Here is a 55,916-nt window from a genome sequence, read left to right as displayed (position 1 = left end):
CGGCGCGCCGTTCAATCTCGGCGAGGCCACGGTGTCGCGCGCCGCGGTGCGGCTTGCGAGCGGCGAGGTCGGCTTCGGCTACACGCTCGGGCGCGATGGTGAGAAGGCGCGGCTGATCGCGTTGTGCGACGCGCTGGTTCAGTCGTGCGATTTTGGCGGGCTGGTGGAGCGCGACGTTATCGGGCCGTTGCGAGAGCAGCTTATGATTCGGCGCATGCAGGCGGCGGAAGAGACCGCTGCGACGAAGGTTGATTTCTACACCATGGTGCGCGGTGAGGGGTGAGGCCATGACCACGATTGCGGAACTGCCGCCCGGTTTCGTCGACAAGGTGTTGTCGGCGCAATCGACCTTTCGCTCAGTGATGGATGCGATGGCGCGGCCGGGTGCGGTCCAACGCATCGTGCCGATGGCGGGAACGGCCGGCCCGATGATGCGCGGCACCGCCGCGATCGCGCTGACGCTGTTCGACCACGACACGCCACTCTGGCTCGATGCGGGGATGTCGGAAAGCTCCGACGTCCTGAAATGGCTCAAGTTCCACACCGGCGCGCCGGTGATCCAGGATTCCTCGATCGCGGCCTTCGCACTGATCAGTGACGGCGGTGCGCTGCCCTCGCTCGAGCGTTTTGCGCTCGGCACCAACGAATATCCGGATCGTTCGACGACGATAATCATCCAGGTCGAGAGCCTGGCCTCAGGCCGCAGCTTCGAGCTGCGCGGCCCCGGCATCGACGGTGTCGCAACGCTCCAGGCGTCGATCAAACCGTTCGACCTGTTTGAACGTCTGCGTGTCAACGAGACGCTGTTTCCGCGCGGCATCGACGTGGTTCTGGTCGCCGATGATGCCGTGGTGGCGATTCCGCGCACCACGCGTGTCATGAGCAAGGGAGGCTGACGCATGTATGTCGCAGTCAAAGGCGGCGAACGCGCTATCGAGAACGCCCATCGCCTGCTCGCCAATGCGCGGCGCGGCGACCAGAGCGTTGCGGAAGTCTCCCTCGACCAGATCTCGGAACAGCTCGGGCTCGCCGTCGACCGCGTCATGAGTGAAGGTTCGCTCTATGACCGCGAGCTTGCTGCGCTCGCGATCAAGCAGGCGCGCGGCGATCTGATCGAGGCGATCTTCCTGGTCCGCGCCTTCCGGGCCACCTTGCCGCGCTTCGGCGCCAGCGAGCCGGTCAACACCGGCGCCATGCGGGTGCAGCGGCGGGTGTCCTCGACCTTCAAGGACATTCCCGGCGGCCAGATCCTCGGACCCACCTTCGACTACACCCATCGCCTGCTCGATCCCTCGCTGAGCCAGGGTTTTGTGCCGGAAGCGCCGGCTGTGGCCGCAGCCTCGACGGCACCGACGCCGCGCGTGACGGATATCCTGGGTCGCGATGGGTTGATCGAATCCTCGCCCCAAGCCGACGACGGCGCCAGCGTCGGCGATCTCACCCGCGAGCCGCTGAACTTCCCGGCGGACCGCGATTTGCGCCTGCAAAATCTCGCCCGTGGCGACGAAGGCTTTCTGCTGGCGATGGGCTACTCCACGCAACGTGGCTACGGCCGCAACCATCCCTTCGCCGGCGAGATCCGCTTCGGCGAGGTCGAGGTCGAGTTCGCTGCCGAAGACGTCGGCTTTGCCGTGCCGCTTGGCTCGATCGAGCTGACGGAGTGCCAGATGGTCAACCAGTTCAAGGGTTCGGCGACGGAAGCGCCGTGCTTCACCCGCGGCTATGGCCTCGCCTTCGGCCAGAGCGAGCGCAAGACCATGTCGATGGCGCTCGTCGACCGGGCGCTGCGTGCCCGCGAGCTCGGTGAAGAGGTCGGAGCCCCGGCGCAAGATGAAGAATTCGTGTTGTCGCATTCGGACAACGTCCAGGCGACCGGCTTCGTCGAGCATCTGAAGCTGCCGCATTATGTCGACTTCCAGTCCGAGCTCGGCCTGCTGCGCAAGCTGCGCAAGGAATTTGCCGAAGCCTCTGCCGAAGCCAATGCGCCTGATGCCATGAAGGAGGCCGCGGAATGAACGCGCCCGCCTACAATTTCGCCTATCTCGACGAGCAGACCAAGCGGATGATCCGCCGCGCGATCCTGAAGGCGATTGCGATCCCCGGCTATCAGGTGCCGTTTGCCAGCCGCGAAATGCCGATGCCCTATGGCTGGGGCACCGGCGGCGTGCAGGTGACCGCCGCGATCCTGGGACCGCAAGATGTGCTGAAGGTGATCGACCAGGGCTCCGACGACACCACCAACGCGATCTCGATCCGCAAATTCTTCGCCAAGACTGCCGGCGTCGCCACCACGACCTCGACGGACGAGGCGACCGTGATCCAGACCCGTCACCGTATCCCGGAGACGTCGCTGCACGCTAACCAGGTGCTGGTCTATCAGGTGCCGATCCCGGAACCCCTGCGTTTCCTCGAGCCGCGCGAGACCGAGACGCGGCGCATGCACGCGCTTGCCGAATACGGCCTGATGCATGTGAAGCTCTATGAGGACATCGCCCGTTTCGGCCACATCGCGACTGCCTACGCCTATCCGGTCAAGGTGAATGCGCGTTACGTGATGGATCCGTCGCCGACGCCGAAATTCGACAATCCCAAGATGGACAATTGCCCGGCGTTGCAATTGTTCGGCGCCGGCCGCGAGAAGCGCATCTATGCGATCCCGCCCTATACGAAAGTTGTGTCGCTCGATTTCGAGGACCACCCGTTCGAGCCCTATCGCTTCAACGCGCCCTGTGCGCTGTGCGCCGCTGAAAATTCCTATCTCGACGAGATCGTCACCGACGACAAGGGCAGCCGCATGTTCGTCTGCTCGGATACAGATTATTGCGAGGGACGTCAGGCCGCCGGCCATCACGGTGCCCTGAGTGCTGCGCCGTACAAGGACAAGGCGCAGGGAGGTGCAAATGGCTGATCAGGATCTGCTTGAAACCGATCAGCCGCTGCTCGTCGCTGATACCCTCAGCAAGTCCTACGGCCGCATTGCTGCGTGCCGTGACGTATCGTTCTCGCTCTATCCCGGCGAGGTGCTGGCGATCGTCGGCGAATCCGGTTCCGGCAAGTCGACGCTGCTCCAGCTGTTGTCGGGCCAGCTCGCGGCCAGCGGCGGGCAGGTGTCTTACCGGATGCGCGACGGCGTCACCCGCGATCTCGCCGCGCTCGGCGAGGCCGAGCGGCGCCTGCTGTTCCGCACCGATTGGGGTTTTGTACACCAGGATCCGGCGCAGGGTTTGCGCATGGCGGTCTCCGCCGGCGCCAATGTCGGCGAGCGGCTGATGGCGGTGGGTTGGAATCATTACGGCCGCATCCGCGACACCGCGTCCGATTGGCTGACCCGGGTCGAGATCGACGTCGCCCGCATCGACGATGCGCCGCGCACCTATTCGGGCGGCATGCGCCAGCGCCTCCAGATCGCGCGCAACCTCGTCACCGGGCCGCGGCTGGTGTTCATGGACGAGCCGACCGGCGGCCTCGATGTTTCGGTGCAGGCCCGCCTGCTCGATCTCCTGCGCAATCTCGTCGCCGAACTGCATCTCGCCGTCGTCATCGTCACCCACGATCTCGCGGTCGCGCGCCTTCTGTCGCATCGCGTGATGGTGATGAAGGGCGGCCGCGTCATCGAGGCCGGCCTCACCGATCAGGTGCTGGACGATCCGCGTGAGCCCTACACCCAGCTCCTCGTCTCCTCGATTCTGCCGCCATAAGCCTTCTCACAAGAGCCTTCCTATGACCGCCATGATCGACATCGCCGACGCCAACAAGACCTTCACGATGCACCTGCAAGGCGGCATCGAATTGCCTGTCGTGCGCGGCGTGACCTTTCACGTGGATCCGGGCGAGTGCGTCGTGCTGTCAGGGCCGTCCGGCGCCGGTAAATCGTCGATCCTGAAGATGATTTTTGGCAATTATCGCTGCGATTCCGGCCGCATCGGCATCCGCCATCGCGGCGAGGTGATCGACCTCGCCACCGCCGAGCCGCGGCGGGTCCTCAACGTCCGCCGCGCCACCATCGGTTACGTCAGCCAGTTTTTGCGTGCGGTACCGCGGGTCGCCACCATCGACGTCGTCGCCGAGCCGCTGATCGTCAACGGCATGACGCGCGTCGATGCGCAGGCGCGCGCCGGCGAGCTGTTGCACCGCCTCAACATCCCCGAGCGGCTCTGGCAGCTTCCGCCCGCGACCTTCTCCGGCGGCGAGCAGCAGCGCGTCAACATCGCGCGCGGCTTCATCTCGGACCTGCCGATCCTGCTGCTGGATGAGCCGACCGCCTCGCTTGATGCCGCCAACCGTGCCGTCGTGGTCGCGCTGGTCGCCGAGAAGAAGCGCCAGGGCGTCGCCATGGTCGCGATTGTGCATGACGACGAAATCCGCCATTTGATTGCCGACCGCATCGTCGACGTCACCAGGTTTGCCGCCGCGGCCTGAAGGAAGAGGGACATGAACGCCAAGCCGAAGGACATCGTGATCGCCAATGCCAGGATCGTGCTGGCTGACCGGGTGATCGAACAGGGCTGGCTTGCTCTTGCGGACGGACGCATTGCCGAGATCGGCGAGGGCAGGGCGCCCGCGGGCGCGGAGGATGCCGGCGGCGATCTCATCATGCCCGGCCTGATCGAGCTCCACACCGACCATCTCGAAGCGCATTACGTGCCGCGGCCAAAAGTGTTCTGGAATCCGGTTGCCGCCGTCATCTCCTATGACGGCCAGCTCGCGACATCGGGCATCACCACCGTGTTCGACTCGCTCCGAGTCTGGCGCGAGGACGGTGCCGAGGAGGTCGATGGCCGCGCCGGCGTGCTCGCCGCCGCGATCACGACCGCACGCGATTCCGATTTGCTGCGCGCCGACCACTTCCTGCACCTGCGCTGCGAAATCCCGATGCCGAGCGTGGTCGAGGAAGCCAAGGAGCTGATCGACCGTCCCGACGTCAAGCTGATGTCGCTGATGGACCACACCCCCGGCCAGCGCCAGTTCCGCGACGAGGTCAAGCTGCGCGACTATTACCGCGGCAAGGGCGGCGGCAAGACCGATGCCGAGCTCGACGAGCTGTTCGCGAAGCGGTTCGACTACCAGAAGAAATACGCCGCGGCCAACATGCGCGAGATCGTGTCGCTGGCGCATATGTACAAGATACCGCTCGCGAGCCATGACGACACCACCGAGGAGAATGTCGCCGACGCCGTGCGTGACGGTGTCGCGGTGGCGGAATTCCCGACCACGTTGGAGGCCGCGCGCGGCCTGCATCAGGCCGGCATCGACATCCTGATGGGCGCGCCGAACGTCGTGCGCGGCGGTTCGCATTCGGGCAACATCGCAGCGGTCGATCTCGCCCGCGAAGGTCTGCTCGACATCCTGTCGTCGGACTATATCCCGTCGAGCCTGCTGATGGGCGCGCTGCAACTGCCGGAGCATGCGCCCTCGATCAGCCTGCCGGCGGCCGTTCGCACCGTGACCAAGGCGCCCGCCGATGCGGTCGGCCTCACCGACCGTGGCGAGATCGCGATCGGCAAGCGCGCCGATCTGATTCGCGTCCATGTCGCGGGCAGCGTTCCCGTGGTTCGCAGCGTCTGGCGCGAAGGGGGCCGTGTCGCATGAGCGAGACCGTCACGACGGCGACGGACGCGGCGGCGATCGGGCCCGGGCGGCTGGTGCTCGTGGTCGGCCCGAGCGGCGCCGGCAAGGACACGCTGCTGCGGCTGGCGCAGGCGGCCTGTGTCGACGACCACGACATCGTCTTCCCGCGCCGCGTCGTGACGCGCGCGTCCTCTGCCGACGAGGACAATATTGCGCTGAGCGCCGACGAGTTCGCCCGCGCGCGCGATCACGGCGATTTCGCCGTGCATTGGGATGCGCATGGGCATTCCTACGCCCTGCCGCTGGAGATCAACGACGACATCCGCGCCGGGCGCGCCGTCGTCGTCAACGTCTCGCGCACCGTGATCGCCGCGCTACGCCAGGCCTATGCCAATGTCATCGTGGTCGCGATCACCGCGCCGCCGGACGTGCTGGCGCAGCGCCTTGCCGCGCGCGCGCGCAACACCGACGGCAATATCGCGGACCGGCTCGCGCGCAGCGTCGATGACGCCTCGGCCAATGCCGATGTCACTATCCTCAATGCCGGCAGCGCGGACTATCACGGCCGCCAGCTCGTGCGCGTGATCAGGAATGAATGCTGGCGGGAATAGAGCGTTTTCGAGCGAAGTGGATTCCGGTTCGCGTGAAGAAAACGCGTCAGAATAAGAATCGAGAGCCTTGTTCCGATTTAATCGGAACAAGGCTCTAACGCCGGCGCAACCAGGAGAGTGTGGAATGACGGTGATCAAGACGGTCGAGGAACTCGAAGCCATCTACGGCGCCACCAATGATGCCTCGACCGTGAAAGTCGCCGACCACGTCACCCCGCTCTATCGCATCTTCATCGAGAAGGCGCCGTTCGCCGCACTCGCCACCATCGGACCCGAGGGCATCGACTGCTCGCCGCGCGGCGATCTCCCCGGCTTCGTCCGCATCCACGATCAGCATACTCTGATGTTGCCCGATCGTCGCGGCAACAACCGGGTCGATTCGCTGCGCAACATCGTGCGCGATCCCAGGGTGTCGCTGATGTTTTTGATCCCCGGCTCAGGCAACGCGGTTCGCGCCAATGGCCGCGCGCATCTCTCGGTCGATTCGGAGTTGCTCGCTTCGTTCAAGGTCGAGGACAAGGCGCCGCGCAGCGTCATGGTGATGAACGTGGAAGAGATCTACTTCCAGTGCGCCCGCGCCATCGTCCGCTCCGACCTCTGGAATCCCGAGAAGCGCATCGACCCCAAGACGCTGCCGACGCCCGGCCAGATCCTCGCCGAGATGAGCCAGAACACGGTTGGCGGCGATGAGTATGATCGCGTCTGGCCGGAGCGGGCCGCGGCGACGATGTGGTGAGCCGTGCTCTCTCCTGTTGGACGGTAGTGGCGAGACGGGTGAGCGGTATCTATCCGCGAGTCAGAATTCGTAGGGTGGGCAAAGGCGCACTTGCGCCGTGCCCACGATTTCTCACCAATCACACGCAAATGGTGGGCACGCTTCGCTTTGCCCACCCTACGGCATTCCCCCAAGTTTGAAAAGGGCGTGCGCCGCGGGCGCTGCGTCCCCTCCTAATTAAACGCCATCCCGCCGCTCAGCGCCACCGTCTGCCCCGTCATGTAGGCGTTGTCGACCAGCAGCATCACGGATTTCGCCACCTCGTCCGCCGTGCCGAAGCGGCCGAGCGGGATGCGGCTGATCAGTTGCGGCTGGCCGCTCATCATGTCGGTCTCGATCAGCGACGGCGCCACCGCGTTGACGGTGATGCCCTCTTTCACCAGCCGCGCCGCGTAACCTCGCGTGAGCCCTTCCATGCCGGCCTTGGAGGCATTGTAATGTGGCCCGATCGAGCCGGCGCCTCGCGCGGCACCCGAGGAGATATTGACGATGCGGCCCCACTTTCGCGCGCGCATCGACGGCAGCACCGCCTGTGTGCAGAGGAAGGCCGATTTCAGATTGACCAGCATGGTGCGGTCGAAATCGTCCTCGGTGAGATCGTCGACGCCGCGCGTGATGGCGATGCCCGCGCTGTTGACGAGAATGTCGATCGGCCCGAGCCCTTTCGTGACACGCTCGACCATGTTGTCGACGGCGTCGCGCTGTGAGACGTCGGCCGCAACCACGATGGCGCGTCCGCCTTGTTTGCCGATCTCGCTCGCCAGCTTCTCGGCCTGTCCGATCTGCTCGCGACAGTTGATGGCCACCGCCGCGCCGGCCTCAGCCAGCGCACGACAGACGGCGGCGCCGATCCCGCGCGAGCCGCCGGTGACGAGCGCCACGCGCCCTTTCTGATCGTCCGCCATATCAGGATCTCCCTATCTTTGCTTTGCGTTAGCCGGAGTTTACCATGCTGACCGTGCGGGCGTATTGAACTCATCGCGAGATGAATCCGACTGTCAGCGCTTGTGGCGGGAGAAGCGCGCAAGCGCGGCCGCTGCCAAATATGGATAGCCATTTCATTGACCAAACGCGCCAATCACTCGATATTCGAAGCGAAACTGCTCCTTGGGTCGAAGCCGCAATATGAGAATCGGTCACCAGCGCAATCACAACGGCATGCACGCGTGCATGACGCGGCGCTGTTTCTCCGCGGCCACCGGCGCCTGTTGTTGTTGCTGACCGCCTCTTAGCAACGCCTCACACCGCAAATCCCAAGACAGGAACGCCGAGATTTCGGCGAACGAGCAGTGATGTCCCAGCCACAGTCCAACGCCTACATCATCGAAATCCACGATCGCGCCGCCGGCATCATCACAAGAGAAGAGCGCGGCTTCCGTTTCTTCTCGTCCGAGCGCCTGTTCGACAGTCTCGAAGGCCGCCAATTTCGCTCGGCACGCGAGGCCGAGCGTGCCGCCCGCGCCGTGTTTTCCGAGCGGGGCCGGCGCGCAAGTTCCTCGCTCTTTGCCAACTGATCGCTGGGTCTCAGCCCTTCAGCGCCGCCAGCAATTCATCCGGGCGCTCGGCCATGATCATGTGGCCCGCGCCCGGCACCACGACGGTCCTCGCATGCGGGATCGCGGCTGCAAGCGCCTTGCCGGCCTTCGCCGGCGTCATCATGTCCCGCTCGCCGAGGATGAGGGTCGCAGGTACCTTGACGGTCGCGGCCGCTTGAAGCGCATTCGCGTAGGCATTGCAGGCCGACAAATCCTTGAACAGCACGCCGGGCTCGCAAGACTTCAGCACCGCCTGTGCACCGCCATGCATCCACAGGCCCGGCGCGAGGCTACCGCCGAGTTCGGCGTTGAAGCCAAGGCCCCAGATTGAGACCATGTCGTTGGCATCCTGTGAGTTGGCTTCAGCAGCCGTCAGCAGATCGGGGCCGACCGTCATGGTCGCGGCCGTGCCGATCAGGCTCAGTGCGGAGACCTTGGCGGGGTGACGCGCGGCGGTTTCCAGCGAGATCAGCGATCCCATGGAATGGCCGATCAGATGCGCTTTCGTAGCCCCGGCCGCATCGAGCAGTGCCGCGGTCCAGTCCGCCATCTCGGCGATGCTTCCGAGCGACGGTCCGGCCGAGCGGCCGTGGCCGGGCAGGTCGGGCGCCAGCACGCCAAAACCGTGATGGGCGAACCAGCGCGTATGCAGCGCCCAGGTCGAATGGTCGAAGCCGGCGCCGTGGACGAAGACGACCGTGGGCAGGGACTTGTCGAATTCGCGGCCGCCGGTTGCGACAAACACCTCGGCGCCGTTAACGGAGAGCTTCATCGTGTCAAACCTTCTGCGAGATGCGCAGCGCCTGCGCGAGGTCGTCGATAATGTCGGAGACGGTCTCGATGCCGACCGACAGCCGCACCAGCTCCTCGCCGATGCCGGCAGCCTTGAGCTGCTCGGCGTCCATCTGCTGGTGCGTGGTGGAAGCCGGGTGGATCACCAGCGTCTTGGCGTCGCCGACATTGGCGAGATGGCTGATCATGCGCAGCGACTCGATGAACTTGCGCCCTGCAGGCCGGCCGCCCTTGATGCCGAAGGAGATGATCGAACCCGCGCCGCGCGGCAGTAGTTGCTTTGCGAGCTGGTAGTCCGTGTGGTCTTCCAGCGAGGGATGCAGCACCCAGTCGACGGCCTTGTTGGACTTGAGCGCCTCGAGCACGAGGTGTGTGTTCTGCATATGCCGATCCATGCGGACGCCGAGCGTCTCGACGCCTTGTAGCAGCTGGAACGCGTTGGTCGGCGACAGGCAGGCGCCGAAATCGCGCAGGCCTTCGGTGCGCGCACGCATGATGAAGGCGGCGGTACCGAACTGCTCGTCGAAGACGATGCCGTGATAGCCGCCATACGGTTCGGTCAGCACGCCGAACTTGCCGGAGTCGCGCCAGTCGAAGCGGCCGCCATCGACGATGGCGCCGCCGATCGCGATGCCGTGTCCGCCGATCCATTTGGTCGCCGAATGCATCACGATGTCGGCGCCGAGCTCGATCGGACGGCTGAGATAGGGCGTGGCAAAGGTGTTGTCGATCAGCAGCGGAATTTTTGCCTCATGCGCGATCGCCGCGACCTTCGGAATGTCCAGCACCTCCAGTCCGGGATTGCCGATGGTCTCGCCGATCCCGAGCCTGGTGTTCGGCTTGATCGCTTTCCGGAACGCGTCGTGATCGCGCGGCTTCACGAAGGTCGTGGTGATGCCGAAGCGCGGCAGCGTATGCGCCAGCAGATTGATGGTGCCGCCATAGAGCGAGCTCGACGCCACGATGTGGTCGCCGGCATTCAGCAGCGTGGCAATGGCGAGATGCAGCGCGGCCATGCCGCTCGCGGTGCAGATCGCGCCGACGCCGCCTTCCAGCGCCGCGAGCCGCTCTTCAAGCACGCCGGTGGTGGGGTTGGAGATGCGCGTATAGATGTGGCCGGCGCGCTCCAGATTGAACAGCGCTGCCGCGTGGTCGGAATCCTGGAACACGTAGGACGTGGTCTGGTAGATCGGCACCGCGCGGGCGCCGGTCGCGGGATCCGGATGCTGGCCCGCATGCAGGCTCAGGGTCTCGAAGGCAGGCGGTTTTGGCGCGGGCATGCGTGGCCTCGTTGGTCGGTCGGCGATGGCGGCCCTTGTGCCACAAAAACGCGCGCCACGTCAGCCCATTGACAGCCATGCGCGGGCACGCGCGGCGCTAGGCACTCGCGCGGATGGCCTGCTCGATCGCGCGGGTCTCGCGCAAAAGAATCTCCGCGACCTCCTGCTCGCGGCGTGGGCCGAGCCTCGTCCGAACGGCGGAGACGGTCATCGCCGCTGCAGGCCGGCCGTCCGGAGTTTTGATCCAGGTTGAGATCGATTTCGTGCCCTGGACGAGACCGATCTCCCGCATGCCATATCCGCGCCGCCGCGCCGCGGTGACCTGGCCGAGCACTGTCGCGGCGTCGGTGCGGTAGGCCTCGAACCGCTTCTCATTCGCTGTGACGATTTTTCGCGCGTCCGGCGCCGGCAATGCAGCGAGGATGGCGACGCCGGCGCTGGAGACGCCGAGCGGGCGGCGCGCGCCGACCTCGATCGACAGCACCTGGATCGGATAGGCGCCGATCCTGCGATCGACGCACAGCGTGTCGTTGCCGGTCCGCACCGTCAGGAACAGCGTGTCGCCGATCTCGGCGGAGGCGCGTCGCAGCGACGGGCCTGCGGCAACCAGCAGCGGCGAGGGCCGGGGGCGCGCGAGCGCCAGCTCCGGCACCTGGTTGCCGATCGCGTAGCGGCCGGTCCTGCCGTGCCGCTCGACGATGCCTTCTTCGATCAGCACGTGAACGATGCGGTGCACGGTCGGACGCGTGAGGCCGGTCGCCTGCACGACCTCGGCCAATGGCACACCGTCTTCGCGACCTGCGGCAAGAATACGCAGTACGGCAAGCGCGCGGCGGATCGCCTGCGCGCCTTGTCGCGGTTCTGTCGCACTTGAGGAAGTTCTTCTGTCCATAATATGGACAAGAACGCCACAATTCACTCGACAGGTAAAGCCCGCATCTGGAGATTGCGCTCCGATCGGGATGCCCTGCGCGACGTCAGGGCAATCGACTTGGAATTGGAAGCGCCGTCGGGAGGTTAACATGAGATTAGTCGGGATCGCCATCGCTGCTGTCGCCGCGATGCTGGCGGGGCCCGCGTCGGCCCAGCAATGGCCGGCGCGAAGCGTCAAGCTGCTGGTGCCTTATCCGGCTGGCGGCAATGTCGACAGCGCCGCGCGCATCATCGCCGACAAGCTCCAGGAAAAGCTCGGCCAGCCCTTCATCATCGAGAACAAGGCCGGCGCCGGCGGCATGATCGCGGGCGAAGCCTTCGCGAAATCGGCGCCCGACGGCTACACGCTGTTCGTCGGCGCCAACGGCCCGGTGCTGTTCGCGACCGAGATCAACAAGCGTGACGCCTATAACTGGAAGAAGGACTTCCTGCCGATCTCGACCATCTCGATGACGCCGCTGGTGCTCGAGGTCCATCCGTCGGTGCAGGCGACGACCTTCAAGGAATTCATCGATCTTGCCAAGCGCGAGCCCGGCAAGCTGACCATGGCCTCGCCCGGTCCCGGCACCACCAACCATCTGCTCAGCGAGCTGATGCAGTCGAACCTCGATCTGCAATGGGTCACCGCGCATTACCGCGGCAACGCACCGGCGATCAACGACCTGCTCGGCGGTCAGGTGCAGTTCGCCTTCGACCAGCTCACAGTCAGCCTCCAGCACATCAAGGCCGGCCTGTTCCGCGCGCTTGCGGTCACCAGCCCGCATCGGTTGAAGTCGCTGCCTGATGTGCCGACCTTCGCCGAGCTCGGCTACAAGGATTTTGACGGTCAGACGTTTACGGGCCTGTTCGCACCCGCTGGCACGCCTGCGCCCATCGTCGATAAGCTGCACGAAACGCTGGCTGCGACCCTGAAAGACCCGGGCGTGATCGACAAGTTCGACAAGCTCGGCGGCGAAGCCGTCGCGATGACGCCCGACGAGTTCAAGGCCTATCTCGAGCGCGAGGGCGCCAAATGGATCCCGATCGTGCGCAAGGCCAACATCAAGGCTGATTGAACGATGCGGATCGACCCCACCGAGCTCGGCGCGGAGCGCATCTACCGGCTGATGACCGGCATCGTGGTGCCGCGCCCGATCGCGTGGGTGACGAGCCTGTCGCGCAGCGGCGTGCTCAACCTCGCGCCGTTCAGCGCCTTCACCTTCGTGTCGCAGAAGCCGCCGATGCTGGCCATCAGCGTCGGCCGCAAGGGCGCTGACTACAAGGACACTGCGCACAACATCCTCGACACCGAGGAATATGTCATCCACGTCGCTGATACGCCGCTGATGTCTGCGGTGCACGACAGCTCGGTGGAGCATCCGCCAGAGATCAGCGAAGTCGAGCAGCTCGGGCTGGAGACGTTGCCTTGCGAGCGCATCAAGGTGCGCAGGCTCGCCGCTGCGCCGGTTGCGATGGAATGCGTGTTCCGGCAGTGCCTCGAATTCGGCGAGGCGCGCAGCCGGCTGATCGTCGGCGAGGTCGTGATGTTCCACATCCGCGACGGCCTCGTGAATGACGGCAAGGTCGAGACCAAGGCGCTCGATCCGATCGCCCGCATCGGCGGTCCGCGTTACGCCACTCTCGGCGAGATCGTGACGCTGAACACCGTGTTCCAGACTCCCAAATCGAAGGATTGAGCGTGCGGACGCCTTGCGTACGCCGCCTGAAGACCATTGGAGAACGACGATGCGACTGTTGAGCTATCTGCTGGACGGAGAGCAGCGCTACGGCGCGGCCATTGATGGCGGTGTCGTCGATCTGACCAAGCGGATCGGCCGCGAATTCTCCGACGTGAAGGCGTTGATCGCAGCCAACGCGCTGGCCGAGGCGCTGGAGGCGGCGGCCGGCCAGAAGCCTGACTATGCGCTGGACAAGCTCACGCTGTTGCCGCCGGTGCTGGCGCCCGAAAAGCTTTGGTGCATCGGCGTCAACTACGCCGAGCGCAACGCCGAATATAAGGACAGTTCGGACCTGCCCAAATATCCGAGCCTGTTCGTGCGCAGCATGTCGTCGATGACGGGCTCCGGCCAGCCGCTGGAGAAGCCGCACGTGTCGGACCAGCTCGATTATGAAGGCGAGCTCGTCATCGTGATCGGTCAGGGTGGCCGTCATATCCCGCGCGAAAAAGCCTGGTCGCACATCTTCGGCATGACGCTGTGCAACGAGGGCACGATCCGCGACTGGCTGCGCCATGGCAAGTTCAACGTCACGCAGGGCAAGAACTTCGATCGCTCCGGCAGCATCGGTCCCTGGATCGTCACCGCGGACGAGCTCGATCCGCGCGGGCCGCATGACATCGTCACGCGCGTCAACGGCGAGGTGCGGCAGCAGGACACGACCGAGCGGCTGATGTTCCCGTTCGATTTTCTGATTTCCTATCTCTCCACCTTCGCGACGCTAAAGCCCGGCGACATGATCGTGACGGGTACGCCAACAGGGGCGGGCGCGCGCTTCGACCCGCCGCGCTGGCTCAGGGACGGCGACGTCGTCGAGGTCGAGTCCAGCCGCATCGGCGTGCTGCGCAACGTCGTCGCGGCGGAGCAATAGATCATGCTCGACACCGCTACGATCGAACGCCTTGCCGCGCGCCTCGATGAGGCCGATCGCACCAAGGCGCTGATCCCGATGTTCTCCAGGGACTATCCCAGCTTCAGCATCGAGGATGCCTACGCCGTCCAGCGCGCCTGGACCAAGCTGCAGCTCGGCCGCGGCCGCGTCATCAAGGGCCACAAGATCGGCCTGACCTCGAAGGCGATGCAGAACGCGGTTGGTATCTCCGAGCCCGATTACGGCGTGCTGTTTGCCGACATGTTCTATGCCGACGCTGCGCCGATTCCGTTCGACCGGTTCCATGCGCCGCGCATCGAGGTCGAGCTCGCCTTCGTGCTGAAGGCACCGCTGCGCGGGCCGGACTGCACCATCTTCGACGTGCTCAACGCGACCGACTATGTCACGCCCGCGCTGGAGATTTTGGAGACGCGGATGCACCGCGTCGATCCCGAGACCGGCAAGACCCGAAAAGTCGTCGACACGATCTCGGACAACGCCGCCAATGCCGCGCTGGTGCTGGGCGGCCGGCCGTTCCGTCCGCTGGATGCGGATCTGCGCTGGATCGGCGCGCTGCTGTTCCGCAACGGCGAGGTCGAGGAGACCGGGCTTGCCGCCGGCGTGCTCAATCATCCCGCCAACGGCATCGCGTGGCTCGCCAATCGGCTGGCGCCGCATGACGAGCATCTCGCCGCCGGCGAGGTCGTGCTTGCGGGATCGTTCACGCGTCCGGTCGATATCCGCCGCGGCGACACGTTCCATGCCGACTACGGCGCCTTCGGCTCCGTGTCGTGCCAGTTCGTCTGAACCAACAATAAGGAGGAAGCGCATCATGACAGGCCCAACGCGGCGCAAGAGCATCCATATTGGCGGCTTCAAGCACGCCAACCCGATTCCGAACGCCTGCCGCATCGGCAATCTCGTGATATCCGGCGTCATCCTCGGTCGCGATGCTGCGGGCGCGATGCCGGAGAGCCTGGACGCCCAATGCGCCAACATGTTCGGGCATATGAAGGCGACGGTGGAGGCGGCCGGCGGCACCACCGACGACATCATCAAGATGACTGTGTGGCTGAAGGACCGTACGCAGCGCGGTCCGGTCAATGTCGAATGGCTGAAAATGTTTCCGGATGAGCATTCACGCCCGGCGCGTCACGCGCTGCCGATGGACAACATGGACGGCGGCGCGCTGGTGCAGTGCGACTTCACCGCCGTGATCGACTGAAGGAGTTTGCGCATGCCGACCTATCTGCCGTTCGATCCGACCCCGCGCCCTCCGATCAAGGCGCCGCCGCCGAAAACCGTCGACAGCCAGTTTCATGTACTCGGGCCAATCGACAAATATCCGGAACGTCCTGGCGCGGCCTACCGGATGCCGACCGCAACCTGGGAAGCGGCGCTGCGCGTGCACAAGACGCTCGGGATCGAACGTGGCATCATCGTGCAGACCACGACCTACGGCGCCGACCATTCCGTCGTGCTCGACGGCCTCGCCGCGATGGGGCCGAACTATCGCGGCTGTGCCAACGCGCTGGTGTTCGCGGAGGCGAACGACGCGTATCTCGCCAAGCTGCATGATGCCGGCGTGCGCGGCGCGCGCTTCAGTTTTCGCCAGGAGCTCGGCGCCGTACTGTCGGACGCCGATTTCGCCCGGGCGATCGCCCGCATCCGTGAGCTCGGCTGGTACGTCAAAATCCAGCCGGAGAAGGACGGCATCGTCTCCAGCGTGGCGAAGTACGAGAATCTCGACGTGCCCGTGCTGATCGACCACATGGCCCGCCCCGAGCCCTCGCGCGGCAAGGACGATCCGAACCTGCGCAAGATGCTGGAGCTGCTCAAGAAGGGCAATTTCTGGGTCATGCTCTCGCTCGGCGAGAAAACCTCGCAAGCGGGCCCTCCCTATGACGACGTGATCCCGATCGCGCGGACGTACATCGAGGCCGCCATCGACCGCTGCGTCTGGGCCAGCGACTGGCCGCATCCGGTCTCGGTCAAGCAGCCGCCGAACGACGCCGACCTGCTCGAACTGATGTTCCGCTACGCGCCCGACCAGGCGGAGCTGGAGAAGATTTTGGTGCACAATCCAGCGAAGCTGTTTGGGTATCCGGATTAGTAAACCCTGATGCAGATGCCGTAGGGTGGGCAAAGCGTAAGCGTGCCCACCACCTCCATCAATTGGAAAGGATCGTGGGCACGGCGCAAACGCGCCTTTGCCCACCCTACGAGATATCGCTTGCTCGAGACGCCGCTTGCGCGCTCTTCGGCCACGCTCGCATTAACCCTTCAGTAACACCCGCGGCGCCGCGTGGCGCCTTCGTGGCGTAACTGAGTTCTTAACGAATTGCCTCTAGTTTGCGCATTCCCACCTCGTGATGGCCTGCCGCCTGATTCCGTGGGCGCCGCGCCCAGCAACGTCGAAGAGGCAGAATGCCGGCTCTCAAGGACCTGTTTTCGCTGCGCTCGATCGGCGCCAAGCTCGCCCTCATGACCGTGGTCGGTGCGATCTGCATGGCGCTGGTCGCTTCCACCGTGCTGTGGATCGCGCGCAACCAGCTTGTCACCGAGCGCATCGAAAAGGCGCATGCCGCCGTCGATATCGTCTACAATCTGGCCGACGGCTACTACAAGGCGTTCAAGGCCGGCCAGATGACCGAGGAGGAGGCCAAGAAGCGCTTCCTCGAAGCCAATAATTACGTCTGGTACGAAGACCACAGCAACTACGCTTACATTTACGACTACGAAACCGGGCTGTGCGTCTCCAATCCCGGCATTCCGCAATTCGTCGGCAAGGACATGCGTCCGAACAAGGACGCCAACGGCATGCTGTTCGCAGTCGCGCTGATGGACATCGCGAAGAAGGGCCAGGGCTCGTTGCGCTATTCCTTCCGCCGTAGCGGCAGTGATCCCACCCCGCTGGACAAGGTCGCCTTCACCCGCGGTTTCGCGCCGTGGAACCTGATGATCGGCTCGGCCGAATACATGTCGGAGGTCGACAATTCGTTCTGGTCGATGGTGCAGACGGCCTCGATGGTCATCGCAGTGCTGATGCTGGTCTCGATCATGATCGCCTGGGCCGTCGGCCGCAGCGTGGTCAAGCCGTTGATCAGCCTGAAGGAGCGCATGGCTTCGCTCAGCCAAGGCCAGCTCGAGGCGCCGGTCGCGCATGCCGATCGCCGCGATGAGATCGGCGAGATGGCGCGCACCGTGCAAGTGTTCCGCGACGCCATGTTGGAGACCAACCGCATGCGCGAAGAGCAGGTGGTGGCCGAGAAGCGCCGGGTCGAAACCCGCAAGGTCGACATGAACAAGCTCGCCGATCAGTTCGAGCGCGAGGTCGGCGAGATCATCGAACTGGTCTCGGTGGCAGCCGGCCAGCTCGAGAAATCGTCGACGACGCTGTCCAAGACCGCCGACACCGTCTCGCAGGTCTCCAACCGCGCCTCCACGGCGTCGGGCGAAGCCTCCGCGAACGTGCACTCCGTGGCCGCCGCCAGCGAGGAGCTTGCCTCCTCCATCGGCGAGATCTCTCGCCAGGTCGAGACCTCGGCCAGGATCGCGGGCGAGGCCGTCAGTCAGGCGCAGAAGACCGACAGCCGCATCAGCGAGCTGTCGCAGGCCGCGAGCCGGATCGGCGACGTCGTCGATCTCATCCAGACCATCGCCGGCCAGACCAATTTGCTGGCGCTGAACGCGACCATCGAGGCCGCGCGTGCCGGCGAGGCCGGTCGCGGCTTTGCCGTGGTCGCGTCCGAGGTGAAGTCGCTGGCCGAGCAGACCGCGAAGGCGACCGACGAGATCAGCCAGCAGATCAACGACATCCAGTCGGCGACGCGGGATTCGGTTGCGGCGATCAAGGAGATCGGCACGACGATCGGCAAGATCTCGGAGATCTCGGCCGCGATCTCGACCTCGGTCGGGCAGCAGGGTTCTGCGACGCAGGAGATCTCCCGCAACGTGCAGCGCGCTGCCGAAGGCACCTCGCAGGTCGGGACCAGCATCGCCGACGTGCAGCGCGGCGCGTCAGAGACCGGCAGCGCCTCCGCCCTGGTGCAGTCGGCGGCGCAATCGCTCGCCAACGAAAGCACCCGCCTGAAGCGCGGCGTCGCCAGCTTCATGAGCTCGATCAGGGCGGCGTGACGTTCAGCGTCGCGTGCTTGTCCGGATGAAACCGGCGTCTACGGCAAGCCGTGCATGAGCCAAATCACTGCGACCAGGTTCAGGAGTGCTGTTCCGGCGGGGCCTAAGGTTTTCATGCGGTCATGGATCGTCAGTCCGACGAGGGCGTCGCACCCTTGAACGATGATCATGCTCCAGGCCATGGCGAGGAGCCATTCTGTCGATCCCGTCAGAAGCGGGATCACGCTTGCGATCGCGAGGGCCACGCTGCGGGCGCAAGCATAGAGCGCCATGGTGCGCGCGTTGCCGATTGCGCCCAAGGCTGCGGCCAGCGAAAATCCGAGGCTTATGATCGCGCTGATCAGCGTCACCAATGCGCAGAAGATGAACGGTAAGGTCATTCGCGAAATCCCGTCGTTGCGTGCTCTGATTCCCCAATTGGCGCACGGGGATTATGCGATAGCCGCCAGCCTGTCTCGCACCTCCGCCGCGATCTCGAACGAGCGCAGCCGCGCGGCGTGATCGTAGATCTGGCCCGTGGTCATCAGCTCGTCCGCCGCAGTGTCGGCGATCAGCTCCCTCAGCTTTTCCTCGACGATCGCGGGCGTGCCGACTGCGGAGATCGCCAGCGATTGCGCGACGCCGGCCTTCTCGCCCGGCGACCACAGCGCGTCCATGTCGTCGACCGGCGGCGGCAGCTGGCCGGGCGTGCCGCGGCGCAGATTGATGAACTGCTGCTGCAGCGAGGTGAACATGCGCTGCGCCTCGACATCGCTGTCGGCGGCAAACACGTTGACGCCGACCATCGCATAGGGCTTGTCGAGCTGCACTGATGGCTCGAACCGCGCGCGATATTCGCGCAGCGCCGGCATCATCATCTGCGGCGCGAAATGCGAGGCAAATGCGAAGGGTAGCCCCAGCATGGCTGCGAGCTGCGCGCCGAACATGCTGGAGCCGAGGATCCACAGCGGTACCTTCGTCCCCATGCCGGGCACGGCGCGGATGGCCTGGTTCGGCTGCACGTCGCCGAGCAGCGCCTGCAATTCCAGCACGTCATGCGGAAAGTTTTCGGCAGCTGTCGCAAGATCGCGCCGCATCGCCCGCGCGGTGAACTGGTCGGTGCCCGGCGCACGGCCGAGCCCGAGATCGATCCGCCCGGGATAGAGCGATACCAGCGTGCCGAACTGCTCGGCGATCACCAGCGGCGAATGGTTCGGCAGCATCACGCCGCCCGAGCCGACGCGGATCGTCTTGGTCCCACCCGCGACGTGCCCGATCACCACGGACGTCGCGGCGCTCGCAATCCCCGTCATGTTGTGATGCTCGGCGAGCCAGAACCGCTTGAAGCCCCATTTCTCCGCATGCTGGGCGAGATCGACCGAGTTACGAAACGCTTGCGCGGCGTCGGAGCCCTGCCTGATGGGAGCGAGGTCGAGCACGGAGAAGGGGATCATGCGGGGGTCCGGGGTGGAGGGATAAGAACCATATGTAGGATGGGTAGAGCACTTGCGAAACCCATCATGGTTCCCTCACCGAACAAGGCCTCGATGGGTTTCGCTTCGCTCTACCCATCCTACAAATCTGTTCGCGTGACCCGCACCTCTGTTCACAACGGCGTTATTCACGCCCGTTGCGCCCTCTGTCTCAACTGGGCGTTTGGTGCCTGTTGTTGTACCCTCGGTGAAACAACCGCACAGTTGCCAGGAGGAACCGATATGACCATCGTCGTTCTCAGCCGCCGCAACCTCCTCGCCGCCGGCGGTGCCGTCCTGGCGGCCGGCGTTTTGACAACCGGGGTATCCAGCCTCCTGCTGCCCGCCCGCGCAGATGGCCTCGCACCGACGGAATCGATGACGGGCGGGGCGAACAACTATCGCAAGGGCGCGCCGGTCGTGGACCGGATCGGCAAGGGCGGCTTCTGGATGAGCGGCACCGTGCGCCGCGCCGGTGACGGGGCGCCGCTCGCCGGTCAGCGCATCCAGATCTGGGCGCACACGGTCGAAGGCCAGGAGCACGAGCCGCAGAGTCACGGCGCCACGCTCACCGACAAGGACGGCGCGTTCCGGCTCGAGATGCCGCAGATCATTCCGATCTTCGGTCAGCCGCACGGTCACCTCGCCTATGACAGCGGTGAGTTCAAAACCGTCTTTCTGCGGCCGATCATGCGGAGCCCAAAGGAAACCAGCCTCGAGGCGCACTTCGTGCTTCAGCCGGCCTGACCGCGTTGCAGGTGAAGGGGTGGAGATCGGCCCGGGTACCCCTGATCTGGGCCGCCCTCGCCTTGGTTATCGGCGTGCCGATCGCGTTCGCTGCGGCAAGCGAGCAGCTCGCATGGCGCGGCCTGGTCTACATCCTCGCCGGATTCGCAGGTATCGTTGCCCTCGGTCTCGTGCTGGTTCAGCCGTTGCTGATCGGCGGATATCTGCCGGGCCTGTCGGCTTATCGCGGGCGGCGCGCCCATCACTGGATCGGCGGCGCGCTCGCCTTGGCGGTGGTGATCCATGTCGCCGGCCTCTGGATCACGAGCCCGCCCGACATGATCGACGCTCTGACTTTCTCGTCGCCGACGCCGTTCTCGCCCTTCGGTGTGATCGCGATGTGGGCCATCCTCGCCGTCGCGCTTCTGGCGCTACTGCGCCGGCGGTTGGGATTGCGGCTGCGAACCTGGCGCATCGTCCATGTTCCACTCGCGATCGTCATCGTTGTCTGCGGCGTGGTCCATTGCCTGCTGATCGAGGGGACGATGGAGACAATCTCGAAGGCGGCGCTCTGCGCCGCTGTCCTTGCGGCAACCGTCAAGGTCATGGTGGACCTCTGGCGAAAGCGGGCGTTGCGCGGCGAGAGCGTTGCGCGGCGGTGAAATGAGCGTATCGGTTTAGGTTCGTAGCCCGGATGGAGCGAAGCGCAATCCGGGACGATTGCGTCCGTTGCTGATAACCCCGGATTACGATTTCGCTCCATCCGGGCTACGCCACCGACCTCATCCTGCGGGCCGATTGCCGCTGATGTCGACGGGAGGTATCCTCGCGCGATGACTGCCAGCTCTCCCGATCTGAAAGCATTCCTGCTCGCGACGCCGTTCTTCGGCGGTCTCACGGACCCAAGTCTCGACCTCCTGATATCGATGCTGGTCGAACGCAACTTCGATGCCGGCGCGACCGTCGTGGCGGAAGGCGAGCCGGGTCGCTCGATGTTCATCGTCAAGTCCGGTCGGCTCGCGGTGAGCAAGCGAGCGGATTCGGGGAGCGTCATCCCGATTTCCACTCTTAGGCCCGGCGATTTCTTCGGCGAAATGACGCTGATCGAAATGCAGAACCGCTCCGCCACGGTGGTCGCGGAGAGCCAGACGGTGCTCTACGAGCTGACGGCCCCAAACCTCTACGCCTGCTACAAGGCCGACATCCACGCCTATGTGATCGTCCTGCAGAACATCAATCGCGAGCTGTGCCGGCGGCTGCGCCGCGCCGACGATCGCTTTGCGGGACATATCGTGGGGGAAGACAATTGATCGTGCGTAGTGCGTAGGATGGGTAGAGCGCAGCGAAACCCATCGTGTCTCGGCACCGAGGAATGCGTTGACGGGTTCTGCTTCGCTCTGCCCATCCTACGAGTTACTGGGAGCTCCACCCATGCCAGAAGCTGCACCTATCCAAAAAAGCAGCAGTGCGAGTCTTCTCGAACGACCTCGAGGAATTCTTCGATTGATGCCGCTTCCGGGTGCGGCTGGTAACCGTGCCATTTCATATCGGCGCGTTGCCAGAACACCTTCCAGTTCTTCTTACTCTTGTTGTAGGTCGCTTTCGCGATCGATTGTTCGACCGTCCTGCTTTTCTCGCGCCAATGGGGGCGGATCGAATATATCTCGACGCTCTGGCCCTCGATCCGGAACGCCAGGTCAAGCTTGGCGCGGAGATGCGGCGGTGGTCGTCGCTGCTCGACGAATTCAGCGACCAGCTTCTCGCAACGCTTTATTCCGAATTCTGACAGAGTCACGGCTGATCGGCACCGACAGCAATCTTCCGAGTGATCTCAGGGACGTAGCGTCTCCCGATGAGAATGATGGTGGCACTGCGCTGTTTTGGCAAGCGCGCAGGATGGGTAGAGCACTTGCGAAACCCATCATGCCGCGGCACGGAACAAGTCCTCGATGGGTTTCGCTTCGCTCTACCCATCCTTCGAGCCGTCTCGCCGGCCCGGCTACAGCAACGCCAATGAGTGCAGCGAGTTTCTATGAAAGCCGAAGGCAACCAGGCCGGACAGAAGCAGCGCAGTTCCAGTTACGATCAAACAACACGCAATCACTATTGGAGCCTCTTGGTTCACGCGTTGTTCTCTTGTGACTCTGAGCAGGCCATTCAAGCCATCGTTTTCAACGGTTGGGTTACCTATATCAACCGCGCAACGGGCAACCAGACTACCGCATGCATAGTGTCGCTTCATTGTGAGGCTAGCCGAGACGGCGGCGTTGACGCAGTTGCGTTTGATCCCGATCCCATTCGAGGTGGGAAGATCGTCATCCAGGCGAAGCGCTATACAAATACTGTAGATGTTAGCGCCGTCAGGGACTTGTATGGGACCGTTATGGCCGAGGGCGCAACAAAGGGCATTATTGTTACAACGTCGGGCTTTGGTCCTGATGCGCATCGGTTCGCAAAGGGAAAGCCCTTGACGCTATTGGATGGAAATAACCTTCTCTATCTGTTGGCCAAGCACGGGAGGCTGCTCGGATCGATCTGGCAGAAGCTAAAAAGCTCGGGAACGCTTTGATGCGATAAGACACCGGTCGATTGGCTCTGCCTATCCTGCGACTGTGCGGAACTATTCGTCCGTCGGGCAAAACACCCACCTCCCACAAAACCCCGTCAACCCCCTCTCGCAAAAATATTCCACTTTACCGAAATTCGGAATTGCGGCATTCTCCCCGCATCCCGACCCGAGGAGAGGGGCGATCGTACGTCGTGTCGAACGTGGGTCGGGGGTGCGGTGGACGCGGCAGCGCCGGCGCGGATGTGGGAGCAGGGCGGCAGAGGATTGAGCCAAACCCCGTGAGCTCAGCGCAAGCCGTGTCGTACGAACGGCGCCTGTATCCGATGAAGCTTTCGGCCCAAGCCGGGCTTGCCCGGCGAAGCCTCTTGGCGAAGTCGGGTCGCTGCGACGGCCAAACCGCGTGGTCCCGGCTGTCGTTGCTACAGCCAAGCTTTCGCGACGATGCATCGCCCCAACCGGGCGCGGTGCGTCAACGGATCGCGAAGTGACGGTGACAACAGGAACTCGTCGCCGGGGAGAGCGCGGCATACGCCGTCAACCCATCGCGCAGGGAAGGCCGAGTGTTCGGCGTCACCTGTATGCTGCTGTGCGGTCTCCTTGCGCTACACTTTCGCGCAGCGGACCGCGGGTGCCCGTCGGCACCCGGTCTTCCCTGCGCCTTCTTCACGGAGGAGGGCGGCGGACATGAGCAAAACTCGGGCGTTGGATGCCGCGAGAACGCTGATTCATGCGTACTTCAAGAGATGAAATGGTGCTGCCAGACAGGATTGAACTGTCGACCTCTCCATTACCAATGGAGTGCTCTACCACTGAGCTACGGCAGCATGTGCTGGGATAAGAATCGGCCACCCGAGGGGCCTACCAAGCGGGCCGATATCTGCCACAGGCCTCCCCGCTGTGCAAGCTTGCAAGGACGGCCAAAACGAGAAAATGGGAGCGATGTCGGGGACAATACGGCTGTTTTGGCCGGAAACGACTGACTTGCCGTCGATTTTGGTTCCACGTCCCCCGGCCAACTGGCCAGTTGGCCCGTGCGGCAGATTCGACCCATTTTGAGTTTCGCACGATCGGGACCGCGCGGGCCTCTTGAGCTGCCGCATTCTCTGGGCATGCTATCGCCAACCACTGTATGGACCCGTGATGGCTGACGAGAACGACAGAAGCGCGAAGCAGGCGAGGGGATCGCGGGACGACCGCCTGAAATCGGCGCTGCGGGAGAATCTGAAGCGGCGCAAGGCGCAGGCACGCGAACGCGCCGCAAGTGCGGACCCCTCGCAAGTCGACGATGGTTCCCTAGATGAGGGGACCGCCGGGAAGACGCGCGGCTAGAATTTTTGGAGTGCATGCAGTGACAATCGGGCAGGACTATTCACACCGAACCGATCGCGATGCGATGATGTCGCGGTTCACCCGCCCCGAGCAGACCTTTCCGACGCTGACGTCCGCGGAGATCGAGCGCATGCGGCATTTCGGCGAGCTCCGCACCTATCAGCATGGCGAGCTGCTGTTCGAGACCGGCAAGCCGGGGCCGGGCATGTTCGTCGTGCTGAAAGGCCGTGTCGCCATGACCCAGCGCGACGGCCTCGGCAATATCACCCCGTTGATCGACCAGGGGCCGGGGCAGTTTCTGGCCGAGCTCGGCCAGCTTTCCGGCCGTCCGGCGCTGGTCGACGGCCGCGCCGAAGGCGATGTCGAGACGCTGCTGTTGCCGCCCGAGCGGCTGCGCGCGCTGCTGGTCGCCGAGGCCGAACTCGGCGAGCGCATCATGCGCGCGCTGATCCTGCGCCGGGTCAATCTGCTGCAGGCTGGTGTCGGTGGCATCGTGCTGATCGGTCCCTCTCATTCGGTCGGCGTGGTCCGCCTGCAGGGCTTCCTCACCCGCAACGGCCAGCCGCATCACCTGCTCTGTCCCGAGCGCGATCGTGACGCCGCCGAAGTGATTGCGCGCTATTCGCCGAAACCCGAGGACTGGCCGCTGGTCGTCACGTCCGATGGCGCGGTGCTGCGCAATCCCGGCGAAACCGAGCTTGCACGCGCGATCGGCATGATCGGCGGCCCGCGTAATGACCGCATCTACGATGTCGCGATCGTCGGCTGCGGCCCGGCCGGGCTCGCGACCGCGGTGTATGCGGCCTCCGAAGGATTGTCGGTCGCCGTGCTCGACACCCGCGCCTTCGGCGGCCAGGCCGGCGCCAGCGCGCGCATCGAAAACTATCTGGGTTTCCCGACCGGCATTTCCGGACAGGCGCTCACGGCGCGCGCCTTCAACCAGGCGCAAAAATTCGGCGCCGACATCATGATTCCGGTGACGGTGCAGTCGCTCGACTGCACGCGCAAGGACGGTGCGTTTTCGGTCGCGCTCGACGGCAGCGATCCCCTGCGCTCGCGCGCGATCGTGGTCGCGAGCGGTGCGCGCTACCGCCGGCCTGAGATCGAGAACCTCGACAAGTTCGAGGGACGCGGCGTCTGGTATTGGGCGTCGCCGGTCGAGGCGAAGCTGTGCGCGGGCGAGGAAGTGGCGCTCGTCGGCGCCGGCAATTCGGCGGGACAGGCGGCCGTGTTCCTGTCGGGACACGCCAGACGCGTGCTGATGATCATCCGCGGCGGCGGCCTTGGGGCCAGCATGTCGCGCTATCTCATCGAGCGCATCGAGGCGACGCCGAACATCGAGCTGCTGTTCAACACCGAGATCAGCGCGCTCGAAGGCGACGAAGCCTCGCTGTTGCGGCGCATCCGCTTGCGGAGCCGGCTGTCGAGCGACGAGGAAACCGCCGACATCAAGAATCTCTTTTTGTTCGTCGGCGCCGATCCCGCGACAGGCTGGCTCGACGGCTGCGGCGTGACGCTCGATCGCGGCGGCTTTGTCGTGACGGGTGCGCAGTCCGAGCAGAACCAGGGCCGGCTGGTGGCGCCGCTGGAGACCTCCGTGCCCGGCGTCTACGCCGTCGGCGACGTCCGCTCCGGTTCGGTCAAGCGCGTCGGCGGCGCCATCGGCGAAGGCGCGCAGGTCGTCGCCTCCCTGCACGGCTATCTCGGCGACGCCGCAAAACCGGCGCTTTAGTCAAGCAGAAGACAAGCAGACGGCAAGTCGATTGTGACTTGCCATCGTGCCGTGTCCCACGGACTATCGCTGTGTCGCGCGACCAATCGCGTGGAAGAACAAAGGTTCAACGGGAGGACTAAATGGCCGAACTCGTCGTGCTCTACAAGACGCCCAAGGACACTGCCGCCTTCGACAAGCATTATGCCGAGACCCACATTCCGCTCGCCAAGAAACTTCCCGGCCTGAAGAAATACGCCGTGAGCACGGGCGCGGTCGGCTCGCCCGCCGGACCGTCCGGAGTCCATCTCGTCGCCATTCTCTCCTTCGACAGCGTGGGCGACATCCAGAAGGCCTTCGGCAGCGACGCGGGCAAGGCCGCGGCAGGCGACGTGCCGAAATTCGCCAGTGGCGGCGCCGACCTCCTGATCTTCGACACCAAGGAAGTGTGATCGCGATTCGACTTTCGTTGAAAGCCCGTAGCCCGGATGGAGCGAAGCGTAATCCGGGACGGTGTCATTGAGGTGCAAGACCCCCGGATTTCGCGGCGCTCCATCCGGGCTACAAGCTGCTGTTGTTTGTGACAGCGCTGCAAGAAATTCAGCCATGCGTTTGTCGATTCGCACGATGATGCATGGCTGCACGCACATGTGTGATCGTGCCGCATGTGGCAATCCGATGAGGACCGTAATATCAATCTTCCGATCTCAATGCAGAGGAATAGGAGAGATGTCATGGTTCTCGGGATGAGCCTGCAAGCCTTCACACTGGTCCATGTCATCATCAGCCTGATCGCCATCGTGGCCGGCCTGATCGTGATGTTCGGCCTGCTCGGCTCGAAGCCGATGCCGGGCCTCACCGCGATCTTCCTCATTTTCACCATTCTGACCAATGCGACGGGCTTTCTGTTTCCGTTCAAGGAGCTGCTGCCATCGTACATCATCGCTGGCATCTCGCTGGTGCTGCTCGCGATCGCCTGCATCGCGCTCTACGGCATGAAGCTCGCGGGCGCGTGGCGGCCGGTCTACATCGTGACCGCGATGATCTCGCTCTACTTCAACGTCTTCGTGCTGGTGATCCAGTCGTTCCTGAAGGTGCCGGCACTGGCCGCGCTCGCGCCGGCCGTGCCGCCGAATCCACCGGGAGGTCCCGTGTTCGCCGTGGTGCAGGGCATCGTGCTGGTGTTCTTCGTGCTGGTGACCATCGGCGCCTGGCGCCGCTACAGGCCGATGGCGTTCGCCTGATCGTTTCCGACCAAAGGAGCCTCCCATGCCCAACATCACCACCAAAGACGGCGTCGAGATCTTTTTCAAGGATTGGGGTTCGGGCCAGCCGATTGTGTTCAGCCATGGTTGGCCCTTATCGGCGGACGATTGGGACGCCCAGATGATGTTCTTCGTCACCCGCGGCTATCGCGTCGTCGCCCATGATCGGCGTGGCCACGGTCGCTCGTCGCAGGTCGCCGACGGCCACGACATGGATCACTACGCCGACGATCTCGCGGCGGTGACTGCGCATCTCGACCTCAAGAACGCCATCCATGTCGGCCATTCCACCGGCGGCGGCGAGGTCGTGCACTACATCGCGCGCCACGGCGAGAGCCGGGTCGCGAAGGCCGCGATCCTCTCCGCGGTGCCGCCGCTGATGGTGAAGACGGAAGCCAATCCCGGCGGCCTGCCGAAGGATGTGTTCGACGGCTTTCAGACAGCACTCGCCGCCGGCCGCTCGGCGTTCTACCGCGACGTCGCCGCCGGGCCCTTCTATGGCTACAACCGCCCCGGCGCAAAGCCGTCGGAAGCGGTGATCCAGAACTGGTGGCGCCAGGGCATGATGGGCGGCGCAAAGGCCCATTATGACGGCATCGTCGCGTTCTCGCAGACCGATTTCACCGAGGATCTGAAGAAGATCAACGTGCCGGTGCTGGTGATGCATGGCGACGACGACCAGATCGTGCCTTACGCCGATTCCGCGCCGCTGTCGGCCAAGCTGCTCAAGAACGGCACGCTGAAGACCTACAAGGGCTTTCCGCACGGCATGCCGACCACGCACGCCGAAACCATCAACGCGGATCTGCTCGCGTTTTTCAAAGAGTGAGGCTGAAGCGGATCACTTCAATATCTCTCTGATCGCGTCGAACGTCCGCTTCACGAAAGCCTCCGGTCTGTCGCGCGTGCCTTCGCAGAGCCAGCTCTCGCCGCCGACGCGCATCGCGCCGGTGGCGATCATGGCGACGAGCCGGGCCTTCAGCCGGTCCGACTTGCGCCCCGAACGTTGCGCAAGTCCGTCCGCCAGTGCGCGTTCGAGCTTCTCGTATTTGAGCTGGTCGCGCGCCTGTAGCGCGGGATTGTCACGCTTGAGCCGTGCCATCGCCGCAGCCTCGGTCGGATCGAGCCGTTTGACCGCCGCCGCAATCGCGCTTTCCGCGGCGGTCAGCAAGGATTCGTCTGCGGGCCTTGCGATGATCGCGGCGACGAGGGCGGTTGAAGCATCCTCCTGCCAGGCGGCAACCACATCCTCTTTCGAAGCGAAGTAATGGAAGAAGCTCCGGCGCGACACATCGGCAGCAGTCGCGATGTCGTCGATGGTCGTGGCCTCGAAGCCCCGCTCCAGGAACAGCGCCATCGCCGCCCGGGTCAGCCGCTCGCGGGTTTCCTGCTGCTTGCGCTGCCGCAAGCCGGTTGCCGCCGGCAATTTCTCCTCGGCGGGCGAGGGCTTGGCGCGTTTCCCGGCCTGTTTCGAAGCCTTCAAATTATTTCACCTCTTGCAAACTTGCACTCAGTGCACATTTAGACCCGTCGCGGGCCTGATTCCAGCCCTGAACGGAGATAATGGCATGACCGACTGGACCACGGCAGACATCCCCTCTCTCAGCGGCAAGACCGTCGTCGTCACCGGGGCCACCGGCGGTCTCGGCTACGAGACGGCGCTGGCGCTGGCGGGCGCCGGCGCCTTCGTCATACTCACGGGACGCAACGACGCAAAGGGCCTGCGGGCGATCGAGCGCATTTGCGCGCAGTTTCCCAACGCGCTGATCGCCTATGAGCATCTCGACCTCGCCAGCCTGTCGTCGGTCGCCGATTTTGCGCAGCGTTTTGCCGCCGGCAACGAGCAGCTCGACCTCCTGATCAACAATGCCGGCGTGATGGCGCTGCCGAAGCGGCAGCAGACCGAGGACGGTTTTGAGATGCAGCTCGGCACCAACTATCTCGGCCATTACGCGCTGACGGCGCGCTTGGTGCCGCAACTGCGCCGCGCCAAGGCCGCGCGCGTCGTCAATCTCTCGAGCCTTGCACACCGCACCGGCGCGATCAATTTGGACGATCTCCAGAGCAAACGGTCCTACCGTCCCTGGCCTGCTTACTGCCAGTCCAAGCTCGCGATGCTGATGTTTTCGCTCGAATTGCAGCGCCGCAGCGACGCGGCCGGCTGGGGCGTGCGAAGCGTTGCTGCCCATCCGGGCTACGCGCGGACCGATCTCATTCCGAACGGCCCGGGCGCCGACGGCCTGTCATGGCGGGTCGGCCAAATGCTCCAGCCCCTCATCAGCCAGTCCGCTGCCGAGGGCGCGCTGCCGACACTGTTCGCGGCGACGTCTGCGGCCGCAGAGCCCGGCGGCTATTACGGCCCCAACTGGTTCTACGAATTGAAGGGGCCACCAGTCCCGGCGAAGGTCATGCCGCGGGCGAAGGATTTCGCTTCTTCTGCCAAGCTGTGGGATGTCTCGGCGACGCTGACCGGTGTATCCTTCGACGAGATCGCGGCCGCCGCATGAGCCGCGACTTGAACAGCGACTTGGGTGGGGACGTCCCGATGCGTGTCATCATTTTCGGCGCGACCGGCATGGTCGGGCAGGGTGTGTTGCGTGAGTGCCTGGTCGATGCCGGCGTTGAGCGCGTGCTGGTGGTCGGGCGCAGTCCGATCGGCGTGCGCAACGCCAAGCTGACCGAGATCATCCACGACGATTTCACCGACTATTCGAAGATCGCGGCGCAGCTCGCAGGCTTCGACGCCTGCTTCTTCTGTCTCGGCGTTTCCTCGATCGGCATGAGCGAAGATCGCTACCGCCATCTCACCCACGACATCACGCTCGCGGCGGCGACGACGCTGGCGCGGCTCAATCCGCAGATGACCTTCACCTATGTCACCGGCGCCGGCACCGATTCCACCGAGCAGGGCTCGCGGATGTGGGCGCGCGTCAAGGGCAAGACCGAGAACGATCTGCTCAAGCTGCCGTTCAAGGCCGCGTACATGTTCCGGCCCGGCGCGATCCAGCCTCTGCACGGGATCCGCTCGAAGACGGCCTGGGTGCAGGCGGTCTATGACGTGACCTGGCCGTTGTGGTCGGTGCTGCGCCGGATATCGCCCAGGCTCGTCACTTCGACCGAGCAGATCGGCCGCGCCATGATCCATGTCGCCCGGGTCGGCTATCCCAGACGGGTGCTGGAGATGGAGGATATCAATAGCGTCTAGCCCGTGCGGCCGCTAGTTTGCGCGGAAATTTCGGCAACGCCGCGCGTTGAGCCGTCTCAGCCCTCGAGGAGAAGTGTCGGTGATGTCTCCCCAGCTCAAACTGATCGCGCTCGATGCCGACGATCTCGCCGTGATCTCGACCCATGTGCAAGATGCCCGCGTGCAGCCTTCCGACATCATTTGGCGGCAGGGCGAGAAGCGCCTGGTGGTCGGGATGAGCCGGCTGGACTGGGAGCAGACGCTGGCGGGCGAGACCGAGCCGCACCGGCTGGTGTCAGCGCTCCGCTTCGACCGCGTGCTCGCCTGCAAGTCGCGCAATATCGATCTCGCGACACCTGAGGCGGTCCTGGACCTCGTCGGCATCGAGTTTCATCCCCGGGACGGCCGCGATGCGGAGCCCGGCGGCAGCGCACTCTTGCTGTTCGCCCAGGGCGGCGCCATCCGCCTCGACGTCGAATGCCTCGAATGCGAGCTGACGGATCTCGGGGCGGACGAATTGGGAACGGGGCTTGGGATCGAGGAGGAGGGGTGAGGTTGCCTGTATACCAGCCGAACCGGCTCGGGCTCTCGCCGGAACGGTAGATTTCCAAGGAGGCTGCCAAGGGTTGACGCAGCTTCCCCGCCGCGCCATTGAGCAGGGGGCCGGTGAGCCAGACTGCGCCCCCTCAACCAGCAGAAGCCAAGCCCAAAATGCCCGTTCGTCTCGACCGCAGCAGCGCCGATTTTGACCAGCGATTCGCGGCTTTCCTCGCCGCCAAGCGCGAGGTCTCGGCCGATGTCGAGGCCGCCGCGCGCACCATCGTCGATGATGTGGCCAAGCGCGGCGACGCCGCCCTGCTCGAGGCGACGGCAAAGTTCGACCGGCTGACGCTGGACGCGTCTGGTCTGCGCGTCTCGGCCGCCGAGATCGAGGCCGCGAAAAAGGCCTGCGATGCTGCGACGCTGGATGCGCTGAAACTCGCGCGCGACCGCATCGAGACTTACCATCGCCGTCAGCTGCCGAAGGATGAGCGCTTCACCGACCCGCTCGGCGTCGAGCTCGGCTGGCGTTATACCGCAATCGAATCCGCCGGCCTCTACGTGCCCGGCGGCACCGCGGCCTATCCGTCCTCGGTGCTGATGAACGCGGTGCCGGCCAAGGTCGCCGGCGTCTCGCGCCTTGTGATGGTGGTGCCTTCGCCTGACGGCAAGCTCAATCCGCTGGTGTTGGCGGCAGCCCATCTCGGCGGCGTCACCGAGATCTACCGCGTCGGCGGCGCGCAGGCTGTGGCCGCGCTCGCTTACGGCACGGCGACGATTGCGCCGGTCGTAAAGATCGTCGGCCCCGGCAATGCCTATGTCGCCGCCGCAAAACGTCTGGTGTTCGGCAAGGTCGGCATCGACATGATCGCCGGTCCCTCCGAGGTGCTGGTGATCGCCGACGACACCGGCAATGCCGACTGGATCGCCGCTGATCTGTTGGCGCAGGCCGAGCACGATGCCAGCGCCCAATCGATCCTGATCACCGACTCGGCGCGGCTCGCCGCTGATGTCGAGAAGGCGGTCGAAGCGCAGCTGAAGACGCTGCCGCGCGCTGTGATTGCCGGCCAGTCCTGGGCCGATTTCGGTGCCATCATCATGGTGAAGACTCTCGCCGACGCCATTCCGCTCGCGGACGCCATCGCCGCCGAGCATCTCGAGATCATGACGGATGATCCCGATGCGCTCGCTGCAAAAATCCGCAATGCAGGCGCTGTCTTCCTTGGTGCGCATACGCCGGAGGCGATCGGCGATTATGTCGGCGGCTCCAACCACGTGCTGCCGACGGCGCGCTCGGCGCGATTCTCCTCAGGCCTCGGAGTCGCCGACTTCATGAAGCGCACCTCGATCCTGAAATGCGGCCCGGACCAGCTGCGTGCGCTGGGACCGGCTGCGATGACGCTCGGACAAGCGGAGGGGCTCGACGCTCATTCGCGCTCGATTGGATTGCGCCTCAATCTGTCATGACCCAGCCGCCCGAACAGGACGACTCGACCAATCGCATCGTCGCGGTGACCCTCGACGAGGATTCGATCGGCCGTTCCGGGCCCGACATCGAGCACGAGCGCGCGATCGCGATCTATGATCTGATCGAGCAGAATCTGTTCGCACCGGATGGTGCCGACGGCAAGGGGCCGTTCACGCTGCATATCGGCATCACCGGCAGCCGGCTGATGTTCGATATCCGTCGCGAGGACAGCACGCCCGTGGTCGCGCATCTGTTGTCGCTGACGCCGTTCCGGCGGATCGTGAAGGACTATTTCATGATCTGCGACAGCTACTACCAGGCGATCCGCACCGCGACCCCGGACAAGATCGAAGCCATCGACATGGGCCGCCGCGGCATCCATGACGAGGGATCGCGCACGCTGCAGGAGCGGCTGAAGGGCAAGGTACGGGTCGACTTCGAGACCTCGCGCCGGCTGTTCACGCTCATTACCGTTCTTCATTGGAAGGGTTAGGGCATGGCCCGGAAAAGTGTGCCGCGGTTTTCCGACAAGGCCATGCCCGCTATCAAAAGGGCCTAACCGCGATGGCGGGTCCGCCACGCGCACGCGATCCGCAATCGGTGCTGTTTTCCTGCGCCATGAACAGCGTGCGCTCGCCGATGGCCGAGAGCCTGTTGCGACACATGTTTCCGCAGGGCCTCTACGTGAAGTCGGCCGGCGCGAGAAAAGGCGAGCTCGATCCCTTCGCTGTCGCGGTGATGGCCGAGCTCGGCCAGGACATCTCCACCCACAAGCCGCAGACCTTTGAGGAGCTGGAGGACTGGGAGGGATTGAATTTCGACCTCATCATCACGCTGTCGCCGGAGGCGCACCACAAGGCGCTGGAGCTGACGCGGACGCTCGCCGCCGACGTCGAATACTGGCCGACGCACGATCCGACCACGATGGAGGGCAGCCGCGACCAGAAGCTCGCCGCCTATCGCGAGGTCTGCGACCAGCTCCTGATGCGGATCCGCCGACGTTTCGCCAAGGTCGGCGCGGCGAACGGGTAGTATTGGGCCGGCGTAACACCTGCGTCACAGATGAAGGGCACACGCTTCTTACCGGACACCTCGAATCACCAAAGTCCGGGTTCCCGGGTTGTGAAATCAGCCCCCGTCCGATAGGTTCCGCGCGCAATTCACCCCCTGCCTCGTCTCCCAAAAATCACCTGATGCTCGGCCGCCCCAAATTCGTTCTTGCCTCCGGTTCGCCGCGGCGCCTGTCGCTGCTCAACCAGGCCGGCATCGACCCGGACGCGCTCCGGCCGGCCGACGTCGACGAGACGCCGAAGCGGGGCGAGCTGCCGCGCGCCTGCGCCAATCGCTTGGCCCGCGCCAAGGCCGATGCGGCGCTCAAATCAGTCCAGCTCGACGACGAACTGCGTGGCGCCTTCATCCTGTCCGCCGACACGGTGGTGGCAGTCGGCCGCCGCATCCTGCCCAAGGCCAATCTCGTCGACGAGGCCGCGCAGTGCCTGCGGCTGCTGTCGGGCCGCAACCACCGCGTCTACACCGCGATCACCCTGGTGACGCCGCGCGAGGCGTTCCGCCAGCGCCTGGTCGAGACCCGCGTCCGCTTCAAGCGCCTGTCGGAAGACGACATCCAGGCCTATATCGGCTCCGGCGAATGGCGCGGCAAAGCCGGCGGCTACGCCGTGCAGGGCATCGCCGGCTCGTTCGTGGTGAAGATGGTGGGCTCCTACACCAACGTCGTCGGCCTGCCGCTCTACGAGACCACGACGCTGCTCGGCGGCGAGGGCTTTCCGATCCGCTTCGGCTGGCTCAACGCCACCGCCGTCTGACCGCGGCCCGACAAAACCTCGAAAACAACCCCATGCACAGTAGGCCGGCCCTTGGTGGGCTTGAGGAATTTGCGCGCCTCGCGCTCGCTTGAGGCGAGGTGGCCAAACCCATCCCATCGCCCGCGATGCGGTGGTACAAGCCCTCATGGACGACCACGTCAAAAAGCCTGCCACCCCCCTCAAAACCTGCCCGATCTGCGGCAAGCCGCAGGCGCCGGCCACCCGTCCGTTCTGCTCTTCGCGCTGCCGCGACGTCGACCTGAACCGATGGCTGAAAGGGTCCTACGTCATTCCCGGCCGCGACGACGAAGCGGATGGCGAAGAATAATCAAATGATATCAATTATTTAATCTGGCGACCGCCGTGCCGCGCGCCCGCCGCGGCAAGTCCGCCCAACCTTGTACACAGCCGGGCCGCGCCCGGCGAAGCCTGTTGGCGAAGCCGGGTGGACAGGCAGCTCTCGGCCCACTATAAACCGCCCGCTCGATGGGCTTTGGCCTCTCTTGGAGCACGCCCAGGTAGCTCAGTTGGTAGAGCATGCGACTGAAAATCGCAGTGTCGGTGGTTCGATTCCGCCCCTGGGCACCATCATTTCAATGACTTACGGCGTTAGAAGGTGAGTCGTTAGACACTTCCTGAGCCGGGTTAGACAATCACGTTCGCGATTTGCTCCCCAAAGGATCCAATTTTGCAATGACCTCCCGCATTCGCTGCGAAGTATCCGCCGTCTCGGAATAGTGAATCGCCATGGCGAGCGTCTTCTGGCCAAGCCATCGCCGAACTGTGTCGATGTCAAAGCCCGCCTCAATCAGGAGAGTTCCAACAGTATGCCGCAGGCCGTGAAACGTGAGGCCGTCGCCGATCTTGCCTGCGCGTTTTAGTGCCCTCATCGCTTTGATGAAGCTGGAATTGAAGCCGCTCTCAGTCCATGGGGTCGCGTTGGTTGTCGCCGCAATAGTGATCGCAATGTGCTGCGGCGAAAGCCTCAATACTGCAGCCAAGTCAGGATGAACCGGGAGCGAAAGTTCCTGGCCCGTCTTGTTTGTTCGCCGCCAAATTCGACCTTCGCGAATTGCGTTCTTTTTCAGCGCCAAGACATCACCCTTGCGGAGACCGGTGAACATTGCCAGCGCCACCGGTAACTTCAGCTGGTAAGGAAGTTCTGCGAGCACAGTTCTACATTCCTCAATTGTCCAGGGTCGATTAGCTGCAAGTGCGCTTCGAGACCTTTTAACACGCTTCACACCCTTGACCGGATTGTCGCGAACGATTCCGTGCTCCTTGCCGTGCTCACATGCAACCGACACAACGGCCATCACGTAATTTGCTTGCCTACGGCCGTTTTTCTCCGCAATCCGATCTCTTAGCCCAGCGATGAATTGCGGCGTCAGCTCAACAAGCGGCATCTCATCGAGCGGCTTGAGCAAATCCATCATCCGCAAATAGCCCTGCTTCGTCGATGAAGCCAGGTCGGCATACGCCGCGGAACTTCTGTAGGAGGAGAAAAGCTTACCGAGCGTTCCCGGTAAAGCCTCGACCTTCTTAAGTCTTCGTTCCAACCCGGCCAACTCCGCGATGAACTCTGCAGTACCGAATTCAGATTTCAGCCTTGTGCCCGATTTCCTGTGGTAGGCGTACCAACGTCCTTTAACGCGATATCTTTTTAGGCCCTTAATTCTGAGAATCGTCATTGCCAATCCAATTCGGCTAACCAATCTTTTTCGTTGATCTGTCCACTTCCAAGATGGTCGATCCAAGCGTCTAAGCTATGGCGGTCGAAGCGTTGAAGCTTGCACCCGGGACCTAGAGCGACAGGTTTGATCGGGCATCGATTGCGGAATGTCGATACGCTGATGCCACAGTAGAGAGCTGCGTCCTTAGTCGTCATAAGACGGGGCCGAATGCGGCGCTCCTTGCTTTGCATTTCCGAGAACCTAAGAGCCATGTAGACTAGCGCAGTATGAAGATGCGCATTGGGCGAAAGGAGACTTTGCTGTTTACCTGATGATGCTTAGAAACTAAATTTTAGAAGTTGAGGTTGGCCGATGACAGTCCCTAGGAAAGTCTGTCAACTCGACACGAGGGGACGATGACAGAATCGAATTTTTCGAGAGACCTAAAGGTGGCCGTGGCTTTACATAAGGTGGGCTACGAACAGATGGAGAAGCTGGCGAGCAAGATTCCGACAAGAAAACCGGAATCGTTGGATGAGCCCCTTACCGCGAACAAATCCATATTCGTCGCAACTGCATTTTGGTTGGACCCAAAGTGGGAACAGCACAAGAAAGTGCTGGACGCTTTCGAGCGCTTTCAACTTGATCCTAAAAATCTTTGGCACTGGAGGCTTCTTATCGAAGCCTTCATTGAAGTGGGCCTGAAAGGGCCGGGACCCAAAACAAAAACTGTCGCTAATAAATATTCTCAACTACCCATGCACATCGACGAGCTCAAGCGCGAAGACTCAAACCTTAAGTCATCCACTGAAATCGCAAGACGATTGATCTCAGGCAAGCAATTCAAAAAAAGGTACGCCCATATAAAGCTAAGGACTCTCCGCAGCCACGTACGCACCCTCGATTGGGGATCTCTTGAGGATAATCTTCGCGAGATGCAGAAAGCTATCACTGAAAATGCCGCTTCGAGGCCGACGAAGACCATGCGCAGGTAGCTGGCCGCCTTCATCCCGATGAGGCGACTGTTGGCATCGAAGAGCATCAATTGCTTGGCAAGAATCCGGGCTAGCTATCTCTCGCCAGCCAAGTCCGTTTTTTTGGAGGCTCCCTTAATCTAGGAGCCCTCACGTGAAAAGCAGACTTTCTCAGCCGTCGATCTCTCCTGCAAGGGGACCTGTTCGAGTCCTCGGAAACTCCCCCGCGCCTGGCACAAGTCCTTCGTCCGTCGAGACCAAAGTTCAGCGGATTGCCCTATCAGAGCTTGCAGTTGGGGTAGGCCATCGCCCCCTAGACATTGACCACGTCGAGATAATTAAAGAATCCATCGAGCGTATCGGATTGACCACGCCAATATTCGTCGTGATAGAGCCGACGAGGGGCGCGACCCTTATTGCTGGGCAGCATAGAGTAGAAGCGATGCGCCGCCTTGAGCGGACACACATTGATGCCATCGTTTTAGATCCTAACGAGTCCAGAAATCGACTTCTCACCCTTTCTGAGAATCTTCACCGGCTGGGATACTGCGCCCTCGAAAGGGCTGAAGCAGAGAACGAATGGTTGCAGGCTTCCGAAGAAGAGGCTGGGCAACTTGCCCAGCCTTCCGGCGGCCACCAGCCGAATGAGAGGGGGATCAGCAAGACATCGCGCAAACTAGAGGTGTCCCGCAGAGAGTTACAGCGTGCGCAAAGAATTGCGGGTATTTTCCCGGAGGTAAAACTCAGAGCGCGTGAGCTCAAGCTTCAGGATAACCAGTCGGCGTTGCTCAAGATTGCTGACGGTAAAACAGTCGATGAGCAACTCAAAATCGCGTCGGATATCGTCGACCAAAAGAAGCCAAGGTCTCGTCAACCGACGAGCGAAGCCCCACTCCCACAGTCAAGAGTCGGCGAACAATCGCTGCCTACGCACAACTCGCCCGCACCGAGGGGCTCACCGCCAAGAGACGACGGCGGCATTCCCGATTTCTTGAAAAGAGGGGACCCGGGAGAGCATTTCAAGAGGCTTGTCGCGGCGTGGAATTCCTCGCCCGCTTTGCAGGCGGCGTGGGCTGATGGCGTTCCTGCTGCCCGCTCTCGTTTTGCAGCAGAAGTGCTGCGCATCGTGCCGGCCGAGAGTTTGGAGGCCGGTCATGTCGACTAAAAAAGCGAATCGCCGTCCCATTACACTAATGAAGCGAGCACTTCGTTATGCATCCGAAGGGCTGCACGTCCTACCTGTTCATTCCGTTCGCGACGGGCGATGTTCGTGTCGCGAGGGGATTGAATGCGCTAAGCCCGGTAAACATCCAATGACACCACGCGGCGTCAAGGACGCCACGAAAGACCGCAAGGTGATCAAGCAGTGGTGGGCCGAAAGCCCTGACGCGAACATCGGAATCGCAACAGGCCAGATTTCGAACCTCGTTGTTGTCGATGTCGATGGCAAGGAAGGTGAGGGGTCACTCGCCCGACTCTTCAAAAAGTACGGGAAGCTGCCGAGAACTCCCAAGGTCAGGACAGGTAAGGGGGTGCACTACTACCTCCGGCCAGGCGCGAAGCCGGTCGGGAACTCGGTGGGCCGCCTTGGCAGCGGCATCGACATTCGAGGTGATGGTGGCTACGTCGTCGCGCCGGGTAGCATTCACCGATCAGGCAAGCTGTACAAGTTCCTTCCGGGACGCGATCTGAATGACATCAAGATCGCCAAGATTCCGAAATCACTGCGGAAAGCTCTTCTGACAGGAGAACCTTCCCGGCCCGTGTTGCTCCTGCCAATCCCGCCTTCGAAGAAGGGGCGCGCCAAAGCTTACATACGTTCAGCGCTGAACAGGGAACTCGAACGCTTAGGAAAAGCTCCCGTACACCAACGCAACGACACCTTGAACCGATGTGCATTCAAGGTCGGCCAACTTCTTCCATATGACCTCCTTAACCGCACAAAGATTGTCCGAGACCTGACGCGGGTCGCCACGGCAATTGGGCTTGAAGAGAGCGAGATCGGCGCCACTATCGAGAGTGGACTCAGTGCCGGGATGAGACATCCGCGTTCGCTGCCTTTTACTGAATCGAACGATGGTCATGCAGACACCAAGATGCCGGTGGCTGCGGTTGCTCCGGATCTGAACGAGCAATTATCTAGGCTCGGAGAAACCGATACCGATAATGCGTCACGATTAGCGGCTCGCTTCGCTAAACAAATCCTCTATTCCAACGGCCGAGGCTGGTTGGTGTACAAGCAGGGTCGTTGGTTGCCAGGGGCCGGTTCGGAGTGCATCGAGTTTGCGAAAGCAACAGCGCGCCTTATTGCCCATGAGACTCAGCATCTCGCGACCGATCAAGCGAAAGCGGCAAGGCGTGCGCATTTCGCGCAAGCATCGCTGTCAAAAGGTAGCCTGGACCGTATGCTGGATCTAACCAAGGGCCTCGTTACCGTTACTGAGGATCAATTGGACGCCGACCCTCGGCTGTTCAACGTTCAGAATGGTACCATCGACCTGCGCACAGGATACATTGAGCCGCACGATCCAAGCGACCTGTTGACCCAGATTTCGCCGGTCTCTGCCGACCGTAGTGCTAAATGCCCATTGTTCAAGAAATTCCTGAAGCGCATCACCAACGGCGATAAGAGGTTGATGCGCTACATTCGTAAGGCCGTCGGCTACAGCTTGACTGGTGAGACAAAGGAGCAAGTGCTTTTCTTTTGTTATGGACGGTCTGGTTCCAACGGCAAGTCCACGTTGCTCAACCTTGTGCGTGACATGCTGGGGGACTACGGACGTCATACGCCTACCGAAACGCTGATGGTCAAGCAATACGACAACGCTATCTCAAACGATCAGGCGCGGCTCGCCGGGGTGCGCATGGTCACGGCGGTGGAGACAAACTTCAATCGGCAACTTGACGAGGCCAAGATCAAGGCGATGACTGGCGGCGAGAAAATCACCGCGCGGTTCATGCGTCAGGAGTTCTTCGAGTTCCAGCCACAGTTCAAACTTTGGCTTGTCGCCAATGACCGTCCGCGGGTCCGAGGAACAGACTCTGCTCTCTGGCGACGCATCCGTGTGATCCCATTCGATGCGCAAATTCCCGAAGCCGAGAAGGATCTCGACCTCGCCCAAAAGCTCCGACAAGAGTTGCCGGGCATTCTGGCCTGGGCGGTGCGTGGCTGTATCGATTGGGAAAAAGAAGGTCTCATCCCACCTCCTGCAGCCTGTCAAGCCGCCAAGGATTGGTCGAAGGAAGCGGATCATCTGAAGCGTTTTGTAAGTGATGAGCTTGAGTTTGATCCCCTGAACCGAGTGGCTGCCCAACCGATGTATAAGCAGTACAGCCATTGGTGCGGCCGTAACGGAGAAGTCGCTCTTGACATGAAGGCATTCAGGCATGGCTTGATGACAGAGCAAAACATCAATCACAAGCGTACGAAGAAGGGTAGCGAGTGGATTGGTGTGAAATTCCGTTCCTAGTTCCTGCCAGCCATTGGTGTAGGGATGGCAGCACTATTTATTCTCTTAAAGCTGAGCTTTTGATCTCTAGTCATAATATAAAGTCCTGCCACCCCCTCCCACTCTCTCTCTAACAATGTTTAGTCGCCCTTAGGGCGGTCTCGGCGAGGCAGCCGCCTGCGGCTGCCTCTGGCCGAACGTAAAACCAGCCCACATTCACCCTGCCTCGGTGAATGGTGACTGCCTTATTACCGCAAGAGGTCGATTTGACATCGCCCGACGGAAAACCTTACTTGCAGGTGCGTCCTTCCTGCGCACGCTAGGGCGCTTTCGGGCGATCTTGCTCGCCAAATCCGCACATCCGGCGATTCCATTGTGGGCACGAAAGAAGCGCCCCAGGTCGTTGGGGGCAACTTTCTCCCTGACGGCTAGCTCTAACGCTCGCGTCCAACGGCTCCGCATCTTCAAGTCAGGCTGGATGCAACTAGCCTCGATGATCACCCGTAATAAACTCCAATTCGCTCGCACAGGCGTTAAGAGGACGCTAGGAGCGATTTCCATCAGATGCGACAGGAGATCGTGGTCATCAAAGTAGCTGTAGGCACGCAAAACGGATCGGAGATATCTATAATCCGCGAACCGGTGTTTTCTTGTTGCCGCCTTTTCAGCGGCCCTCCCTACCTTTTCAATGCGGGCGACAATCTTACGAGTCGATGGGCCCAACGTGGCTACTGACGATTTCACAAGCACCTCCAAAGTTGAGATGCTGTAAATTAGAGTCGCTTGCGACGTTTCAGGCGATGGTCGAGGCGAAAAAGACGAGTTTTCAGGTTGTTCGCGAAGTCGAAGATGTGCGACGATTTCTTAGAGGTTTCAGCGACGGCCCGCAGCGTGCAGACACGTAGAATACGCGCTCGAATTGGTCCAACGGAAGCTATAGCCGGTGTGATTGTTGCTGCGCGGATTGGGGTAAATGTAGCCCCCGGTTTTTAGAGCGCAATTGCAACCCATCACGTCTTTCATGCGGCTGCAACTACCCCCCTCCGTAGGCGGCTCCGGTGATCCGAGAGCGCCGACTTCTGGATATCGTTTCGCCGATTCCCCTTTGTTTGGGCTGCTGTCCCGCACTGCCTGCTCGCGTTTGGCGTTTGGCTCCGTATCAAAGCGTACTCGGACGAGCTGCCAAATCGGTCGAAGTACGATGCTTGATGTTTCCGACGGCTTGTCTTTCCTGAACGACGATAGTTTGAGGACGTTCGTATGGTCGTACTTGGCCGAGACTTCCGTGCCACCTATAGAGAGTTTGTCATTCACAATGTAGTCGGAGAAGGATTTGTATCCCGCTCCATCCTTTGTCCAGGATCGCTTCCCAGGCGGTCCCCAGAGATAGTACCCCCTGGCCAATCCGGTTGCAGAAACCTCCGTCACGATAAGCATACCGTATCGCCCAGTGCCGTCGTCTCCCCAGCCACGCTTATTGGACCATACGCCGACGAACTTGGAGTTTGCAGTAAGAGGACTATCGGAGGTGGATTGGAAGCTGTAGTCCGGAATCTTAAGGTCTTGAGCAGCCATGGTGGTGGCTATTTTCTTGCTGTCCTCAGCCGTGAACACGTTGCGGTCGAGGGGCTTTGTTGCAGAGCTCTGGTTCTCGCTGGGGATCGTGGTCGCGGGTGGCGTGGCCACTTCCTTAACCACTAGATCGTTAATTCGAGAACGCGCTTGGGCGGCGTGTTTGCTGCTTGGATATTTCGAGAGAAAGTCTTGGTAACGGCCGCGCTCGGTAGACGCCTGCGTCTCCTCCCAGAGCTTCTCTTCGTCACTAGGGGGCGTCGGGACAGGCTTTGCAGTGATCGCAGCATTTACCGCAGGCGCCTTCAGATAGATTTCTTCCTTTGAAAGAGAGCCATAAACAAAGGGCTGTTGTTCACGCTTAGTGGCCATCATCACGTCATCGCGGACCCTACGGAACAAGAATGATATTTCCAGCCCAGGAGTTTCAACGTGCCGAAGAAGAGCACCGGTAAACGGGCTATTTCGGCCATCGCCATCGCTGGCTGTCGTTCCGTCTCGTGCCGCATACGCAATAAGAACATTATCGGACGGCTCTGTTGGTGCAAGCCCGCGAGCGAGGGCACGAGTGCCAATGGAGCGCTTCATCTTTGCCGCGAAAGGATTGTTTCGACAAGCGTCGAGTATAATCAAACCCAATTGCTTGGCTTTGGATGCCTGAGCGCTAATTGATCGAAGGCTCACCGCCTCGCTTTCAATGTCTGCATCGCTCCTCAGTTCTGCATCGACCGGGATCAACCAGTTCTCGCCACCGACTTCCATTCCGTGCCCGGCATAGAATACAACCGCCATGTCCGCCCCTTCGGCAACTCGGCCGAAATCAATAACGGCCTTGCGCATGTCCTGGGCGTTTGCATTCTTGATCTGAGTGACCTTGAAACCAAGCCGCTCTAATGCATGTCCAATGTCTGCTGCATCATGAGGCGGGTTTGGCAGCTCTGGCACCCTTTCGTAGGAGCCATTTCCAACGACGAGTGCAACGCGACTTTCCGCCGAGGCGGGTTGCTGCAAGCAAAATAGAAGAACCAGAAACAGTGCCGTTGTCGTGATGCGCATCTAGATAGCTCCCCGGCCCTAAGAGTTGACGTTATTCACCCGCAAAGCCGACCGCAACAAAGAAAGAAGCGAGCGGCTCGAACTGGCATTGCCCTCCACCACGCACCCGCGAGGCGTTCAACCAATGGGCAGGAGCCCGAACTCGCCGATGGCGAGGCCACTTTATGCTAGTACTCTTCCGGCAGCATGAGCGTAATCACTCGCTCCGTGACGCTCGGATCGGCTGGATCGGGCGATTGATAAGTAAGTGACCTGTCGTAATAATCGATTTTGAAAAACAGCCGGTGGCCTTCGATCTTGAACATGCCAGCGTCATGTTCTGCCCAAGGGTCGTTGGCGTGGTGAAAATCGTCGAAAGCTGCGAGCGCCTTGACGACGCGATCTAGCAGTTCCGGCCCGAGGGCCGCGACGCCGGGCGTCATGTAGGCGCGACCTTCACTTAGATTACGTCGCAGGTCATCATTGAGCGCGCGAATGCGATCCGTGTTTGCGGTCATTTTGAGTCTCCGATGGTTCAGCAGGTTAGGGAAGAGGGGGCAGGCGGGCTGGCTCAGGCAAGCAGGCGTTTGTGCCTTTCGAGGGCCTCTGGCTAGTTGGTGTCAGCTAGGAAAGGAGAAGCAGGAGTAGCACTATTGAGGCTTCAGCAGCGCGACCGCGCCAATTGGCCGTATAAACTCGGACTGGCCAGGATAGTCGCGCCATCGCAGCGTCAAGGCGTCCGCGCTTCTCTTCGTGATCGTCGCCTCCCACCACCCGTCCTCTACACCGTCTTGGGCAAGGACAAGATGGCCAGGTGCAAGTTCCGTCCATGACTTGGGCAGCGATGGAGAGATCGCGCCAGTCTCGCCGCCGACTAGCGAATTGATTTGGTCATAAAGCTTCTGATCAACACTCGGCACAAGGCCGTTGCCGGTCGCGTTGATCTTCCCGGCGGGCAGTTTGCTCACGACTTCGAAGTGCTTTTTCGAGATCGGCACCGCGAGCCGCATACCCATCGTGGCCGCTGCTTTGGACAACAGCGCATCACTCTCTCCTGAGAAGCGCGCTGCGTGTGGCTTTCGTTCCTTATCCAAACCGAACATAACGACTGTTCGGGTTTGAGGACGCGGCGTTTTTGACTTTGCATGCATCGGCGTTTTCGATTTGGTGGGCTTCCTTGACATCTTCTTTCCTCCTAGAATCAAAAGAGGCCCCAAAGGGGCCTCTTGGTTTCCGTGCTCCTACGGAGCGCTGTTGCCTATTCCCAGTTAGCGGAAATAGACGGGCCTCATAACGACCTCTCGGTCGAGACGGGGTTTATGTTCGCCGGGGCTGGTTCGAACGCAGGCGCATGCGTACTGTGGAAATTCATCATGGCTTCGGCAACCGCTAGTGCTTTGCGGATTTGAGGATCTGTTAGCTCGACCCAGTCCTTGGAGGGCTTCTCAACAATTGAGCGAAACATCGTAGTCGTACCACTGGTCACGAACGATGCTCCAGGCGGCATCACAGAAGGCGTGGTAGGCTTGTGTGGCGAGCCATTCCAGAATGATAAGTCCACAAACCCATTTTTAACTTTCCAATCAACGGTGATGCGTGGCGGCAGAGTTCCTTTAAAGATCACCCACCACGACTGCTCACCTTTTTCGGTTGGTGCCTTCATCTTTAGCGCCGGGAATTCGGTTCGAGCGATCTCATAGATCCGCTCCCACATGGTCGTGACTTTAGGTGCGGGAATGACCATGTAGGAACTTTTGGACTGCTGCACAGCTCGAAGCAGGAGCGCCGCTCGGTGTTTGCCTCGCTCCGTGCCCTGGGCATGGATGGCCTGCGCGACATCCTCATAAGTGACGCACGCATCAAAGTGCACCGCCGCTGCATTGCCATCCATGTATCTCGCTGGAGCAATCAAGACGCAATGTGCCGCCTGGCCGTTAGTTGCCATCTGGTTCGCCCGCGCCTTATATCGTTCGGGCTGGGTCGGCTGGAATGCCGCATCGATCTTGTTTTCAACTAAAAGAAGGCCACTCTTGTCTGCGACCTGAAAGCGCGCAAACAAGTCCGTTTCGCCAGTTCCGTCCACGACGGACAATGAACACTCACTGATTCGCAGCGGAGCGTCTAAGCCCAAAGCGTTCGAAAAAACGTTGCAGACTGCTTCGTTGAATATCAATTCCTCCTGAAGCAGAACATCGATATCCCTTTCGTATAGACGAGGCAGAATTATTTCTGTCTGCATGAATGCTTTCCTCTAATGTTAGCCAGCCAACTACCAATTGGCGGCCAGCCGTGCTGGTTGAGCCTACGAGGTGCCACTGTAAATCGTCAGTCGCGGAGAGGCGAGCGGTCGCAGCGTCGAAACAATGCGCAATTCCCATTTTGGCATCGCAATCCATCGTCGATGTTGTTGCCGTTGCAGACGTTCAATTCGGACTGGGCGGAATATCGCCAGATCGCGTGCTGGACAAATCTTGGAAAGTGCTGCGGGTAGTTTGGATTGAATTGCCTGGCATCAATCCGTCGTGCAATTCGTCTAACAATGTCGGCGCATCCGCCGACTGAATAGCAGGAACCTCCATAGGTGTGCTCGCCGCCCAGACGACGAGTGATACCCGTTCGGTGAAGAAAGTTATGCACCAGCGTATCGATGGCGATCATGCCTGAGCCGGTCTCCCTCCAGAGGGGCTTGCTTGCCAGAGCTGCCAACAATACGTCGGCCAGAGTCATGTTGAGCACCTTGTCGGACACGCCATAGATATTGCGAAGCGGCTCGATCAAAGCATGCCGCATTCGATAGGCGCGATTCTGCGCTGTCCCCACACTTGCCCGAGCAAGCGACCGATCTATCCAGCCAACGAGATTTCCATCCGTGACATCGCGGATGAAAAAGAACAGTGAATATGTCATCTGATTTAGGCGCCCATTGCGAAGGGTAGCGCGAGGTACCGAACATTTCGCAAGAGCTGCAGCCTCAGCGCAGGTCCGAGCGGCTTTCCGATATCCGCACCCGCAGAAGGTCCAGTAACTGCGGAGCTTGGGGCAGGCTGGTGGTCGGCTGGTCGCTTGCTGTAGTTGCGGATTCCGATGATCTCGCCCGGGTGTACCGATTTGATCTCGCCCAGGATTCCGAGATGATCTCGCCCACCATTCCGATTTGATGTCGCCCGGGGCGCGAGGCGTTCTGGCTGTCTGGTTTCTGGCATCGGCGAAGCCGCGTGGTCAATCTTGAATCGCGGCTCGAAGGACTTGTTTTTTGCTGCTCCTGCTGTGGGCATGTGGGCAACGCCCTTCGCGTTGTCCAAGCGCAGCGGCATGTCCACAGGGCCACGGGCTCAGGCCTTTCGGCCGGGCTTACGGGTTCGCCGCAGGCTCTCGCCATTGAGATCGATCCGGTGGGCGTTATGGACCAGGCGGTCGAGAACGGCGTCGGCGTAGGTGGGGTCGCCGATTAGCGCGTGCCATTGATCGACGGGAAGCTGGCTGGTGACGATGGTGGAGCGGTGGCCGTAGCGGTCCTCGAGGATCTCCAGGAGGTCGTGGCGGGCCGCGGCGTCGAGCGGCTCGAGGCCCCAGTCGTCGAGGATGAGGAGATCGACGCGGCCGAGCGCGCGCAGCAGGCGGGGGTGGCGGCCGTCACCGCGCGCCAAGGCCAGATCGCTGAACAGTCGCGGGACGCGCTGATAGAGCACGGAGCGATTGTCGCGGCAGGCCTTGTTGCCGAGCGCTGAGGCGAGCCAGCTTTTGCCGACGCCGGAGGGCCCGCAGATCAGCAGGTTGGCGTGGTCATCGATCCAGCGGCCTTCGACCAGCATCGTCAGCAGGCTGCGGTCGAGGCCGCGTGGAGTGCGGTAGTCGATGTCTTCGACGCAGGCCTCCTGGCGCAGCTTGGCGTATTGCAGCCGCTTCGACAGCCGCTTGTCGCGTCGCAATGACGCTTCGCGTTCGAGCAGGAGCGCGAGCCATTCGGCGTGGCCGAGGCTTGCGGCGTCGCCGCCGGCTTCGATGTCGGCGAAGGCCTTGGCCATGCCGTGAAGGCCGAGCGCGTGGAGCTGATCGAGGGTCGGATGGGTAAGCAAGATGAGATCTCCTAATTGTAGTAGCGCGGCCCGCGGATGTTGGGATGAAGGATCGGCGCGTCGTCCGCGGAGCGCTTGGGTGAAGGACGCCGATCGAGATTGTTGGCGAGGATCGATTTGACCGAGCCGTAGGTGCGCGCGCCGATATCGATCGCCCGCATGGCGGCGGCATCGAGCCGCTCGTGCCCGTAGGATCGGGCGAGCCGGATGATGCCGAGACAGGCGCGGAAGCCCTGTTCCGGATGCGCGCGCTCGTCGAGGATCAGGTCGCACAGCGCCGCGGTCGCCGGCCCGATCGAGGCTGCGTCCTTGCGGATGCGCTCGATGGTCCAGCCGGCGTAGCGCCGATGACTGGATGCCATGTGCTCCGGCACGGTCGTGTGCTTGTGGTTGCCGCTCATGCGCTGATGCGCGGCGATCCGCTCACCCTTGTGGAATATCTCGACGGTGCGGGCCGTGAAGCGCACCTCGACCTCGGCGCGGACGAAGCGATGCGGAACGCTGTAATAATGCGCCTCGATCTCGACGTGATAATCGATGCTGACCCGGCAGATCCGCCACTCAGCGAACACGTAAGGGCTCTCCGGCAAGGCCTGGAGTGCCGGCCGGTCGATCTCCTCCAGCAGCTTGCGGCGAGTGACGCCGAGCCGCCGGATCGGCCGCTCCTCGTTGAGCCGGGTCATTAACTCGGCGATCGCCGCGTTGACCTCGGCGAGGCTGTGGAAGATCCGGTGGCGCAGCCGTCCGAGCAGCCAGCGCTCGACCATGAGGACCGCCTGCTCGACCTTGGCCTTGTCCCGTGGCCGTCGCGGCCTCGCCGGCAGAATGGCGGTGCCGTAATGCGCCGCCATATCGGCGTAGCTGCGGTTGATCTGCGGATCGTAGAGGCAGGCCTTGATCACCGCGACCTTGGTGTTGTCCGGCACCAGCAGTGCCGGCACGCCGCCGATCGCCTCGAAGGCGCCGACGTGCCCGCTGATCCAGTCGGCGAGGCCCTGCGTCCAGGTCGCCTGCGCGTAGGTGAAGCTCGATGCGCCGAGCACTGCGACGAAGATCTGCGCGGTGCGCCGTTCGCCGGTGAACCGGTCGATCACCACCGGCACGCCGTCGCCGGCATAGTCGACGAACAGCTTGTCGCCGGCCGCATGCGACTGGCGCATCGTCACCGACAGCCGGCCTTCCCAGGCCCGGTAGAGCTCGCAGAACCGCGAATAGCGATACCCGCCGGGTTCGCCCGCGATGTACTCCTCCCACACAATCGACAGCGTCACGTGCTTGCGCTTGAGCTCGCGATGCACCGCCGCCCAGTCCGGCTCGGCCTGCCGCCGATGGCCCCGCCGGGTGCCCGGACCGGCTCCGGCGCTGGCGAACAGCCGGGCCTCCAGCACCGTGTCGGTGACGTCGTCTGGCAACGGCCAGGTCAGCCCCGCCGCCTCGAACCGGCGGATCGTCAACCGCACCGTCGAAGGCGCCGTCCCCAACCGCCGCGCAATCTCGCGGGTCGGCATCCCAGCCGACTTCAATCTGATCACTTCGCGCACGTGGCGCATCGCAAGCCTCTCCGTCGGCATCCAGGTCCCCCTTCGCAAAGCCGAAAGGCGGGACCGTATCGGAGCCAGAAGAGGCCTCGTCACCCCGGGCGACATCATCCCGGAATGGTGGGCGAGATCATCTCGGAATGGTGGGCGACATCAAATCGGAACGGTGGGCGAGATCATTCCGGAAAGGTGGGCGACATCGAGCGGAATCAGCACTGTAGATCCCGCCAAGAGGGCCGGTCGTGGTTTTCCATGTAGGTCAGGGCGGCACGGTCGCTGATACCCTGCAGCGAGAACGATCCCACCAGATGCTCGAACAGATAGGGCGTATCGCGATCTACAATTGCTTGCTGAAGCCGACTCGTCTCCGACCCGATCAGGTTGTTCGCACCGGCCAGACGGCAGATCGTATCCACCAGCACCAAGGCGCGGTCGAAGGGCTCGAAATGTCCGGGGGCTACTCGTGTCGCGGGGTGATTTGTTGATTGGCGGGGCCGTCGAAGGATGGTCCGCGCATTCCCCATTCCTAGGCCAACACAGGCGGTTTACGGGGCCGCTCGCTTAAAATGTTGACGTATCTGTGAGCGGCCATCGGCTTCGCGCAATTTCAATGTTCACGCCAACGCCACTATGACGCAGTTTATCATTGAAGTTGGCTTCAGTCAAGCCTATAATTCAGCTAACTTATTGAATTCTGGAGAGTTTTCGGTCTCTTGAGCCGAAAATGCTGATTTACAGAATTGCTTCAAGGCGGCACGACTATAGATTGTAATATGGTGTTAAGTCGCTTTTAACGATCCTTAGAGGGTCCTGAATCCGTGCGGAATTGGGGAAAGCCCAGATTTCCAATCAACGCGATTGCAAAGTTACCAGAGCGGCTCAGCTATGCACTCGCCCCGCAGCGACTTGCGTCAGTAACTGCCGACTCAGCGATTGAGTCTCGCCTTCAAGTCATCCGCAAGTTCACGGCCAAACGCAAAATCTTGCGAGTTGCAACGTGCGCTGTCGCAAAGGAACGGCGGGATCGTCGTTAGGCCGTTGGATTCCAAATCACTGTTACTGTTTCAACTACCCCAAGAGGCGAATTCGTAAGCGGCTCTATAAACCCAGCGCGTTCGGCGATCTTCACGCAGCCGTAATCCATTCGCTTGGCCGTGCCGTCTAATGTAAGAAATTGAATCGGAAGTGTTTTGTTTTGTGTCTGTTCAGCTAGCCGCACCAAGTTGCGGTAGAACGCGGATTGCCGTGCTGTTTGTCCAGCGGGCGCGTCTGTGAAATCGCTGGCGGGACGAAGCTTTGTTGGGGCGCTTAAAGTCTTTCGCCCTGGAGCCTCCTCCCAGTCAAAGTTTAGAGTTAGCGGCACGACTGTTCTCCCATCATGACTCCCAAGTGCACCATATCGACGGCGGATGGCTTGTCGCTCTTCGTTTGTACGGACGGAAGAAGGGAACGCCCTTGGCTTCTAGTATCGTAACTTGTTGAACATCTGAAGTTTGGAATCGAGTAGGCCGCCAACTGAGAGGATCTACTCGAACTATTCATCCTATCTCTGAAGCGATTTATACCTGCGGTTTGGGCCTTCGCCACCAATCAACTCGATGTATCCCTGGTTGGCCAGCCATTCACAATCCTTCTTAATTCCGCTGGGGTCGCAGTTGCTGATTTCCGTGATGCGCCGTTCGCTGATACACCTTCGTTGTGACACACAAGCATATCGATCATTTGAGCAGTGGTACCGAATGCCATTTTCAGTTCTCCCTCGTTTTACTGAACAACCAAGAACCTTTCGACGGCCCCTAGTTCAGCCCTCGCTCTAAAAAATTGACGGAGGCAGAGACCGAACTAAATTGCCAACAAGAACAAAAAGAGTACAAGACTGACCCCTTAGGGAAGGCCCGAGAAGGCAAGCTAAGATTTTCGAAGAAGCGCTTCTTCGCATTGGAGCCTTCGCAGCATTAGCTTGTGAAGCCCGGAGTTAGGAAATCTCCCGCGACTGACTAGACCGGGCGCGTTGCCCGGTGTGCCGCCGACTAAACTTTGTAGGGCGGAAAGACCCGGGCGAGGGCCTAATAGGCTTGGCCCCTCCTTGGAGCCACCTTTGGGCACTCTTGACAAGGGTAGACAGGTCTGCGGGCGTTGCTCTCCGCTGAGCCACATCAAATCCTGCGCAGCGCGCTAGCTCCATTACCGTGTAACAACCAAGCGCGCGGTAGCTCTCAAACTGCGCCTCACCGAAAAATTGATCGAGCGTAGTGTCATGGGGAAATGCAGGGTTCATATGATAGTAGGTCCGAACATCGGCTGGCTCGCTTAAACCCCCACAATAGGACTTTATGTAGAGCAAATAGCCTTGATGCCGTTGTCCATTTGGTTGCATCTCGGGATATTCGATGGTTGCAAAACCGCTGTACGCGCCTTTCACTGCCGTTTCGGTGCGGCCCATCATGTCGAGGTGTTCAAATCTGATGCGAATGCCGAAATCGATAGCAGCCCTCCGCATCACGCTTCCAAGGTCAGCATAGACATAGGTAGGGTCAGAGGTGACATCGCTAACTACAATAAAGCGGCATCGCCGTCTGAGCATCTCGTATAACCCAAGATTATCGAAGTGTCCCCCATCCGAGAGGTAGACATATTTCGAGCGATCACTAGTCAGCGCTAGTGCTTCGATGACGAGCGGTTGCAAAGCGAAACGGGGGCCTCGGAGTCTGCTGGTTCTTTCACCGGTCTCGCCCGGGTTGCCCGACCAGACACCGAGACGAAGGTTGAAGAGTGTCATAAGCAGAGCAAGACCTGGAAGAGTCGAGTATCCGGAATTAGGCGAAACCGCTGCACCCGAAATGCTCATTGCCCACCCTAACTTTATTCCGCTAGCGTAATCTTTTGTCTTTCGGAAACCAAGATTTCGCGTCGCGCCGCTTCCGCAGTAGTCTGGTGTGAATACAAAGGAAACCGCCTTGCGTTCCTGCCACTCCAACCGCTTCGTCGCGGCCATGTTGAGGGTGACATTGATCACTGGATAAAGGACTTTCTCGTGATCATTTTTCGGCGGCCAAAGGTCGGCCAATGGGATGTCATCAGCCGGATCAAAGCCGGACCAGGCGTCGGGATTGCGGTCCGCGTTCGATGCGCCGAGAAACTCACGAGTGAGGCGCATTCGATAGAAGTCGTATAGCGAAAATCGATTGATGTTTACAAAGCGAGCCGCGCCACCGCTGAAGGCAATCAATCCGCCGAACACCAGAATTAACCAGAGTGGTGCAAGTTTGCCGGTTGGATCTAACAAACCTAGTGGGTCCGGAAGATCCAAAGCTTTCAGTAGAGGCTGCTTGAAAAGGACGATGTCGATTCCTATCGAGATCAAGGATGCAAGAAGCGCTGCGAAGACCGGGGTGGCGATCACAAGGATCTTTCGGACCGGCAGGCGGGTTCCATGCGGCGTAGTTCCAGAATGAGTGCTGAGCGGGCTGGCGGCCAGGCCGATGGAAGCGACGCCCGACAGTACGCCGACTAGAAAAAGACCAAGGGGCCCCTTCCAGTCAAAGTGACTGATCAACACCTCTAGGAGATAGGCGCCGAACAGAGACGTGAGCAAAATCACGCTGGTGCTGAGGCCGAGCAGCGTGATCCAACCAACCGTTCGTGCAACCCATTCTCTCTCCTGCTCGCCCCATTTGTCATTCCATTCCACGTTTGCACCGGGCTTGCGGACAGTCAGGCCGAGATAGGCAGCTTCTCCCACGTTGTAACTGATCACGAACCAAAATGGTGCGACAGACAGAATAAGGGCATTGCAAAAAGGCTTGCTAGGTAGAATAGCAGGCAGCATTTCAGCAACTTCCTCACCTGCGCCGAGCACACACCCGCCGACCGAACCGGCGACCATGGCTGCCGTTGCGAAGAGCGAGACAGCGAGCAAGCCTGATTTTGGAACCGTTATCGACTCAAGCTTCGACTGTCGTTGGTGACAATTGGTTGTGACCGACGGATCTCTTGTTTCCGCGACGCAATTATTGCGAGCGAGTGACACAGCCAGAGCCAAGAGAAATCCAACGAGCGCCCCAAGCCCTCCACCAATAGGAAAAGCAATGAAGTGGTGCCAAGTCCAAGCCGCATCGAAAGTTTGAGATGGTGGATAACCGTTTGACACGATCAAGCCAAACAACAATGCCGCGACGACGATGAGTACTATGCCAGCCCACGAGAACAATAACTGGTCTTCGCGGTCACTTTTCTGGAAGTCCACCCCGCGGCCGGTCTTGTCTGTCCGCCACGAGGGACGTGTGATCGAAAGAGAGATCCAGCCTAGGCATGCAAAGATGCCAGGCAGCAGAAAACTTCCGATGTACTCAGCCGTCGCCGATCCTTCCAAGGGAGTGTAGCCTAAGTACTTAATCCACGTCTTCCAGATCGGTATGGATTGCTCATTGCCAATCACCTCTATCAGTTTTGCGATTACGAGGAGGGCTGCGATCAGCGGCACTAGAATAACATGGTTCAGAAGCAGGTTTCGGCCGATGGTTACGATAGAGGTCCATGTATCGGGAGATAGAAGCCCTGCCGACGGGGTTAAATATTTGCTGAAGCAGCGTAGATTACTGATCGCACTCGGGACCTGCAAGGAAACCTGCGCATCTTGAACGGGGTCCGGCCAAGCGAGGCCACGTACTACATCAACAATTCCGTTCGCAGCTCGTCGTCGCCAAGCAGTCAGCCAACACCCGATGTAGCCACCGCCTGAAACGGTCGAGAGGTAGTGAAAGCGGTTTAGTAGACCTAGTCGAGCCAAACCTTGTAGTACGCCCAAATTAAACGCGGCACTCCTCACACCACCTCCCGAGAGGCATAGGGCCGTCCGCCCGTCACCTGAGAGTTCGTGTATTTTATTCCAAAGCGCGCTCAATTTCTCCGCCTCGTCAACATCGACGGGCGGCTGAGACGATGAGGGGCCGAGCTCAGCGAGACTAGGATCTGCTAGAGGTTGCTGTTGTTTAGGGGGACCAGAGGGCCTTTCGCGATCCGTAGTGCCATGCAGCGAGTCGAACTCATCATTTAGCACCTCCGCCAGGCTATGCGTGCGGGCGCCGCCGGCCAGCGGATTGCATGCACTACTCCTCCACATAACGGACCCCGGTCTACGAGAGTGTCGCTCAGAAAGGGTACATACTTAGGATAGGCAAAAATCGGCGGCTGCGATGTGAGCCAATTCACAGTGTGTCCGCATCTAATTCGCCGTGAGCAGTTATCGTTGCCAGCTTCAGAAGCCCGCCTATGAGGCTTTACAGCACCGCCCATCCTGCAGGCGGCCGACGAAGAACGTCCGCGTTGTTGACTCAGGCCGTGTAAAAACGCGGCCGCATCACCTCCATGCAACTGAGGGCGGCCATCAGTGTCGCCATTGAGCCCGCTGCCCGCGCCTCACGCTCGCATGGCCGCCAGCAATGGCTCGACGCCGAGGATGTTCAGCACACGCGTGAGATTGTAGCTGAGTACGTTCAGCGCCATTTCGGTCGCGACATTGGGCAACCGCTTCATTAGAAAGTGTGTTGCACCCATTCGCATCTTCAGTGTGGCGAACGGATGCTCGACGGTTTGGCGGCGTACACGCATGGCTTGCGGGTTCTGATCGAGCCGGGTCTGCGCGGCCTCGACGACGTGTTCGTGTTCCCAGCGTTTGATGCGGCGCTCGTTGGACGTCGTGCACTGATCCTTGAGCGGGCATGTGCGGCACGCCTTCGTCAAGTAAATCCGCATTTTCTGGCCATCTTCATCCGCGGTGAAGTGGTGCGCCAGCTTCTCGCCGGCCGGGCAGCGATAGACGTCGTCCTTGGCCAAATAGACAAAATCAGGTTTCCCAAAGCGGCCTGCCGACTTGGCTCCCGAAGTCTGCGGCTTGGGTAGCGTCACCGCGACCACGGCCTGTTCGCATGCCAGGATTTGCTCACCTTTGAAGTAGCCCCGATCGGCAACGACGTCCAAATTGTCGCTGCGCAGCGCGGCCTTCGCCGCCTGCGCCATCGTCGCCAGTTGCGATCTATCGGCGCCGACGTTGGTGACCTCATGCGCGACAATCAGATGGTTCGTGGTGTCCACTGCACTTTGTACGTTGTAGGCGACCATGCCTGAGCCTCGCCCGCTCGTTGCCATCGAGCGGCAATCGGGATCGGTCAGCGATATCTGCTTGTCGGGCGAGGCGAGCAATGCCTTTTCAATCGCGGCCAGTCGCTTCACTTCTTCTTCGAGCTTCGCCAGCTTTTCCTTAAGCCGCGTCTTGGTCAGTTGCACCGTTTCCGACGGCTCTTCTCCTGCGGCAGTCTGGCGGTCGGCGGTAAGCCGACCGAGGTCGTCCCCGGTCGCTGAGGGCAGCCTTTGACCCGCAGCGCCCCTCGAACAAGACGACTGGCGCAACAAGCGCCGCACCGTCGCGATGCAGCATGACACTGTCGTGATCATCTCTTTTGGACATAGGAGGGTTTGGTCCCATATCCTACGGAAAGATGCCGAGCACCACTGCTGATTGACCGAAATTGAGATCCAACATGACTGAGGAAGTCGCTCCAGAGCGGAAAGATGGTCCCTCAAGTCGTACGAGTGTCCCATCTGTAAAGCCTCGACCGAGGCTGACATTTAGGGATCTGCTGAGGGCTCTCGGCGACGCATTGTCTGTGCCCACTTCCTGGTGAGTGGCACAATAGCCAAAGATGCCATTTCCGCTGTTGTGCCCTGGCCCATCGAAGTAGCGGCGCACTTCATTAAAGTCCGCTCAGTGAGGCACAGCGGACTAGATTTGCTCAGCTTGAGTTCTTCGCTTTTGACCCGAAGCGGAAGTCGTTGTGCCCCTAGCCTACCGATCCAGTGGCGCCAACGCGTTCAGCAACGGTTCGTTCGAGATTGCCATGACACCAGTAAAGGGATGGCTCAACTCGGCTATGAGAAAGATTGCGGTTGATGCTGACAGCGCACAGACGAACAACGTCGCCACGATGATCAAGTTCGGGCGCGCAAACAACCCGAAGCTGACGAAGATGGCCGTGAGCCAGAAAACAAGTACGCCTTCGAACGGCCTTGGGATAGAATAAGATGATTGTGCAAAAAGGACCCGCGTTTGCGCCAAATCGATGCCGAGCTGAATGGCCTTGGTCTGCGTAATACGTTCAGTGTCATTGTGCGGGGTGAGCTGGAGCAACCTGTCGAAGAAGAGGTCGGCCTGGGCTGTGGCTTTGAACGGCGCAGCTTTTGCCGAAGCGTCATCTTGTTCGCGCCAAATTCGATCCACGAGACTCTGCACGCCACTTCGTAGCAAAGCGCGTAGTGGC

Annotated in this window: 57 protein-coding genes, 2 tRNA genes and 1 pseudogene (2 of these 60 only partly in view); 38 read left to right on the top strand and 22 right to left on the bottom strand. The window is 61.6% G+C overall.

Annotation, left to right across the window (positions count from 1 at the left end; translation table 11 throughout):
- The 9 genes from phnG to V1280_RS26690 all read left to right on the top strand — a co-directional run.
- Window positions 1-283, top strand: partial view of a phosphonate C-P lyase system protein PhnG gene (gene phnG / locus V1280_RS26730; protein ID WP_334531094.1) — the 3' portion only. Its footprint begins 182 nt before the window's first position; 283 of the gene's 465 nt are visible here — the last part of the coding sequence; its start codon lies beyond the left edge, outside the window; the stop codon is at window positions 281-283.
- A 4-nt stretch (window positions 284-287) separates the two neighbouring features.
- Window positions 288-896, top strand: coding sequence for a phosphonate C-P lyase system protein PhnH (phnH, locus tag V1280_RS26725; protein ID WP_334531091.1), 609 nt, complete (start codon window positions 288-290; stop codon window positions 894-896).
- Window positions 897-899: 3 nt separating this feature from the next.
- Entirely contained in the window at window positions 900-2,015 is a 1,116-nt protein-coding gene (locus V1280_RS26720; RefSeq protein WP_334531088.1) for a carbon-phosphorus lyase complex subunit PhnI, read from the top strand.
- Entirely contained in the window at window positions 2,012-2,908 is an 897-nt protein-coding gene (locus V1280_RS26715) for an alpha-D-ribose 1-methylphosphonate 5-phosphate C-P-lyase PhnJ (RefSeq protein ID WP_334531085.1), read from the top strand. The genes V1280_RS26720 and V1280_RS26715 overlap by 4 nt, the downstream gene beginning before the upstream one ends.
- Window positions 2,901-3,698 (top strand): phosphonate C-P lyase system protein PhnK, encoded by a 798-nt coding sequence (gene phnK / locus V1280_RS26710; protein ID WP_334531082.1) that lies wholly within the window; start codon window positions 2,901-2,903, stop codon window positions 3,696-3,698. The genes V1280_RS26715 and phnK overlap by 8 nt, the downstream gene beginning before the upstream one ends.
- Before the next feature lie 22 nt (window positions 3,699-3,720).
- Window positions 3,721-4,419, top strand: coding sequence for a phosphonate C-P lyase system protein PhnL (gene phnL / locus V1280_RS26705; RefSeq protein ID WP_334531080.1), 699 nt, complete (start codon window positions 3,721-3,723; stop codon window positions 4,417-4,419).
- A gap of 12 nt (window positions 4,420-4,431) precedes the next feature.
- Window positions 4,432-5,589 carry an alpha-D-ribose 1-methylphosphonate 5-triphosphate diphosphatase gene (locus tag V1280_RS26700; protein WP_148774613.1) on the top strand — a complete coding sequence of 386 codons (1,158 nt, stop codon included), beginning with the start codon at window positions 4,432-4,434 and terminating at the stop codon, window positions 5,587-5,589.
- On the top strand, window positions 5,586-6,179 hold the full coding sequence (gene phnN / locus V1280_RS26695) for a phosphonate metabolism protein/1,5-bisphosphokinase (PRPP-forming) PhnN (protein ID WP_334531075.1): 594 nt from the start codon (window positions 5,586-5,588) through the stop codon (window positions 6,177-6,179). Before V1280_RS26700 ends, phnN begins: the two co-directional genes overlap by 4 nt.
- Window positions 6,180-6,303: 124 nt before the next feature.
- The gene (locus V1280_RS26690) at window positions 6,304-6,915 is read left to right on the top strand and encodes a pyridoxamine 5'-phosphate oxidase family protein (protein WP_334531072.1); all 612 of its coding nucleotides are present in this window, start codon (window positions 6,304-6,306) and stop codon (window positions 6,913-6,915) included.
- A 212-nt stretch (window positions 6,916-7,127) separates the two neighbouring features.
- Here the strand turns inward: V1280_RS26690 and V1280_RS26685 are convergent, their stop codons facing one another.
- Window positions 7,128-7,859, bottom strand: a complete 732-nt coding sequence (locus tag V1280_RS26685) for an SDR family NAD(P)-dependent oxidoreductase (RefSeq protein WP_334531069.1) — start codon at window positions 7,857-7,859, stop codon at window positions 7,128-7,130.
- A gap of 387 nt (window positions 7,860-8,246) precedes the next feature.
- On the opposite strand from V1280_RS26685, the gene V1280_RS26680 reads away from it, so the two are divergent.
- The gene (locus V1280_RS26680) at window positions 8,247-8,468 is read left to right on the top strand and encodes a hypothetical protein (RefSeq protein ID WP_334531066.1); all 222 of its coding nucleotides are present in this window, start codon (window positions 8,247-8,249) and stop codon (window positions 8,466-8,468) included.
- Between the two features lie 10 nt (window positions 8,469-8,478).
- Here V1280_RS26680 and V1280_RS26675 read toward each other — a convergent pair whose 3' ends face one another.
- The 3 genes from V1280_RS26675 to V1280_RS26665 form a co-directional block, all read right to left on the bottom strand.
- Window positions 8,479-9,261: an alpha/beta fold hydrolase gene (locus V1280_RS26675; protein ID WP_334531063.1), complete on the bottom strand. Its 783-nt coding sequence runs from the start codon at window positions 9,259-9,261 to the stop codon at window positions 8,479-8,481.
- A gap of 4 nt (window positions 9,262-9,265) precedes the next feature.
- The gene (locus V1280_RS26670) at window positions 9,266-10,561 is read right to left on the bottom strand and encodes an O-acetylhomoserine aminocarboxypropyltransferase (RefSeq protein WP_334531060.1); all 1,296 of its coding nucleotides are present in this window, start codon (window positions 10,559-10,561) and stop codon (window positions 9,266-9,268) included.
- A 97-nt stretch (window positions 10,562-10,658) separates the two neighbouring features.
- Window positions 10,659-11,453 (bottom strand): IclR family transcriptional regulator, encoded by a 795-nt coding sequence (locus V1280_RS26665; protein ID WP_334531057.1) that lies wholly within the window; start codon window positions 11,451-11,453, stop codon window positions 10,659-10,661.
- Between the two features lie 130 nt (window positions 11,454-11,583).
- On the opposite strand from V1280_RS26665, the gene V1280_RS26660 reads away from it, so the two are divergent.
- The 7 genes from V1280_RS26660 (at window position 11,584) to V1280_RS26630 (ending at window position 18,217) form a co-directional block, all read left to right on the top strand.
- Window positions 11,584-12,549 (top strand): Bug family tripartite tricarboxylate transporter substrate binding protein, encoded by a 966-nt coding sequence (locus tag V1280_RS26660; RefSeq protein WP_334531054.1) that lies wholly within the window; start codon window positions 11,584-11,586, stop codon window positions 12,547-12,549.
- Between the two features lie 3 nt (window positions 12,550-12,552).
- Window positions 12,553-13,170, top strand: coding sequence for a flavin reductase family protein (locus tag V1280_RS26655; protein ID WP_334531051.1), 618 nt, complete (start codon window positions 12,553-12,555; stop codon window positions 13,168-13,170).
- A 49-nt stretch (window positions 13,171-13,219) separates the two neighbouring features.
- Window positions 13,220-14,080 (top strand): fumarylacetoacetate hydrolase family protein, encoded by an 861-nt coding sequence (locus tag V1280_RS26650; protein ID WP_334531048.1) that lies wholly within the window; start codon window positions 13,220-13,222, stop codon window positions 14,078-14,080.
- 3 nt (window positions 14,081-14,083) lie between these two features.
- Complete coding sequence (hpaH, locus tag V1280_RS26645) at window positions 14,084-14,887, top strand: 2-oxo-hept-4-ene-1,7-dioate hydratase (RefSeq protein ID WP_334531045.1); 804 nt, start codon at window positions 14,084-14,086, stop codon at window positions 14,885-14,887.
- Window positions 14,888-14,912: 25 nt separating this feature from the next.
- On the top strand, window positions 14,913-15,305 hold the full coding sequence (locus tag V1280_RS26640; protein WP_334531043.1) for a RidA family protein: 393 nt from the start codon (window positions 14,913-14,915) through the stop codon (window positions 15,303-15,305).
- Window positions 15,306-15,317: 12 nt separating this feature from the next.
- Entirely contained in the window at window positions 15,318-16,193 is an 876-nt protein-coding gene (locus V1280_RS26635; protein ID WP_334531040.1) for an amidohydrolase family protein, read from the top strand.
- A 314-nt stretch (window positions 16,194-16,507) separates the two neighbouring features.
- A complete protein-coding gene (locus V1280_RS26630; RefSeq protein WP_334531037.1) occupies window positions 16,508-18,217 on the top strand; it encodes a methyl-accepting chemotaxis protein in 1,710 nt (569 codons plus the stop codon).
- Window positions 18,218-18,255: 38 nt separating this feature from the next.
- Here V1280_RS26630 and V1280_RS26625 read toward each other — a convergent pair whose 3' ends face one another.
- Together V1280_RS26625 and V1280_RS26620 are read right to left on the bottom strand one after the other, a co-directional pair.
- On the bottom strand, window positions 18,256-18,597 hold the full coding sequence (locus tag V1280_RS26625) for a hypothetical protein (RefSeq protein WP_334531034.1): 342 nt from the start codon (window positions 18,595-18,597) through the stop codon (window positions 18,256-18,258).
- Window positions 18,598-18,648: 51 nt separating this feature from the next.
- The gene (locus V1280_RS26620) at window positions 18,649-19,650 is read right to left on the bottom strand and encodes an LLM class flavin-dependent oxidoreductase (RefSeq protein ID WP_334531031.1); all 1,002 of its coding nucleotides are present in this window, start codon (window positions 19,648-19,650) and stop codon (window positions 18,649-18,651) included.
- 261 nt (window positions 19,651-19,911) lie between these two features.
- Between V1280_RS26620 and V1280_RS26615 the strand changes: the two genes are divergently transcribed.
- From V1280_RS26615 to V1280_RS26605, 3 genes are all read left to right on the top strand, one after another.
- Window positions 19,912-20,415 (top strand): Twin-arginine translocation pathway signal, encoded by a 504-nt coding sequence (locus V1280_RS26615; protein ID WP_334531028.1) that lies wholly within the window; start codon window positions 19,912-19,914, stop codon window positions 20,413-20,415.
- Window positions 20,416-20,426: 11 nt separating this feature from the next.
- On the top strand, window positions 20,427-21,056 hold the full coding sequence (locus tag V1280_RS26610; RefSeq protein ID WP_334531025.1) for a ferric reductase-like transmembrane domain-containing protein: 630 nt from the start codon (window positions 20,427-20,429) through the stop codon (window positions 21,054-21,056).
- Window positions 21,057-21,227: 171 nt separating this feature from the next.
- The gene (locus tag V1280_RS26605; protein WP_334531022.1) at window positions 21,228-21,704 is read left to right on the top strand and encodes a cyclic nucleotide-binding domain-containing protein; all 477 of its coding nucleotides are present in this window, start codon (window positions 21,228-21,230) and stop codon (window positions 21,702-21,704) included.
- 137 nt (window positions 21,705-21,841) lie between these two features.
- Here the strand turns inward: V1280_RS26605 and V1280_RS46880 are convergent, their stop codons facing one another.
- A complete protein-coding gene (locus V1280_RS46880) occupies window positions 21,842-22,189 on the bottom strand; it encodes a DUF3024 domain-containing protein (RefSeq protein ID WP_442895165.1) in 348 nt (115 codons plus the stop codon).
- Between the two features lie 237 nt (window positions 22,190-22,426).
- Between V1280_RS46880 and V1280_RS26595 the strand changes: the two genes are divergently transcribed.
- The gene (locus tag V1280_RS26595) at window positions 22,427-22,963 is read left to right on the top strand and encodes a restriction endonuclease (protein ID WP_334531017.1); all 537 of its coding nucleotides are present in this window, start codon (window positions 22,427-22,429) and stop codon (window positions 22,961-22,963) included.
- Window positions 22,964-23,712: 749 nt separating this feature from the next.
- Here V1280_RS26595 and V1280_RS26590 read toward each other — a convergent pair.
- Window positions 23,713-23,787 (bottom strand) — tRNA-Thr (locus V1280_RS26590).
- A gap of 316 nt (window positions 23,788-24,103) precedes the next feature.
- Between V1280_RS26590 and V1280_RS26585 the strand changes: the two genes are divergently transcribed.
- From V1280_RS26585 to V1280_RS26565, 5 genes are all read left to right on the top strand, one after another.
- Window positions 24,104-24,292: a hypothetical protein gene (locus tag V1280_RS26585; protein ID WP_334531014.1), complete on the top strand. Its 189-nt coding sequence runs from the start codon at window positions 24,104-24,106 to the stop codon at window positions 24,290-24,292.
- Complete coding sequence (locus tag V1280_RS26580) at window positions 24,261-26,024, top strand: FAD-dependent oxidoreductase (protein ID WP_442895164.1); 1,764 nt, start codon at window positions 24,261-24,263, stop codon at window positions 26,022-26,024. The genes V1280_RS26585 and V1280_RS26580 overlap by 32 nt, the downstream gene beginning before the upstream one ends.
- Before the next feature lie 122 nt (window positions 26,025-26,146).
- Complete coding sequence (locus V1280_RS26575) at window positions 26,147-26,455, top strand: EthD family reductase (RefSeq protein ID WP_334531011.1); 309 nt, start codon at window positions 26,147-26,149, stop codon at window positions 26,453-26,455.
- A 282-nt stretch (window positions 26,456-26,737) separates the two neighbouring features.
- Window positions 26,738-27,247 carry a hypothetical protein gene (locus tag V1280_RS26570; RefSeq protein WP_334531008.1) on the top strand — a complete coding sequence of 170 codons (510 nt, stop codon included), beginning with the start codon at window positions 26,738-26,740 and terminating at the stop codon, window positions 27,245-27,247.
- A 25-nt stretch (window positions 27,248-27,272) separates the two neighbouring features.
- On the top strand, window positions 27,273-28,097 hold the full coding sequence (locus V1280_RS26565; protein ID WP_334531005.1) for an alpha/beta fold hydrolase: 825 nt from the start codon (window positions 27,273-27,275) through the stop codon (window positions 28,095-28,097).
- Between the two features lie 12 nt (window positions 28,098-28,109).
- On the opposite strand, the gene V1280_RS26560 is transcribed toward V1280_RS26565, so the two are convergent.
- Window positions 28,110-28,751: a TetR/AcrR family transcriptional regulator gene (locus tag V1280_RS26560; protein WP_334531002.1), complete on the bottom strand. Its 642-nt coding sequence runs from the start codon at window positions 28,749-28,751 to the stop codon at window positions 28,110-28,112.
- An 85-nt stretch (window positions 28,752-28,836) separates the two neighbouring features.
- On the opposite strand from V1280_RS26560, the gene V1280_RS26555 reads away from it, so the two are divergent.
- From V1280_RS26555 to V1280_RS26515, 9 genes are all read left to right on the top strand, one after another.
- Complete coding sequence (locus tag V1280_RS26555) at window positions 28,837-29,775, top strand: SDR family oxidoreductase (protein ID WP_334530999.1); 939 nt, start codon at window positions 28,837-28,839, stop codon at window positions 29,773-29,775.
- Between the two features lie 38 nt (window positions 29,776-29,813).
- The gene (locus V1280_RS26550) at window positions 29,814-30,473 is read left to right on the top strand and encodes an NAD(P)H-binding protein (RefSeq protein ID WP_334530996.1); all 660 of its coding nucleotides are present in this window, start codon (window positions 29,814-29,816) and stop codon (window positions 30,471-30,473) included.
- A gap of 82 nt (window positions 30,474-30,555) precedes the next feature.
- On the top strand, window positions 30,556-31,005 hold the full coding sequence (locus V1280_RS26545) for a DUF2948 family protein (protein WP_334538423.1): 450 nt from the start codon (window positions 30,556-30,558) through the stop codon (window positions 31,003-31,005).
- Between the two features lie 158 nt (window positions 31,006-31,163).
- Complete coding sequence (gene hisD / locus V1280_RS26540) at window positions 31,164-32,459, top strand: histidinol dehydrogenase (protein ID WP_334530993.1); 1,296 nt, start codon at window positions 31,164-31,166, stop codon at window positions 32,457-32,459.
- Window positions 32,456-32,953, top strand: coding sequence for a UPF0262 family protein (locus V1280_RS26535; protein ID WP_334530990.1), 498 nt, complete (start codon window positions 32,456-32,458; stop codon window positions 32,951-32,953). The genes hisD and V1280_RS26535 overlap by 4 nt, the downstream gene beginning before the upstream one ends.
- Before the next feature lie 71 nt (window positions 32,954-33,024).
- Window positions 33,025-33,492 (top strand): arsenate-mycothiol transferase ArsC, encoded by a 468-nt coding sequence (locus V1280_RS26530; protein ID WP_334530987.1) that lies wholly within the window; start codon window positions 33,025-33,027, stop codon window positions 33,490-33,492.
- 161 nt (window positions 33,493-33,653) lie between these two features.
- Window positions 33,654-34,283 (top strand): Maf-like protein, encoded by a 630-nt coding sequence (locus tag V1280_RS26525; protein ID WP_148774643.1) that lies wholly within the window; start codon window positions 33,654-33,656, stop codon window positions 34,281-34,283.
- 145 nt (window positions 34,284-34,428) lie between these two features.
- Window positions 34,429-34,611 (top strand): DNA gyrase inhibitor YacG, encoded by a 183-nt coding sequence (gene yacG, locus V1280_RS26520; protein WP_334530979.1) that lies wholly within the window; start codon window positions 34,429-34,431, stop codon window positions 34,609-34,611.
- Between the two features lie 184 nt (window positions 34,612-34,795).
- Window positions 34,796-34,871 (top strand) — tRNA-Phe (locus V1280_RS26515).
- A gap of 65 nt (window positions 34,872-34,936) precedes the next feature.
- On the opposite strand, the gene V1280_RS26510 is transcribed toward V1280_RS26515, so the two are convergent.
- On the bottom strand, window positions 34,937-35,974 hold the full coding sequence (locus V1280_RS26510; RefSeq protein WP_334530976.1) for a tyrosine-type recombinase/integrase: 1,038 nt from the start codon (window positions 35,972-35,974) through the stop codon (window positions 34,937-34,939).
- A 398-nt stretch (window positions 35,975-36,372) separates the two neighbouring features.
- On the opposite strand from V1280_RS26510, the gene V1280_RS26505 reads away from it, so the two are divergent.
- From V1280_RS26505 to V1280_RS26495, 3 genes are all read left to right on the top strand, one after another.
- Window positions 36,373-36,951 (top strand): hypothetical protein, encoded by a 579-nt coding sequence (locus tag V1280_RS26505; protein WP_334530973.1) that lies wholly within the window; start codon window positions 36,373-36,375, stop codon window positions 36,949-36,951.
- Between the two features lie 421 nt (window positions 36,952-37,372).
- A complete protein-coding gene (locus V1280_RS26500; RefSeq protein WP_442895163.1) occupies window positions 37,373-38,095 on the top strand; it encodes a hypothetical protein in 723 nt (240 codons plus the stop codon).
- Window positions 38,007-40,400 carry a phage/plasmid primase, P4 family gene (locus tag V1280_RS26495; RefSeq protein ID WP_334530967.1) on the top strand — a complete coding sequence of 798 codons (2,394 nt, stop codon included), beginning with the start codon at window positions 38,007-38,009 and terminating at the stop codon, window positions 40,398-40,400. The genes V1280_RS26500 and V1280_RS26495 overlap by 89 nt, the downstream gene beginning before the upstream one ends.
- An 852-nt stretch (window positions 40,401-41,252) precedes the next feature.
- Here V1280_RS26495 and V1280_RS26490 read toward each other — a convergent pair.
- The 12 genes and pseudogenes from V1280_RS26490 to V1280_RS26435 form a co-directional block, all read right to left on the bottom strand.
- A complete protein-coding gene (locus V1280_RS26490; RefSeq protein WP_334530965.1) occupies window positions 41,253-43,007 on the bottom strand; it encodes a caspase family protein in 1,755 nt (584 codons plus the stop codon).
- 167 nt (window positions 43,008-43,174) lie between these two features.
- Window positions 43,175-43,504, bottom strand: coding sequence for a DUF3768 domain-containing protein (locus V1280_RS26485; RefSeq protein WP_334530963.1), 330 nt, complete (start codon window positions 43,502-43,504; stop codon window positions 43,175-43,177).
- A gap of 132 nt (window positions 43,505-43,636) precedes the next feature.
- Window positions 43,637-44,170: a hypothetical protein gene (locus V1280_RS26480; protein ID WP_334530961.1), complete on the bottom strand. Its 534-nt coding sequence runs from the start codon at window positions 44,168-44,170 to the stop codon at window positions 43,637-43,639.
- A 104-nt stretch (window positions 44,171-44,274) separates the two neighbouring features.
- The gene (locus V1280_RS26475; protein ID WP_334530958.1) at window positions 44,275-45,225 is read right to left on the bottom strand and encodes a hypothetical protein; all 951 of its coding nucleotides are present in this window, start codon (window positions 45,223-45,225) and stop codon (window positions 44,275-44,277) included.
- An 86-nt stretch (window positions 45,226-45,311) separates the two neighbouring features.
- Window positions 45,312-45,893, bottom strand: a complete 582-nt coding sequence (locus V1280_RS26470) for a hypothetical protein (RefSeq protein WP_334530955.1) — start codon at window positions 45,891-45,893, stop codon at window positions 45,312-45,314.
- Window positions 45,894-46,318: 425 nt separating this feature from the next.
- Window positions 46,319-47,062: an IS21-like element helper ATPase IstB gene (istB, locus tag V1280_RS26465; protein ID WP_334518610.1), complete on the bottom strand. Its 744-nt coding sequence runs from the start codon at window positions 47,060-47,062 to the stop codon at window positions 46,319-46,321.
- Between the two features lie 11 nt (window positions 47,063-47,073).
- A complete protein-coding gene (istA, locus tag V1280_RS26460) occupies window positions 47,074-48,612 on the bottom strand; it encodes an IS21 family transposase (RefSeq protein WP_334538124.1) in 1,539 nt (512 codons plus the stop codon).
- Between the two features lie 197 nt (window positions 48,613-48,809).
- Complete coding sequence (locus V1280_RS26455) at window positions 48,810-49,025, bottom strand: hypothetical protein (protein WP_334530952.1); 216 nt, start codon at window positions 49,023-49,025, stop codon at window positions 48,810-48,812.
- Between the two features lie 1,550 nt (window positions 49,026-50,575).
- Window positions 50,576-53,083, bottom strand: coding sequence for a hypothetical protein (locus V1280_RS26450; protein ID WP_334538657.1), 2,508 nt, complete (start codon window positions 53,081-53,083; stop codon window positions 50,576-50,578).
- Window positions 53,084-53,302: 219 nt separating this feature from the next.
- Window positions 53,303-53,722, bottom strand: a pseudogene (locus V1280_RS26445) (patatin-like phospholipase family protein); the annotation flags it as partial.
- Between the two features lie 296 nt (window positions 53,723-54,018).
- Window positions 54,019-54,885: a transposase gene (locus tag V1280_RS26440; protein WP_442895162.1), complete on the bottom strand. Its 867-nt coding sequence runs from the start codon at window positions 54,883-54,885 to the stop codon at window positions 54,019-54,021.
- Window positions 54,886-55,444: 559 nt separating this feature from the next.
- On the bottom strand, window positions 55,445-55,916 hold the 3' portion of the coding sequence (locus V1280_RS26435; RefSeq protein ID WP_334530949.1) for a bestrophin-like domain. 278 nt of this gene lie beyond the right edge of the window; the window shows 472 of its 750 coding nt (coding positions 279-750); its start codon lies off the right edge, out of view; the stop codon is at window positions 55,445-55,447.

This window comes from Bradyrhizobium sp. AZCC 2230 (assembly GCF_036924495.1).
GTDB lineage: Bacteria > Pseudomonadota > Alphaproteobacteria > Rhizobiales > Xanthobacteraceae > Bradyrhizobium > Bradyrhizobium rifense.
The sequence above is the reverse complement of the archived record's forward strand: the minus strand, read 5'-3'. Positions and strand labels throughout refer to the sequence as shown.

Coding starts and splice junctions, on each gene's coding strand:
- phnH (WP_334531091.1), top strand. CDS start 288: ATGACCACGATTGCGGAACTGCCGCCCGGTTTCGTCGACAAGGTGTTG.
- V1280_RS26720 (WP_334531088.1), top strand. CDS start 900: ATGTATGTCGCAGTCAAAGGCGGCGAACGCGCTATCGAGAACGCCCAT.
- V1280_RS26715 (WP_334531085.1), top strand. CDS start 2,012: ATGAACGCGCCCGCCTACAATTTCGCCTATCTCGACGAGCAGACCAAG.
- phnK (WP_334531082.1), top strand. CDS start 2,901: ATGGCTGATCAGGATCTGCTTGAAACCGATCAGCCGCTGCTCGTCGCT.
- phnL (WP_334531080.1), top strand. CDS start 3,721: ATGACCGCCATGATCGACATCGCCGACGCCAACAAGACCTTCACGATG.
- V1280_RS26700 (WP_148774613.1), top strand. CDS start 4,432: ATGAACGCCAAGCCGAAGGACATCGTGATCGCCAATGCCAGGATCGTG.
- phnN (WP_334531075.1), top strand. CDS start 5,586: ATGAGCGAGACCGTCACGACGGCGACGGACGCGGCGGCGATCGGGCCC.
- V1280_RS26690 (WP_334531072.1), top strand. CDS start 6,304: ATGACGGTGATCAAGACGGTCGAGGAACTCGAAGCCATCTACGGCGCC.
- V1280_RS26685 (WP_334531069.1), bottom strand. CDS start 7,859: ATGGCGGACGATCAGAAAGGGCGCGTGGCGCTCGTCACCGGCGGCTCG.
- V1280_RS26680 (WP_334531066.1), top strand. CDS start 8,247: ATGTCCCAGCCACAGTCCAACGCCTACATCATCGAAATCCACGATCGC.
- V1280_RS26675 (WP_334531063.1), bottom strand. CDS start 9,261: ATGAAGCTCTCCGTTAACGGCGCCGAGGTGTTTGTCGCAACCGGCGGC.
- V1280_RS26670 (WP_334531060.1), bottom strand. CDS start 10,561: ATGCCCGCGCCAAAACCGCCTGCCTTCGAGACCCTGAGCCTGCATGCG.
- V1280_RS26665 (WP_334531057.1), bottom strand. CDS start 11,453: ATGGACAGAAGAACTTCCTCAAGTGCGACAGAACCGCGACAAGGCGCG.
- V1280_RS26660 (WP_334531054.1), top strand. CDS start 11,584: ATGAGATTAGTCGGGATCGCCATCGCTGCTGTCGCCGCGATGCTGGCG.
- V1280_RS26655 (WP_334531051.1), top strand. CDS start 12,553: ATGCGGATCGACCCCACCGAGCTCGGCGCGGAGCGCATCTACCGGCTG.
- V1280_RS26650 (WP_334531048.1), top strand. CDS start 13,220: ATGCGACTGTTGAGCTATCTGCTGGACGGAGAGCAGCGCTACGGCGCG.
- hpaH (WP_334531045.1), top strand. CDS start 14,084: ATGCTCGACACCGCTACGATCGAACGCCTTGCCGCGCGCCTCGATGAG.
- V1280_RS26640 (WP_334531043.1), top strand. CDS start 14,913: ATGACAGGCCCAACGCGGCGCAAGAGCATCCATATTGGCGGCTTCAAG.
- V1280_RS26635 (WP_334531040.1), top strand. CDS start 15,318: ATGCCGACCTATCTGCCGTTCGATCCGACCCCGCGCCCTCCGATCAAG.
- V1280_RS26630 (WP_334531037.1), top strand. CDS start 16,508: ATGCCGGCTCTCAAGGACCTGTTTTCGCTGCGCTCGATCGGCGCCAAG.
- V1280_RS26625 (WP_334531034.1), bottom strand. CDS start 18,597: ATGACCTTACCGTTCATCTTCTGCGCATTGGTGACGCTGATCAGCGCG.
- V1280_RS26620 (WP_334531031.1), bottom strand. CDS start 19,650: ATGATCCCCTTCTCCGTGCTCGACCTCGCTCCCATCAGGCAGGGCTCC.
- V1280_RS26615 (WP_334531028.1), top strand. CDS start 19,912: ATGACCATCGTCGTTCTCAGCCGCCGCAACCTCCTCGCCGCCGGCGGT.
- V1280_RS26605 (WP_334531022.1), top strand. CDS start 21,228: ATGACTGCCAGCTCTCCCGATCTGAAAGCATTCCTGCTCGCGACGCCG.
- V1280_RS26595 (WP_334531017.1), top strand. CDS start 22,427: ATGAAAGCCGAAGGCAACCAGGCCGGACAGAAGCAGCGCAGTTCCAGT.
- V1280_RS26585 (WP_334531014.1), top strand. CDS start 24,104: ATGGCTGACGAGAACGACAGAAGCGCGAAGCAGGCGAGGGGATCGCGG.
- V1280_RS26580 (WP_442895164.1), top strand. CDS start 24,261: ATGAGGGGACCGCCGGGAAGACGCGCGGCTAGAATTTTTGGAGTGCAT.
- V1280_RS26575 (WP_334531011.1), top strand. CDS start 26,147: ATGGCCGAACTCGTCGTGCTCTACAAGACGCCCAAGGACACTGCCGCC.
- V1280_RS26570 (WP_334531008.1), top strand. CDS start 26,738: ATGGTTCTCGGGATGAGCCTGCAAGCCTTCACACTGGTCCATGTCATC.
- V1280_RS26565 (WP_334531005.1), top strand. CDS start 27,273: ATGCCCAACATCACCACCAAAGACGGCGTCGAGATCTTTTTCAAGGAT.
- V1280_RS26555 (WP_334530999.1), top strand. CDS start 28,837: ATGACCGACTGGACCACGGCAGACATCCCCTCTCTCAGCGGCAAGACC.
- V1280_RS26550 (WP_334530996.1), top strand. CDS start 29,814: ATGCGTGTCATCATTTTCGGCGCGACCGGCATGGTCGGGCAGGGTGTG.
- V1280_RS26545 (WP_334538423.1), top strand. CDS start 30,556: ATGTCTCCCCAGCTCAAACTGATCGCGCTCGATGCCGACGATCTCGCC.
- hisD (WP_334530993.1), top strand. CDS start 31,164: ATGCCCGTTCGTCTCGACCGCAGCAGCGCCGATTTTGACCAGCGATTC.
- V1280_RS26535 (WP_334530990.1), top strand. CDS start 32,456: ATGACCCAGCCGCCCGAACAGGACGACTCGACCAATCGCATCGTCGCG.
- V1280_RS26530 (WP_334530987.1), top strand. CDS start 33,025: ATGGCGGGTCCGCCACGCGCACGCGATCCGCAATCGGTGCTGTTTTCC.
- V1280_RS26525 (WP_148774643.1), top strand. CDS start 33,654: ATGCTCGGCCGCCCCAAATTCGTTCTTGCCTCCGGTTCGCCGCGGCGC.
- yacG (WP_334530979.1), top strand. CDS start 34,429: ATGGACGACCACGTCAAAAAGCCTGCCACCCCCCTCAAAACCTGCCCG.
- V1280_RS26510 (WP_334530976.1), bottom strand. CDS start 35,974: ATGACGATTCTCAGAATTAAGGGCCTAAAAAGATATCGCGTTAAAGGA.
- V1280_RS26505 (WP_334530973.1), top strand. CDS start 36,373: ATGACAGAATCGAATTTTTCGAGAGACCTAAAGGTGGCCGTGGCTTTA.
- V1280_RS26500 (WP_442895163.1), top strand. CDS start 37,373: ATGCGCCGCCTTGAGCGGACACACATTGATGCCATCGTTTTAGATCCT.
- V1280_RS26495 (WP_334530967.1), top strand. CDS start 38,007: ATGGCGTTCCTGCTGCCCGCTCTCGTTTTGCAGCAGAAGTGCTGCGCA.
- V1280_RS26490 (WP_334530965.1), bottom strand. CDS start 43,007: ATGCGCATCACGACAACGGCACTGTTTCTGGTTCTTCTATTTTGCTTG.
- V1280_RS26485 (WP_334530963.1), bottom strand. CDS start 43,504: ATGACCGCAAACACGGATCGCATTCGCGCGCTCAATGATGACCTGCGA.
- V1280_RS26480 (WP_334530961.1), bottom strand. CDS start 44,170: ATGTCAAGGAAGCCCACCAAATCGAAAACGCCGATGCATGCAAAGTCA.
- V1280_RS26475 (WP_334530958.1), bottom strand. CDS start 45,225: ATGCAGACAGAAATAATTCTGCCTCGTCTATACGAAAGGGATATCGAT.
- V1280_RS26470 (WP_334530955.1), bottom strand. CDS start 45,893: ATGACATATTCACTGTTCTTTTTCATCCGCGATGTCACGGATGGAAAT.
- istA (WP_334538124.1), bottom strand. CDS start 48,612: ATGCGCCACGTGCGCGAAGTGATCAGATTGAAGTCGGCTGGGATGCCG.